This is a genomic window from Photobacterium sp. TLY01 (assembly GCF_021432065.1).
Classification (GTDB): domain Bacteria; phylum Pseudomonadota; class Gammaproteobacteria; order Enterobacterales; family Vibrionaceae; genus Photobacterium; species Photobacterium halotolerans_A.
In genome coordinates, this window is record NZ_CP090364.1 from 2012405 (window position 1) to 2070075 (window position 57671).

The window sequence follows — 57671 nt, forward strand, 5'->3', positions numbered from 1 at the left end:
CTGATCGCCCAGACCGCCATGAACGTTGCTTTTCTGGCCATCAACAATAATGTGCCCGCTTTGCAGGATGTCCGGGTACGTCAGGCGCTCAATCTGGCCATTAACCGCGAAAACCTGCTCGATTCTGTCTACTACGGTACGGGCACCAAAGCCAAAACATTGCTGCCGCCCATGTCCTGGGCGCATGATGACCATCTGGCAGAGGTCAATTATGACCCGGATACAGCCATTGCACTGCTCAAAGAAGCAGGCTATAGCAATAACCTGCACCTGATTCTTGCTGTCCCGATGGAACCCAGACCTTATAACCCAAGCCCACGCAAGACAGCAGAGTTAATTCAGGCTGACTTACGGGCCGTGGGGGTAGATGTGACCTTACTGTTACAGGACAGACCGCTTCGGCCAGGTTCGGTGGCCCAGAAAGGCATCGATCTGACGCTGACCGGCTGGGTGGCAGATAATGGCGATCCGGATAACTTCCTGCGCCCGCTGCTGTCGTGCAGCGCCAAACAGGCTGGCCTGAATGTCGCCAACTGGTGCAACCTTCAGTTTGATAACCTGCTTGAGCTGGCCTCGCGCACCACTCAGCTGGATCAACGGATGGATTACTACCAGTACGCCCAGGAAATCTTGCGCGAAGAAGTGCCGGTTATTCCGCTCGCTCACGGTATCCATTACCAGATCCACCATCAGTCTCTGCACGGACTACATCTGAGTCCGTTCGGGACTCGTTCATTCTCTAATGTGTACCGGAGCGAATAACAGATGTTTATCTATACCATTCGCCGGCTGAATCTGTTTCTGATTACGCTGTTTATTCTGACCTTAATCGGTTACAGCATTTTACGTATTGAGCCATCCAGCTATTGGAATCTTCATGACTTCTGGCCTGGCTGGCTGCTCTATCTCGACAACCTGATGGTGGGCAACCTCGGCCTGAATCAGCAAGGACAACCGATTCTGTCTGAGATTCTCCAGGTGTTCCCGGCCACACTGGAGCTGTGTTTTTTCGCCTTTATTTTGTCGCTGATTGTGGGTATCCCGCTTGGCACACTGGCAGGTATTAAGCGCGGGCGCTGGGTGGATACCTGTATCTCATCCCTGACACTGGTGGGTTATTCTCTGCCGCTATTCTGGCTGGCCATGCTGTTTATTATGCTGTTCTCGCTCAAGCTGGGCTGGCTGCCTGTTGCCGGACGCTACAACTTGCTCTACCAGATTGATTCCGTGACCGGCTTTGCCCTGATCGATGTATTTCTGTCAGACGTGAGCTACCGCTCCGCCGCGCTGATCGATGTCATCCGCCATTTGGTTTTACCAACCTTAGTGCTGGCCATTGCGCCCACCACAGAAGTCATACGCCTGACCCGCGCCTCAGTGGCCGATGTCATGCAGCAAAACTTCATCAAAGTGGCGCAAACCAAAGGGCTGTCCATGTGGGAGATCATCATCCGCCATGCCCTGAAAAATGCCATTCCGCCCATCATCCCCAAACTGGGGATGCAGTTTTCGACCATGATGACCTTTGCCATGTTAACTGAGTCCATTTTCAACTGGCCCGGCATAGGCCGCTGGTTGCTGGACGCCATTGCCACACAAAATTACGTGGCGATTCAGGCAGGTGTGATTACGGTTGGCGGATTCATTCTGTTCGCGAACATTCTTTCTGACCTGGCGGGTGCCATGGTGAACCCACTGACCCGTAAGGAATGGTATGCCATCAAATAATATTTATCAGGAACATAAGATTCCGACGCAATGGGAACGCGCCTGGCAAAATTATCAGGCGAATTCACTGGCGGTGTTTGGGTTATGGTGCCTTGGTTTCCTGCTGCTGATAACGATCTTCGCCCCGTTAATGGTTGCCTACGGGCCGGGAGAGCAAGTGGGCGAGTTTCTGATGCCGCCCTCCTGGGACGCCAGCGGCCATGTGGAATTTTTCTTCGGCACCGATGATCTGGGTCGCGATCTCTTCACCCGGATTCTGCTGGGAAGCCAGCTGACCTTTGGCTACGCGCTGCTCGTGGCGCTGGCTTCGGCGATCCTGGGCATCGTCATTGGCGTACTGGCAGGTATGACCCGCGGACTCAAATCCAGTATCCTGAACCACGTACTTGATACTGTGTTGTCTATCCCCTCTCTGCTGCTGGCCATTATCATCATTGCCTACATGGGTACCGGCATGACCAGTATTCTGCTGGCGATCTGGCTGGCGCTGATCCCGCGTTTTATCCGCGCAATTTACTCTGCTGTCCACGATGAGATGGAAAAAGAGTACATCATTGCAGCGCGGTTAGACGGTGCGAACAGTTTTTATCTGCTGTACTACTCGATTTTGCCGAATATTCAGCCTGTGATTATCAGCGAGCTGACCCGGGCAATCTCGATTGCCATGATAGATATCGCGGCGCTGGGCTTTCTGGGGCTGGGGGCGCAGTCTCCGTCACCGGAATGGGGCGCCATGCTGGGTGATTCCATCGAATTAATCTATCTGGCGCCCTGGACAGTGACCCTGCCCGGCCTGGCCATCACCTTCAGCATCTTAGTGGTAAACTTAGTAGGAGAAGGTCTCCGTCAGGCAATTAATGCAGGAGTCGACTGATGCCACTGCTCGATATACGAAACCTCACCATTGAAATTGAAACGCCTCAGGGCATGGTCAAAGCCGTGGAGCGCATGAGCCTGACACTGAACGAAGGTGAGATACGCGGACTGGTTGGCGAATCGGGCTCAGGTAAAAGCCTAGTCGCGAAGGCCATCGCCGGTGTCACCAAAGACAACTGGCGGGTCAGTGCCGACCGCTTACGCCTTGGCGATATTGATCTCCAGGCCCTGTCTCCGCGTGAACGCCGCAAAGTGGTGGGCCGCGAAATTGCGATGATCTTTCAGGAACCCTCTTCCTGTCTTGACCCTTCTGAGCATGTCGGTCAGCAATTGGAAGAAGCCATTCCGCGCAGCTCTTTCAATGGCACCTTCTGGCAGCGCTTCCACTGGCGCCAGAAACAGGCGATTGCCCTGCTGCACAAAGTTGGCATCAAAGACCATAAACGGGTGATGAGCAGCTATCCCTATCAGCTGACTGACGGCGAATGCCAGAAAATCATGATCGCAATGGCCATTGCCAACCGGCCACGGTTACTGATTGCCGATGAGCCAACCAATGATCTGGACCCCATCACACAGGCGCAGATTTTCCGGTTACTGAGTCGGATGAACCAGCTCAATAACACCACCATCCTGCTGGTCAGCCATGATCTGACCACGGTCACCCAATGGGCTGACCGTATCACAGTGATGTACTGTGGTCAGGCGGTGGAATCCGGCAGTCGTAAGCAGTTACTGACAACACCACATCACCCCTATACCGTCGCCTTGCTGCAGGCCATGCCTGATTTCAGCCAGGATATTCCGCATAAGAGCAAACTCACCACCCTGCCCGGCTCGATCCCGCCATTGCAGCATTTGCCGATTGGTTGCCGACTGGGACCACGCTGCCCCTATGCGCAACGTAAATGCGTGGAAATCCCCAAGCGTAAAAAAGTGAAAAACCATAAATACAACTGCCATTTCCCTCTGAACATGCCGGAGCCTAAATCATGAGTGCCCTGTTGGAAGTGACCGACCTGAGAAAGGAATACCACCATCGTTCCGGCTTTTTTCGCCGCCGCAGCACAGAAGCCGTCAAACCGGTTTCGTTTAACCTGGAGGTAGGTGAAACCCTGGCGCTGATCGGAGAAAACGGTTCCGGTAAATCGACGCTGGCGAAGATGCTGGCAGGGGTTGTCGCACCGTCTGGTGGTGAAATCAGAGTCAACGATGAACCTTTGGCTTTCGAGGATTACAAGACCCGCTGTAAGCTGATCCGCATGATCTTTCAGGATCCGAATACCTCGCTGAATCCCAGAATTCAAATTGGTCAGATTCTCGAAGGGCCGCTGAAACGTAACACCAGCATGACGCCGCAGGAGCGTGAGAGTCGGATCAAAGCGACCTTACTGCGCGTGGGTTTGCTGCCGGAACACGCCTACTTCTACCCGCAAATGCTGGCAACCGGTCAGAAACAGCGGGTATCACTGGCTCGAGCGCTGATTTTGCAGCCTTGTATTATCGTGGCTGATGAAGCACTCAACGGCCTGGATATGTCGGTACGCTCGCAGATCATTAACCTGCTGCTCGATCTCCAGCAGGAGATGGGGCTGTCGTACATCTATGTATCTCAGCATATGGGCGTGATTAAACATTTCAGCGATAAGCTGATGGTGATGCAGAAAGGAGAAGTGGTAGAACAAGGCGCAACACAGGATGTGTTCAGTGCACCCCAGCACCCTCTGACACAGAAACTGCTGGACAGTCACTTTACAGCACCGTCGCACGATCGCAGCACCCGTACCAGCAGCCGCTCAGCGAAGATTCACGTTTAACGAAAAGCCAGCCAGGCCCAGAGTGCTGCCGCACACAGTGATATCACCACAGGCAGTACCACGTAGCTGGCCAATGTCCGGCTGCCGGCAAAACAGGCCATCAGCATTTTCACCAGGCTGTTGACACATGCGGCAAGGACAATCGCAAAGCCAGCGGTCTGGAGACTGAGCTGGTTTTGGCTTTGCCGCCCAAGCGCCAGTGTAATCGCATCCACATCGGTAATCCCTGACACGGCCGACAATACATAAGTACCCGTATTACCAAACCATTCCTGCAGCGCCTGAGCCAGTACGACAATCACCAGCAGCACAACACCAAAAGCTAATGCGGAAGGTAAAGCAAGAGGGCTGCGTTTCACCTGAGGTGCCTGATACCCTGCCATCGGGTTTTTCAGCCAGACCCAAATTGCCGGAAGATAAAAGCACACCATCATGAGCGCCATAGGGACGGCAACAATCGCCACCAGCCGGGCGTTAATCACTGAGCACAGGAAGAGAATCCGCGGAAACATAGTGCCGCAGCTGATCAGGATTCCGCTCGCCAGCAAAGGGGACAGCGCAGTCTCCTGCTTAGATAAATTCGAAAATTGCAGCGTCAGGGCGGTTGAAGAACTCAAACCGGCAAATAAACTGGTAAATAAAATCCCTTTCCGCGGCCCGCCAATTCTGATGGCAAAATAGCCGACGAATGAAATGGCCGCGATGAGCACCACCATCCACCATATCTCAAACGGATTAATGGCTTTCCAGGGACCAAAGCCTTCATTAGGCAGCAACGGCAACAAGACAACTGATATCAGCAACAACCTGAGGGCTGCATCCAGTTCATACTCCTGCACCTTGGCAATGGCGGCATGGAGCTCTTGCTTCATATCCAGAATAATCGCCGTGACGACAGCGGCTGATACGGCGACAACAGGCTCGCCACTCACCGCCAGACATCCCAGTAGAAACGTCAGCAAAATACCAATCAGGCCAGTAATGCTCAGATTGACAGCTAACCGCTGGCTGGACAGATACGCAATGGTGATCACCGCGCTTAACGCCACTAGGGCAAACCCCAGAATCACGGCTGAATAAATGCCGGCCAGGAGACCGATCAGCCCTCCCAGCAAGCCGACCAGTGAGTAGGTTCGAATGCCAGCAACACGCTGCCCTTCTTGTTGATTACGGGTGACCCAGCCACGCTGTAAGCCAACGATTGCCCCCAACAACACGGCAACCCCTAACCGCCAGAGTGGAGATTGCCAATCCAGCACATGCTCCATACGGCTTTATCATCTTGTTGTTCTTACAAGTAAAAGTGTAAGAAACATCTTGGCAAAGTGCTGTAAAAAATAACGCCGAACCACGCTGTTTCTGATCACGCCCTCAGATCAATAAAGCGCTCTATTAGATAAGACAATCAACTATGCCAGTGTATGTGCCCCAAACGAGACATGTGTCATCGGTGAGTGACTCAGCGTACACAAGGGGTACGGTGTCATGTTAGCAAAGCCCGCCGGTGCGGAAATGACACAATCAAGCAGAACTGCCTCTGTCTGAAGAGCCAGAGGCAGCCAATGAGATGGGGGAATTACACCTGAAGAGAGCGGTTAATCTCGGCCAGCACTGCTGCCGGATCGTCAGCCTGAGTAATTGGACGACCAATAACCAGATAATCTGATCCGGCTTTCACTGCTTCTGCTGGCGTCATGACGCGGCGCTGATCACCCGCGGCACTGCCGGCAGGGCGGATCCCAGGCGTCACCAACTTAAACTCTGCACCCAGGTTTGCCTTCAGCATATTCGCTTCCTGCGCTGAACAGACCACACCATCCAACCCACTGTTCTTGGTCAGCGTGGCAAGATTCAGGACATGTTCTTCTGGTGAGCAAGAGATACCCACTCCGGCCAGATCCTGCGCTTCCATGCTGGTCAGGACTGTGACAGCAATCAGCAGCGGCCTGTCTTTACCATAAGGTTCCAGGATCTCACGAGATGCGGTCATCATTCGCTCACCACCACTGGCGTGCACATTTACCATCCAGACACCCAGATCCGCCGCCGCCTTCACCGCACGGGAACAAGTATTCGGGATATCGTGAAACTTAAGATCCAAAAAGACGGAATGGCCTTTGTCATGTAGCTGACGCACAAAGTCCGGCCCAAACAAAGTAAACATTTCTTTGCCTACTTTCAGTCGGCAACTGCCTGGCTCAATACGGTCAACAAAGGCCAAAGCCGCATCCTGAGTCGGATAATCCAGTGCCACAATCACTTTTGGGTCTAACATTCTCTCTCCTAGACTTCTGTTCTGCATTGCTATATTCGAAAGAAAGGGCCATCACACACAGTGATCAGCCCTTTCAAAATTCATACTCTTTTTCGTCATTACTCCCCATCCAGCCCTCGGATGGGTTTAACGGCCCCCCACCCTTTACAGGACGGGCACTGCCAGTACAGTGAATGACTTTCAAAACCGCACTTCCCGCAACGATAGTGTGGCTTCATTTTTAACTGTTCACCAACCAGACTGCGCAGTGTGGTCAAACTGTCTTTGGCCCGGCCTTCTTCTGCTTCATCCAGATGATAATCCATCAGCTGATAGAAGCCTTTCATCGTCGGATTCTTCAGCAACTGACGCGTCATGAAGGTTTGTGCCATAATCGCGCCCTCATGACGCGCAATTTCATCCGCAAGCATGAGTTCCGCAGTCGCCCCGGCATGGTTGTCTACACAATGATGAAGATACTTGATCCAACCATCCTCATTGTTCGTCGCTTCATAGCACTCCAAGAGCATCGGCAGGGTTTCACTGATGTAATCCACATCCTGTTCGGCGACTTTTTCCAACTGCTGAGCAGCAGATTTATAATTTTTTTCAGCAATAAGAATCCGGGCGGTACTGATTGAGGCCCGTACACAATGTTTGTCGGCAGACAGTGCTTTCTTCAGCAGTTGTTTAGCTTTTTCTGAATTATGCGCGCTCAGCTCCAGCATGGCCAGCTCACACCAGTAATGTGCGATATCGTGTCTGAGCTTATTTTTGCCCATTTTAACCAGTTGGCTGGCCATTTCGATCGCGTTGTCCCATTCCCGGGTTTGCTGATAAATCGTCAGCAACTGTTGCAACGCCCCTTCTCTGTGATCCGGTTCATCGAGCAACTGTTCAAAAATTTTTTCGGCACGGTCAAAGAAGCCGGCAGCCATATAGTCTTTAGCCAATTGCTGCAATGCCAGGTTACGTTGATCAATCGTCAGGTTCGGGCGGGCAATCAGGTTCTGGTGAATACGGATGGCGCGATCAACTTCACCCCGGCTACGGAACAGGTTCCCCAGGGCAAGGTGAGTATCTATCGTTTCACTGTCAACCTGTAATAGTTCAATAAACAGGTCAACAGCTTTATCAGACTGATCAGAGAGCAGCAGGTTCAGGCCTGTCACATATTGACGTGACAGGTGATGAGACTTTTCCTGCCGCTTATTACTCGCGCTTCTGTTACCCATGTACCAGCCATATGCTGCAGCAATAGGAAGTAACAGAAACAACAGCTCTAGCATGAAGTGATTATTCCTTGGCGGTCTCTACAGAACGCAACTGCTCTAGTTCTTTTTCTTGTTTAGCGACTTTCTTCGTTAAACGATTTTTCGTAAAGCGGGCTTTCAGATACATAGAGCCACAAATCAACCAACCAATTGCAAATCCGATACCGAAGGTCGCGCCTAACAGCGTAGATAACTGAAATTGTCCTTTGGCAATCAGAAAATCGAAGTCAACCATCACCTGATTCTGCGCACCCAGCGCCAGCGTTAATAAAAAACACGCTATCAAGATAATAATGCCTACTATTTTCATCGTGAATCCTCTCACTAGATCAAAAACTTGATGATTAGATTATGCAGTAAAACGACTCATCAGACCATGATCAACAGACATAAAAAAACGGCATACTTTCAGCATGCCGTTTTTTCGAGCTAAATACGATTATCCTGCATTCGGTGCATTCACGCGGTCACGTAACTCTTTACCCGGTTTAAAGTGAGGAACGTACTTGCCGTCCAATTCCACTTTATCACCGGTTTTCGGGTTACGCCCTACGCGCGGTGCGCGGTAATGCAAAGAGAAACTACCAAAGCCACGGATTTCAATGCGGTCCCCTTCAGCAAGGGTTGTTGCCATATGCTCAAGGATTTCCTTGATCGCATCTTCTACCTGTTTGGCAGAGAGATGAGTTTGTTGGCTGCACAGCCGTTCGATCAATTCAGACTTTGTCATAATCACCCCGTTTTTAGTATGTTTCTCAATAGTATAACCGTTAAGGGGGAAAATGCTTCCCCCCTTGGGGCAAATTATTCGCCTTTAGCCGCTTTAAACGCGTCAGCCATAGCATTACCGAATGCAGATTCGTCCTGCTGGTTCAGGCTAGCCATTGCTTCTTGCTCTTCGTCTTCGTCTTTCGCACGTACAGACAGGTTGATAACGCGGTTCTTACGGTCAACACCGGTGAACTTCGCTTCAACTGAATCGCCTTCAGACAGAACCAGAGTTGCGTCTTCTACGCGGTCACGAGAAGCTTCAGATGCACGCAGGTAACCTTCTACGCCTTCAGCCAGCTCAATGGTTGCGCCTTTCGCATCAACAGCAATTACTTTACCGTTAACCAGAGTACCTTTCTTGTTCAGAGCTACGAAGCTGTTGAACGGGTCTTCTTCGATTTGCTTAACGCCCAGAGAGATGCGCTCACGCTCAGCATCAACAGCCAGAACAACTGCTGAAATCTCGTCGCCTTTCTTGAAGTCACGAACAGCGTCTTCGCCTGCAACATTCCAAGAAATGTCAGACAGGTGAACCAGACCGTCGATGCCACCGTCCAGACCGATGAAGATACCGAAGTCAGTGATAGACTTGATCTTACCAGTTACACGGTCGCCTTTCGCTTGTGCTTCAGCGAACTGCTGCCAAGGATTCGCTTTACATTGCTTCAGACCCAGGCTGATACGACGACGTTCTTCGTCGATGTCCAGAACCATAACTTCAACTTCGTCACCCACGTTAACCACTTTAGATGGGTGGATGTTCTTGTTGGTCCAGTCCATTTCAGACACGTGTACCAGGCCTTCAACGCCTTCTTCGATTTCAACGAAGCAGCCGTAGTCAGTCAGGTTCGTTACGCGACCAGACAGCTTAGTGCCTTCTGGGTAACGCTTAGCGATAGCAACCCATGGATCTTCACCCAGTTGTTTCAGACCCAGAGATACGCGAGTACGCTCACGGTCGAACTTCAGAACTTTAACGTTGATTTCGTCACCAACATTAACGATTTCTGATGGATGCTTAACGCGTTTCCAAGCCATGTCAGTGATGTGCAGCAGGCCGTCAACACCGCCCAGATCTACGAATGCGCCGTAGTCAGTCAGGTTCTTAACGATACCTTTCACTTCCATGCCTTCTTGCAGAGAAGCCAGCAGCTCATCACGCTCAACGCTGTTTTCAGATTCGATAACAGCACGACGAGAAACAACAACGTTGTTGCGCTTCTGGTCCAGCTTGATAACTTTGAACTCTAGCTCTTTGCCTTCCAGGTGAGCAGTGTCACGTACTGGACGAACGTCAACCAGAGAACCAGGCAGGAACGCACGAATGCCGTTCAGCTCAACAGTGAAGCCACCTTTAACTTTACCGTTGATGATACCAATAACGGTTTCAGCATCTTCGTAAGCTTTCTCAAGCTGGATCCAAGCTTCGTGACGCTTCGCTTTCTCACGAGAAAGTTGAGTTTCACCGAAACCGTCTTCAATCGCGTCCAGAGCTACGTCAACTTCAACGCCAACTTCGATTTCCAGCTCACCAGCAGCATTTTTGAACTGCTCAGCAGGAATAGCTGACTCAGATTTCAGGCCAGCGTCAACCAGAACGAAACCGTTCTCAATGGCAACTACAGTACCTTTAACGATCGCGCCAGGGCGTGTTTCGATTTCTTTCAGAGACTCTTCAAAGAGTTGAGCAAAAGATTCAGTCATTTAAATAATCTTCAGTATATGAACAACCATGGGTATCCTACCGCATGGGGTTGAAAACAAAGTCAGTTATCATTCCTTGACACCGACATACCATCAGGCTGATTTCTCAGCCGACAATTTTTCTTCAATGTGAGCCAGCGCCTGTTCGGTCACTTGCTCAATCGACAGATGCGTAGAGTCTAGCACTAAAGCATCTGCTGCGGGACGCAATGGCGCAACAGCTCGGTTGCGGTCGCGATCATCACGTTCCTGAATTTCGCTTAAAAGACTGTCAAACTTAACACTTAAGCCTTTTTGTTGCAACTGGTTCATGCGGCGCTTGGCGCGCTCTTCAGCGCTGGCATCCAGGAAAATTTTCACTTCAGCGTTCGGAAATACCACTGTCCCCATATCACGACCATCCGCGACCAGGCCAGGCTCTCCGCTAAATGCACGCTGGCGACGTAATAAGGCTTCGCGCACCCGGGGTAAAGCCGCGACTTTTGACGCCGCATTGCCAACCTCTTCAGTGCGTAAAGTCGAAGAAACATCTTCCCCTTCCAGAATCACTTTCACCAGCTCGCCTTCGGCAATAAACTGCACATCCAGATGCGCAGCCAGCGGAACCAATGCGGCTTCAGAATCCAGTTCTACACCATGATGAATTGCTGCCAGTGCCAGTACACGGTAGATAGCACCGGAATCCAGTAAATTCCAGCCCAGCTTATCTGCCAACAGCATGCAAAGTGTTCCTTTACCGGCTCCACTTGGCCCATCAACAGTAATCACTGGTGCGTTTGTAGACATAGAATTCTCCGAATTTAATAAACCTTCAGCAAACTTGCTGTTTCAACGCGGGCCGTATTATACGGTAAATTTGCGCCGGAGGCACTTGAAGACAGGAAAAAAATCACCCAGCCTTAAGCTGGGTGACAGGTGTCGTTCAGAGGATGTGAATCAATGGCTTAATGCGGCCAGTTTGTCAAAATAATCCGGGAACGTTTTTGAGGTGCATTTCGGGTCATTAATCGTCACTGGGGTGTCTTCACTCAGTGCGACCAAAGAAAAACACATTGCCATGCGGTGATCGTCGTAGGTGTCAATCGCAGCATGCTGCAGTTGCGCCGGCGGTGTGATAATAATGTAATCTTCACCTTCCTCGACGGTCGCGCCCACTTTACGCAGCTCTGTTGCCATGGCAGATAAACGATCCGTTTCTTTCACCCGCCAGTTATAGACATTACGGATCGCTGTCGTGCCTTCGGCAAACAATGCTGTTGTGGCAATTGTCATGGCGGCATCCGGGATATGGTTGAAATCCATATCCACACCGTGAAGTGTGCCGCGACGGGCGATGACATAGTTATCACCCCACTCAATCTCAGCGCCCATGGCCGCCAGTGCTTCAGCAAACTGGGTATCGCCCTGGATACTGGATTTGCCAATGCCGGTGACTTTCACAGCACCGCCTTTGATGGCGGCGGCAGCCAGAAAATACGAGGCTGACGAGGCATCGCCTTCGACCATAAAATCGCCCGGCGCCTGATACTGCTGGCCGCCTTTGACGATAAAACGCTGGTAATTGTCGTTTTCTACCTGTACCCCAAATTGCGCCATAATGTGCAAGGTAATATCAATATAAGGTTTAGAGACCAGATCGCCTTTGATACGGATCACTGTCTCTTCCGACGCCAGAGGTGCTGCCATCAAAAAGGCGGTCAGAAACTGGCTGGAAATAGAGCCATCAATCTCGACATCACCGCCTTTGAGGCCGGTGCCCTGAATTTTCAGTGGCGGAAAGCCTTCATTTTCGAGGTAGGTAATCTCTGCACCGGCACTGCGCAGCGCATCAACCAAATGGCCAATCGGACGCTCTTTCATGCGCGGCTCTCCGGTCAGGACATACTCACCTGCCCCCAGACATAATGCTGCCGCTAACGGACGCATCGCAGTGCCAGCGTTACCCAAAAACAGCTCAAGTGGCTGTTCGACATGAAATGCCTGCCCCAACCCCTGCACTTCGCAGACGGTTTTATCTTCTGAAAGCTGATACGAAACGCCCAGTTTGGTGAGAGCATTGAGCATATGTCGGATATCGTCGCTGTCGAGCAGATTCGTCAGACGCGTCGTGCCGTTCGCCAGGGCTGCCAGTAACAGTGCCCGGTTAGACACACTTTTGGAACCAGGCAGGTTTACTTCCCCGTCAATACGCTGAATTGGCTGTAAAGTTAAACTCTCCATTGGGTGATTTTTCTATCCTGTTGTATTTGCGTTTCCGCAGAGTAACCAATATTTCGAAGTGATGCTAGTCATGGCAGGGTTCAAAACGCATCATCCCCCGCCAGACTGAGCCTGCCAGAGGATAAAGCCACTTACGAAACCTTGTGACAGGGTCATTTTCTCTGGCTGAATCCTCCTAGTCATCCAGACGGCACTGGCTGACGGCCGAGCCATCAAAATAACATGCCAGATCGACCCATTGGCCCTCAAAACCACTCAGTGAAGCATCCGAGGCGGCGTAACCCCAGATCGCATTCCCGGACACCGGCCCTTGAAGACTGATTTCCGCTTCCTGCAATTCAGGTTCGATTTCTCGCACCAGATACTGGCCATCAACTAAGCTGCCTTCGAGTTCGACCCACTGCCCGTCCAATGTGGCTTTCGTCAGACCGTCCTCCAGGCGAACCGTTGCGCTCATCAGCAATTCAACGCCATTCACTGACAGGGTGTCATTCCTATACTGCGCTGTTCCTTCAATGCTGAACCGATCCGTTGTGACCTGAGAAGAAGACAGTTCAAAGTCCACTTCAAGAGCGGTCAGCTGACCTGCCTGATTGACCAGTTCAACCTCGACCGTGCGACCGGTGAGCAGATCAGACTGAGCGCCATCTTGGTAGCGGGTATCTGCTGTCAGCGTCACGACAGTACGGCTATTGAGTTCAATGGCTGTTTTTTCACGGTTCACGAAAGTGATCACCCCCTCAAGCGCTTTACCATCCATTTCTGCCGCGTCTTCGGTGTCAACCTCGGCAGCCTGGAAAATACCGTCAGCGAACACGCCTGTCACTTCTACCCACTGCCCATTCTGTAACGGCTCATCATCCAGATCCGCACCGGCAAAATTCACCACTGTGTCATTGATCGAGAAGGTCTGCGCTGAAGTATCCAGCTGACTGACACGGCCTTCCACTTCACTGATCGCCGTCGCATCGATCGCCTTTACTGCAGTCAGGGTCAGGTTGCCATCGGCCTGTGGCTGCGCGAAAAGCAGCGCAAAATCACCCACCTGCACGCTCGTCGTCACCTGTCCCAGCAGCACGGCCTGACCATTGACCGTGATGGACTGCCCATCGACTGTGGTCACTTCGCCGCTCATGATAGGTTCGAGCTCTATCTCACTCACCCGGCCATCATCGCTGTCGATTTCAACCTGCATCCCTGAAGCCACATCCGCCAGTAAAAGAGGCTGGTCCTGATAAGACACACCGGCCGATGCGACATCCAGACTGCGACCATTCACCGACATTGTCGCTTGTTCAGCCTGCACACTGTCTACGGTACCAAGCAAAGTCCCTGAATAGGCCTGTTGCGTATCAGAATCGCTGCCACCACACGCACTCAGCAAGCCGCCCAACACGGTAACTGAAAGAATTTTTTTCATGATTTCTGACCCTTATGTTCGCTTTCATTCTTGATACGGCATATGGTATGCAATGAGACGTGAAGTATTCGTGAAGACGCATAAAGGAGGCTGCATGCGGGTTCTGATTGTGGAAGATAACCATAAAGTATCGGAAACCATTGCCGATTATCTGGAGCTGGAAGGCATGGAAACTGACTTTGCCTTTCACGGCGAAGCGGCGCTGGCTCTGGTCGCAGAAAATCATTATGACGTCATTATTATGGACATCATGATGCCAAGAGCGGATGGTATTACCACGGTACAGACACTGCGTCAGGAGCTGTTCTGCAACACCCCTATTTTGTTTCTCACAGCCAAGGACGGCCTGGACAGTAAGGTCGCGGCATTTAATGCCGGTGGTGATGATTACCTGCTCAAACCCTTCGCAATGGAAGAGCTGACTCTGCGTTTGAAAGCCCTTGCCAGCCGGGGGCCCAGACAGGACATTGGCATCCTGACCTATGCCGATATCGCGCTCAACCCTCAAACGGAAGAAGTGAGTCGGGCGGGTCAACCCATCAAGCTCAGCCGCATTCAGTTCAAGATTCTCCGGCTGCTGTTACGTCAGGCACCGGCTGTTGTCAGCCGGCAGGAAGTGATCGATGCCGTATGGGGCGAAGATGCACCGCCCAGCGATGCGTTACGCAGCCATGTGTACAGCTTACGAAATGCCCTTGATAAAGGATTTGAGACCAGCAGACTAGAGACAATTCATGGCAAAGGTTACCGGCTCAAAAACTGATCGCGTCTATCCCAGCATTTTTCATCGCCTGAGAATCAGTTTTTTACTGCTCACCCTGGCGATGTTCGGCTTATTTGGTTCGGTCATTTTCATCGCTGAAGAACAACTCGAAATCATCAGCCTGCATCACTGGCTGGATACTGAGGCCAATCAGTATGCCCAGGAATACCGGATCACAGGCCATAACACGCCGCTGCCAAACCCGGAGGAGTTTGCCAGTTACTGGAGCGAAGAAACCCTGCCGGACTGGCTGGTTCCCTATCATCAGCCCGGATTTTACGAACACTTGCTTGGCACCGAAGATAAGCACTTTACCGTGATTGAACATCCCTCCGGCCAAGGGCTTTTCTATCTGGTTTTTCAGGACGATGCCGATGACTATCTTGACGAGTACGAGAACAGCCTGCACAGCATCACACTGCTCCTTGGTATCGCGGTGACTCTGGCCATCGCAGCTTATGGGGTGTACCTGTCACGGACCTTGTCTCAGCCGCTGATCGCTATCCAGAAGAAAATTGCCCAGATGCCACCTGGCGAGCCTGTCTTTGACCTGGATACCGCCTTTAGCGAAACCCGAGCCATTGAACAAAGCCTGCGCGACAGTAAGCTCAACATCGCAAAATTTTTTCAGCGAGAGCAGGAATTCAGCCGCTTTGCGTCCCATGAGCTCAGAACACCTATCATGGTGATTAAGGGGTCTGCAGATATCCTCAAAAGGATCCCGGATCAACCACGCATTGCACAAAAGGCCGTAAGCCGCTTACAGCAAGCCAGCCAGGAGATGACTTTATTAACAGAGACTTTCTTGCTTCTTGGCCGCGAGCAGATTGATGACAGCTTCTTCTCGCCATGTCATCTCGCCACGATTTTGCAGCAGCAACTGGATGAGCTTTCCCCCTTATTTGCCCGTCAGAATACCAGCTACGCGCTTACACTCAATCACACGGCTACCGTGCAGGCACCGGAAAGTTTTGTCTCCATCATTATCAACAACCTGATCAAAAATGCCTTCAGCTACAGCATTGGAAATATTGATATCGCCCTGAACGGCATTCAGCTCAGCATAGCCAACAGACATGGCGGGCACGATACAGAAAACGCCGGTTATGGCTGCGGGCTGGTGATCGTCAGCCGGATATGCGAAAGAATGGGATGGGATTATCAGGCAGAAGATAATGGAGAAGTGTTTACAACCCACCTGACGTTCAAAGACAGCCAAACGGCATAAACAAACAAGCCGCCTGAACAGGCGGCTTGACTGCAGTTGTCTTTACTCAGGCATTGTCGCGTTCGAATGCCGCCATGAAATCGACCAGCGCCTGAACGCCCTCAATTGGCATCGCGTTATAAATAGAGGCCCGCATACCGCCAACCACACGGTGACCCGCCAGAGCTTTCAGGCCCGCAGCATCTGCCTGTTGCAAGAAGGCTTTATCCAGTTCCGCATTTTTCAGCTGAAAAGGAACATTCATCAATGAACGGTTCGCCTGATGCACTTCATTGCGATAAAAGTCAGACTGATCAATAAAGTCATAAAGCAATTTCGCTTTTGCTTCATTGCGTGCTTGCATCGCCTCGACGCCACCGATGCCTTTCAGCCACTTGAACACCTCACCGGCCAGATACCAGGCAAAGGTTGGTGGTGTATTAAACATGGATTCTTTCTCTGCCAGCACTTTGTAATCCAATATGCTTGGCAGAATGTCCTTGGCCAGACCCAGCAAATCATCACGCACAATCACGATTGTCAGACCGGCCGGGCCGATATTTTTCTGCGCCCCGGCGTAGATCACTCCGTACTGTGACACGTCGATTTTGCGCGACAAAATGGTAGAAGACATATCGGCGACAATCGGCTTGTCCGTCTGTGGCAAGTCACGGATCTCAATCCCATCGATTGTCTCGTTCGGACAGAAATGCACATAGGCCGCGTGTTCAGTCAGCGCCCAGTCACTTGCCGGCAGGACGGCTTTTTTGCCTTCTCGCTCGCACGTAATATCAATCACATTCGGCTGGCAGTATTTCTGGGCTTCTTCAATGGCACTGTGTGCCCAGTAGCCGCCGTCAATGTAATCCGCTGTGGTGGCATCGCCCAGCAGGTTCATCGGCACGGCAGCAAACTGTGCCCGCGCACCACCGTGGCAGAAAAGAACATGGTAGTTGTCAGGTATAGCCAGCAGGTCACGTAAATCACGCTCGGACTGTTCTGCGACAGCGATAAAGTCTTTACTTCGGTGGCTGATTTCCATGACCGAGGTGCCCAGACCATTCCAGTTCACCAATTCCTGTTGGGCTTTCACCAGCACTTCTGCCGGCATCATTGCCGGACCTGCACAAAAGTTATAAACCTTATCCATGATGAGAAACATGCTCCTGCTTTGAGAAAATGAGATGACCCTGTTATCAACCGCATGAATAACCGGATCTGTGTTCTATTTTTTTACACCTTTCATTGGTTGCTGAAAACCTTTTTTGTTGAGTAAACAATAAAAAATACCGAACAGCATCAACGAAACAAACAAAAGAGGCATTTTGCTAAAAAAATGTTATAAAAAAACGCAGCTGTAGAGCTGCGTTTTTCTGGTTAAGCGAACGATCAGTCTTCGCTGCTGTCTTTGGCTTCATCGCCTTCTTCAGGCAAGGCGGCCGCATCGGCATCCGTTGTCACTTCCGCCACAACCTCTTCGCCGTCAACTTGCGCCAACTCGTCATCCTCAGGTTCTTCAATACGCTGAAGACCAACAACTTGTTCATCTTCTGCAGTACGAATCAGAGTCACCCCCTGAGTATTTCGACCAACGCGGCTGACTTCTGCGACACGGGTACGTACCAGAGTACCGGCATTGGTGATCATCATGAACTCATCACCCTCCTGCACCTGAACCGCACCAACCACAGAGCCGTTACGCTCGGAGACCTTGATGGACACCACACCCTGAGTCGCACGACTCTTCGCCGGATACTCTTCCAGGCTGGTACGCTTACCGTAACCGTTTTCAGTCACAGTCAGCACATCACCTTCATGGCTAGGTACGATGAGCGAGACCACTTTGTCGTCATTGGCCAGCTTGATACCGCGGACACCTGCCGCAGTCCGGCCCATGCCACGCACTTGCTCTTCAGAGAAGCGTACCACTTTACCGGCGGCAGAGAACAGCATGATGTCATTGTTGCTGTCCGTGATATTCACACCAATCAGTGAATCACCCTCACGCAGGTTCACCGCAATAATACCGGCACTGCGAGGACGGCTGAAATCGGTCAGCGGTGTTTTCTTCACCGTACCGTCTGCCGTTGCCATGAAGATGAACTTATCTTCTTCATATTCTTTCACCGGCAGAATTGCGGTAATACGCTCATTCTCTTCCAGCGGCAGGATATTCACAATTGGCTTGCCACGTGCAGTCCGGCTAGCCTGCGGTAACTGGTAAACCTTCAGCCAGTACATACGACCGCGGCTTGAGAAGCACAGAATCGTATCGTGGGTATTGGCAACCAGCAGGCGTTCAATGAAGTCTTCATCCTTCATACGCGTTGCTGCACGCCCTTTACCACCGCGTCGCTGTGCTTCGTAATCAGCCAGCAGCTGATATTTCACATAGCCATGGTGAGACAAAGTCACCACCACGTCTTCCTGCGTGATCAGATCTTCCAGGTCGATATCATGGCTGGCCGCTGTAATTTCGGTGCGGCGAACATCACTGAACTGCTCCCGGGCAAGCTCAAGTTCACCACGAATCACTTCCATCAGGCGCTCAGCACTGCTCAGGATCAGCATCAGCTCTTCGATCTGAGTTAACAGACCTTTGTACTCGTCGAGAATCTTCTCGTGTTCCAGACCGGTCAGTTTGTGCAGACGCAAGTCCAGAATGGCCTGTGCCTGTTGTTCTGTCAGGTAGTACATACCCTCGCGAACACCCAGCTCAGCAGCCAGCCACTCAGGGCGAGCCGCATCCACACCGGCACGTTCCAGCATGGCCGCCACGTCACCCAACTGCCATGAACGGGCCAGCAGGCCTTCACGGGCAATTTGCGGCGTCGCCGCCTGACGGATCAGTTCGATGATTTCATCGATATTGACCAGTGCAATCGCCAGACCTTCCAGAATATGCGCACGTTCACGTGCTTTACGCAGTTCAAAGATGGTACGACGTGTCACGACTTCACGGCGGTGGTTGACAAAGCTTTCCAGCATCTCTTTCAGATTGAAAAGCTTAGGCTGGCCGTTTTTATCCAGCGCCACCATGTTGATACCAAACGTGGTTTGCAGCTGAGTCTGTGCATACAGGTTGTTCAGGACCACCTCAGCCACAGCGTCACGGCGACACTCAATCACAATGCGCATGCCGTCTTTATCAGACTCGTCACGCAGTGCACTGATGCCCTCGACTTTCTTCTCTTTGACCAGTTCAGCGATTTTTTCAATCAGACGCGCTTTATTGACCTGATAAGGAATCTCGGTGACAACGATGGTTTCTTTCCCATTTTTGTCTGATTCAATCTCGGCCTTAGAGCGCATGTAAACTTTACCGCGCCCCGTTTTATAAGCGTCAATAATACCTTTACGGCCACTGATCATCGCCGCTGTCGGGAAATCCGGACCCGGTATGTATTCCATCAGCTGGTCGATGGTAATTTGATCGTTGTCCATAAATGCCAGACAGCCGTCAATCACCTCACCCAGATTATGCGGTGGAATATTGGTCGCCATACCTACGGCAATACCGGACGCACCGTTCACCAGCAGGTTAGGAATTTTGGTTGGCAACACAGCAGGAATCCGCTCTGTGCCATCATAGTTGTCAACAAAGTCGACAGTTTCTTTATCCAGGTCGGCCAGCAGTTCGTGAGCAATTTTGCTCATCCGCACTTCGGTGTAACGCATTGCCGCGGCGGAGTCGCCATCAATGGAACCGAAGTTACCCTGGCCATCAACCAGCATATAACGAAGGGAGAAAGGTTGTGCCATACGAACAATAGTGTCGTATACCGCACTATCACCATGCGGGTGATATTTACCGATCACGTCGCCCACAACACGGGCAGATTTTTTGTATGGTTTATTCCAGTCATTACCGAGTACGTTCATCGCGAATAGTACGCGGCGATGTACCGGCTTCAGGCCATCACGCACATCAGGAAGAGCACGACCCACGATGACGGACATCGCGTAGTCGAGATACGAGCCTTTCAGCTCCTCTTCAATGTTTACCGGCGTGATCTCTTTTGCAAGATCGCTCATGGAGCCACTATCCCTCAGGTAGATTCTGTCGTATTTTTATACGTGCAAGGTGCGGGAATATAGCATATTTCCCACTTAATAGGCACACCTTTCAGTGCCTTTCTTGTGAGTAATTTTACGAATTGAAAATAAACACTTGTCCTTTTGTGCAATCAATGGCGACTCTCGCTACCATCAAGTGACGGTTTTTTATACACAAAATCAGCGACTGACGAAAGATGCACCAGAACCCCTGTATTTTCTTGCGCCAAACCCAGGTTAAAGAAACAGGCATTTCAAGTCAGCCGTCTTTCGCTATAATGCCCGCTCTGACATCAATGGAAATGGCGAGCAAGAATGACCAAGCAGTTAAATGTCGATCCGGCAGAAATCAGTAAATTTGAAGAAATGGCATCACGCTGGTGGGATCTGGAAGGCGAATTCAAGCCGCTGCATCAGATCAACCCACTGCGCTTGAACTATGTGATTGACCATGCCGGCGGACTGTTTGGCAAAAAAATCCTCGATGTGGGCTGCGGCGGCGGCATCCTGGCTGAAAGTATGGCCAGAGAAGGCGCGGAAGTGACTGGCCTGGACATGGGGAAAGAGCCATTAACGGTCGCTCGCCTGCATGCTTTGGAAACCGGAACCAAGCTGGACTACATCCAGCAGACGGTTGAAGAACATGCCGAACAGCACCCCGAACAGTACGACGTCGTCACTTGTATGGAAATGCTGGAACATGTGCCGGACCCGGCTTCTGTGATTGCATCCTGTGCCCGACTGGTGAAACCTGGCGGTCATGTGTTCTTTTCAACCCTGAACCGGAACATGAAATCCTATCTGTTTGCGATTGTCGGTGCCGAGCAGGTGATGAAACTGGTCCCAAAAGGTACACATGATCACAAAAAGTTCATTCGTCCGTCAGAATTGATGGCAATGGTTGATCTGACTCCCCTTGAAGACCGTCACATAACCGGTTTGCACTACAACCCACTCACTGACACTTATAAACTGGGTCGTAACGTGGACGTCAATTATATTCTGCATACCGTAAAACCCGAATAAACCCGCTGTCACACCGCCGCCAGGCTCGTTATTCCGGCCTGGCTGGTCTCCCTTTCATCCGCGTTTAGCCCGATGTCCGGATAAGATGCATTATCCTACTGTTTTGCCCTTTTGCTGATATGCTTTAATCACACTCACTGTACTTTCTATATTCGCGCTTGAGATAAGGACACAGCTTATGTGGGGTTACCGGATTGACGCTGTACTTTTTGACCTGGATGGCACCTTGCTTGATACCGCTCCGGATATGGCAAGAGCGGCGAACCGAGTTCTGGCGGACTATGATGTTCAGCCACTGACGGCAGCGCAGATCCAGGCCAACACCAGCTACGGCGCCAATGGCCTGATCAAAGCAGGATTTGGCACCATACCCGCACATCTCAACCCCATACACCTCAGGCAAAAATTTCTTGATTATTACCACGAAGAAATTTGTTTAAAAACATCAATGTATGATGGAATTGATGTACTTTTAACGTATTTAAAAGAAAATAAATTTCCATGGGGAATAATGACAAATAAGCCTGGCTATCTTACTCAGCGCCTGCTGCCCTACTTCCCTGTCTTGTCTGAGGCTGAGGTCGTTGTCTGTGGCGACACATTAGATAAAGCAAAGCCCCACCCGGACCCGCTGTGGCATGCCTGCCAGTTGCTGGACATCCCTCCTGAACACTGCCTGTATATCGGCGACATCGAAAAGGACATGATTGCCGCGCGGGCTGCGCGCATGCCAGGTGCAGTCGCAGGCTGGGGATACATAGGCGACGAGCATCGTCCCGACCTGTGGCAAGCCCAGGCCATCCTGCCTGAACCCGCCGCACTCATCCCTATTCTGGAGCAACATAATCGTAACGAAAGCCCCTTTTTTGACCGATCATGCTGCACGCAAAAATAGAGCGGAAAATCAGGAAAAATCAAGGAAAAAAATTTTTTTCCGGCGGAAAAAACAGGCGCATTTTGTTTGCATTTTCCTATGACACTGGCAAGTCTGATGAAATAGGTGAGTACGCACTAACTATCCATTTTACATCCCCACGTTATCCACAAGCGGTCAAAAAATACCAGCTTGCAAATTCGTATGCTCACCACTATCTTGTTTGCCACATGGCTTAACACCCCAATATATAGTGTTTTGGTCTATCATTTTAAGTGTAACGAAGATCACAATCTTCCTTCACTTTCTTAATAAAATTGCAAAAAAGCACTATAGATCAGGGAAAACTGGGAAAACGATTAAAAATGAATCAACAGCTAACTGTTACCAAGCGTGATGGACGCAAAGAACGCATCGATCTGGACAAGATCCACCGTGTCATTACCTGGGCCGCTGAAGGTCTGGAGAATGTGTCAGTGTCGCAGGTTGAGCTGAAGTCTCATATCCAGTTCTACGATGGCATCAAAACCGAAGATATTCATGAAACCATCATTAAAGCAGCGGCTGACTTGATTTCGGAAGAGTCGCCAGATTACCAGTATCTGGCTGCCCGCCTTGCCATCTTCCACCTGCGTAAAAAAGCGTATGGTCAGTTCGAGCCACCCACACTGTTCGATCATGTCAGCAAAATGGTCGACAAGGGAAAATACGACAAGCACCTGCTGGAAGATTATTCTGCTGAAGAATTCGCCGTGATGGATAATTACATCGATCACTGGCGTGATATGAATTTCTCGTATGCTGCGGTCAAACAGCTGGAAGGTAAGTACTTGGTTCAGAACCGTGTCAGCGGTGAAATCTACGAAAGTGCCCAGTTCCTGTACATCATGATTGCTGCGTGCCTGTTCAGTAAGTACCCGAAAGATACCCGTCTGGACTACATCAAGCGCTTTTATGATGCTGTATCCCTGTTTAAGGTTTCCCTGCCTACACCAATTATGTCTGGTGTGCGTACGCCAACCCGTCAGTTCAGCTCCTGTGTCCTGATTGAATGTGATGACAGCCTGGATTCTATCAATGCAACCGCCAGCGCGATTGTTCGCTACGTTTCCCAGCGTGCGGGCATCGGTATCAATGCTGGCCGTATTCGTGCCCTGGGTTCTGAAATCCGTGGCGGCGAAGCCTTCCACACTGGCTGTATTCCGTTCTACAAGTATTTCCAGACTGCGGTGAAATGCTGCTCTCAGGGCGGTGTTCGTGGCGGCGCTGCTACCCTGTTCTACCCAATCTGGCACCGCGAAGTTGAATCTCTGCTGGTGCTGAAAAACAACCGTGGTGTTGAAGAAAACCGTGTTCGTCATATGGATTACGGTGTTCAGATCAACAAGCTGATGTACACCCGTCTGATCAAAGGCGAGACCATTTCTCTGTTCTCACCGTCTGATGTCCCTGGGTTATATGATGCATTCTTTGCCGATCAGGATGAGTTTGAGCGCCTGTATGTGAAGTATGAGCAGGACGACAGCATTAAAAAACAGACAGTGAAAGCGATCGATCTGTTCTCTCTGCTGATGCAAGAGCGTGCGTCTACCGGCCGTATCTATATTCAGAACGTGGACCACTGTAATACCCACAGCCCGTTTGACCCGGCGGTTGCCCCGATTCGCCAGTCGAACCTGTGTCTGGAAATTGCGCTGCCGACCAAGCCATTGACCAACGTGGAAGATGAAAACGGTGAAATCGCACTGTGTACACTGTCTGCGTTCAACCTGGGTGCGATTGAGAACCTGGATGAGCTGGAAGAAATGGCAGAGCTGACCGTTCGTGCTCTGGATGCCCTGCTGGATTACCAGGATTACCCACTGCCAGCCGCTCGCCGTGCGACCATGAACCGTCGTACTCTGGGCGTAGGTGTGATCAATTTTGCTTACTATCTGGCAAAACACGGCGTGCGTTATTCTGACGGCAGTGCGAACAACCTGACGCATCAGGCCTTTGAAGCCATTCAGTACTACCTGCTGAAAGCCTCTGTGGGTCTGGCGAAAGAGCGTGGTGCTTGTCCGGCGTTCAATGAAACCACCTATTCAAAAGGTATCCTGCCAATTGATACCTATAAGAAAGATCTGGACAAGATCTGTGGTCAGGAACTGCGTTATGACTGGGAAGCCCTGCGCCAGGAGATCGTCACGCACGGTCTGCGTAACTCGACCCTGTCGGCACTGATGCCCTCTGAGACTTCTTCTCAGATTTCGAACGCCACCAATGGTATTGAGCCCCCTCGTGGTTTCGTTTCCATCAAAGCGTCTAAAGATGGCATCCTGAAGCAGGTTGTTCCTGAATACAATAAATACAAAAACAACTATGAGTTGCTTTGGAACATTGGCAGCAATGATGGCTACCTGCAACTGGTCGGCATTATGCAGAAATTCGTGGATCAGGCGATTTCTGCCAATACCAACTACGACCCGAGTATTCAGCCGGGTGGCAAAGTGCCAATGAAACTCTTGCTGAAGGACCTGCTGACAGCGTATAAACTCGGCGTTAAAACTCTGTATTATCACAACACCCGCGATGGTGCTTCTGATGCTCAGGGCGACGTCGCCGCAGACGACTGCACCAGCTGCAAGATATAATCACTAACAAAAACAAATGGGAGCTTCGGCTCCCCTTTGATGCTGAGGACACAATGGCATACAGTACTTTCTGTAAAACTAACAACAACCCGCTGCATGAACCTATGTTCTTCGGGCAGCCGGTGAACGTTGCGCGTTACGACCAGCAGAAGTTCGAAATATTCGAAAAACTGATTGAAAAGCAATTATCTTTCTTCTGGCGCCCGGAAGAAGTTGATGTATCCAGCGATCGGATTAACTTCAACAATCTGCCAGAGCACGAACGCCATATTTTCATCAGTAACCTGAAGTACCAGACGCTGCTGGATTCCATTCAGGGTCGCAGTCCGAACGTTGCCCTGCTGCCACTGGTTTCTATTCCTGAGCTGGAAACCTGGATTGAAACCTGGTCATTCTCTGAGACCATTCACTCGCGTTCTTACACACACATTATCCGCAATATCGTGAACGACCCAGGTGTGGTATTTGACGATATTGTGACGAATGAACACATTATTAAACGCGCCGGTGATATTTCCCGTTATTACGACGAACTGATCCAAGGCACCAGCGATTATCACCGTCTGGGCGAAGGTGAGCATGTTGTCAACGGTGAAACTGTTGTGGTCAGCCTGCACGAGTTAAAGAAAAAACTCTACCTGTGTATGATGTCGGTCAATGCACTGGAAGCGATCCGTTTCTACGTCAGCTTTGCCTGCTCTTTTGCCTTCGCTGAGCGTGAGTTGATGGAAGGGAATGCCAAAATCATCAAGCTGATCGCACGTGATGAAGCACTGCACCTGACAGGCACTCAGCATATCCTGAACCTGATGCGTACCGGTCAGGATGATCCTGAGATGGCGGACATTGCCCGTGAGTGCGAACAGCTGAGCTTTGACATCTTTAAAGATGCCGCAGAGCAGGAAAAAGAATGGGCAGAGTATCTGTTCAAAGACGGTTCGATGATCGGTCTGAACAAAGATATCCTGTGTCAGTACGTTGAATACATCACCAATCTGCGTATGACAGCGGTTGGCCTGAAACCGGCTTACCCGGGTGCCACGCAAAACCCGATTCCATGGATTAACGCCTGGCTGTCTTCTGACAATGTACAAGTTGCGCCACAGGAAGCGGAGATCAGTTCTTATCTGGTCGGTCAGATTGATAATGATGTCAGCGCTGACGATCTGGGTGACTTCGAACTATGAGCCGATTGACCATTACGGTTAACGGACAGAAGGTTTCTGGTAATAACGATGAGCCCTTATTAGTTCAGCTGGAACGTGCGGGCTTACAGCCTGAGTACCAGTGCCGCAATGGTATGTGTGGAGCTTGTCGGTGCAAGCTGACCGCAGGCAGTGTAGAGCAGCGCGAGGCGATGGCCTTTGTTGCACCGGGCGAAATCCTTGCTTGCCGCTCCATACCCACCTCAGACTTGAGCCTGGAGTTTGATTATCAGGTCCAGCTCTCTCCGTCTGCAGTGAATGAGTAACCCTTCTCAACACTGAGTACAGGGCCTGCCACTGTCAAAAAAGCCAGTCTTTGTAATCCAGACTGGCTTTTTTGTATCTTGTGTCCCGTCCTGAATCAGCTCGGCTCTGCCGGTAAAAACAACTCACTCAACCGTTCGAACGATTCATACTGGCCAATTACGGTCTGACCCGTTTGCCATCGACGAAGCATATCCAGCATCAAAGTCGCAACCATTTTCCGGTGAGGTTTATTGGCATACTGCCGTCGGGTACGCACGTGCTGCGCCCAGTCACCGTTTGGCGTAGACAGGGCAATCGCAATGCTGTTGTCATACAGCGGTCCACAAACCAGCGCCAGATCAGAACCCGTCTGCTGCCGGGCGGCGGCGGCCATTGCTAAAGAAGCCCCCATAGGTTCAGCGTCGCTCAACGAAGGATCGACCTGGGTCGTCAGCAACCAGCCCTGACTTAATGCGGTCTGAGTCGCCGGGTTATCCTGCAGCCAGTTGAGCACGTCACCGCCGGTAAACTGCTCGGCAACGGTTAATGTAAGCGGGGCTTTGGAGAAATGTGTGCCTATGGTATCCAGCAAAGTTTCACCGGCACCGACAATGTTCTCCCCCAGCCGCGCCTGAATTTGCGCTAACACGTCAGCAGCCTGAGTATCATCTTTTGGTGCAAACAACTTCACTTCGATAAAAGGTAAGTAAGATCGGTAGCCCAGCTGGAATGACGGGGGTAATGGCAAAGAAGCCAGAGTGTCGTTAATCCCTGATTCGGATAAGCCGAAGCTGTACAGCCGGTGGCATTCAAGGCTGGCAACTTCCGGGTGCAGCGATTTCAGCCTCGGCAGGATCTCGTCTTCGACCATAACTTTAAACTCGCTGGGTACGCCCGGAGTAAAGAACAAGTGCGCACGGTTCAGCTTCATCATGAAACCGCATGCGGTGCCAACCGGATTATCCAGCACGTCAGCGCCTTCTGGCAGCATGGCCTGCTTCAGATTTGCCTGCGGCATGTCACGCCCCAGAATCCGGTACTTTTCGATCATTTGTTCAACCCAGAACTCCGACTGCTCTAAGCCGGCTCCTGCTGCAATGGCTGCCGCCTGAGCAGTCAAATCATCCGTAGTCGGCCCCAGCCCCCCATTTACAATGACGATATCAGCCGTCAGGCTGCACTGCTCGATTTCCGATGCCAGACTTTCAAGCTGATCACCGACGGTTGTGCGTCGCGATAACGCGAATCCGTTCTGAAAAAACAAACGGGACAACCATGCTGCATTGGTATCAACGATATCTCCATGCAGGACTTCTTCACCGGTACTTATCATGACAACTTGCAACATGTTGTTCCTCTTATTGATTCAGTTGGCACTTCACTGTAACACTTAGTCAACCACGAGAGAATCTTAAGCACTGTTAATTGAAAACCCTCTTCGGTGCAATCCATGACGCACACTGAATAACGACCCACACCGTAAACTTAAATTTACACCAAAATAAACAAAAGTTGACAGGTGTTTTTTCTGCATTTAAAGTGCCTGCAGTAAATTACACCTGCCAATCAGCACAATTTACAGACAAAAAGACCAGTTGTTGTATAAATGTTATGAGTATACTCGTCATGAAATCCTATTATCGTCGGCCACAGTGGTCGAGTGCGTTGTAAAGAAAGCTGAACATATCAATTCCTTCCAACCCCGTGCACCATTGTGGCTATATTTTTTCTTCGGAGAGAATCAGCCTGACCGCCCCCTCTCCCACTCACTAAACCAATAAAAATACAGGGAGTTTTTACTCGATGAGCATGAACAAAACCTTCGGCAGTACGTTAATTATTGCCGGAACAACCATTGGCGCAGGGATGCTGGCCTTGCCGCTGGCATCGGCCGGATTAGGTTTTACAACCGCCACACTGACCATGATCGGTATCTGGGCACTGATGGTATACACAGCCCTGCTGATGCTGGAAGTTCATCAACATGCTGATCCTTCAGCGACGCTCCACTCACTGGCGAAAGAGTTACTGGGCACAAAAGGACAAGTTGTCGCCAACATTGCCATGATGTTTCTGTTTTACGCATTATGTGCGGCCTATATTGCCGGTGGCGGTGCACAGCTCAATGACAAATTGTCCGGTTGGTTTGGACTGGATGTCATGCCTCAGACTGGCACAGTGTTGTTCACCTTATTGATTGCGACTGTGGTGTCCGTCGGGACGCATTCGGTTGATTTGGTCAACCGTATCCTGTTCACGCTGAAAATTATTGCGCTGGCAGTTATGCTGAGCCTGTTGCTGCCGCATATTCAGGGACAGCATCTGGTTGATATGCCCGTCGAAAAAGGCCTGCTGATCTCCGCGCTACCTGTCGTGTTCACTTCCTTTGGCTTCCACGGCAGTATTCCCTCGATTGTCCGCTATGTCGGTATTGATATGAAAGCGCTGCGAAAAGTGATGATCGTAGGTGCATCTGTGCCGCTGGTCATTTATTTGCTGTGGCAAATTGCCAGCCAGGGCATTCTCAGCCAGTCTGATCTGATCGCCAACTCCAGCCTTGGCAACTTTATTGCCGCACTGAGCACGCTGCTCAAAAGCCCGATGGTCAGTAATTCTGTTTCTATTTTTGCCGATCTTGCACTGGCGACCTCTTTCCTCGGGGTAAGCCTGGGCTTGTTTGATTTCCTGTCAGATACCTTAAATCAGAAAAATTCGACATCCGGCAGAGTACAAACGGCTCTCTTTACCTTTATTCCACCTTTGTGCTTTGCGCTGTTTTATCCTCAGGGCTTTATTATGGCGCTGGGTTATGCGGCCATTGCCCTCGTGATACTGGCTATCTTCCTGCCTGTGGCCATGGTTTATGTTCAGCGAGGACAACGTCAGACAGCCGGTGAGTACCAGGTCAGCGGTGGTAAACCTGCGCTGATTATGGCAACCAGCGCAGGTGTGCTGATCATCACAGCTCAGTTTCTACAGATGGCTGGATTGATTCCTGCCGTCGGGTAAATCATCATAAAAATGCACACTGAGTTTCATAATGAAAAGTGAGTGTACATTTACCTGTCAGATTAGAACAATTCTGGGCTTAGTCATTTCGCTAAGCCCTGTCTCAAAGACTGCCTCATCACCGGCCCAGCACACTCCCGAGCAAAATGATAGACGGCCAGCTCACTATTTGTGCTTATTTATCATTAATTTACATTTATGCAACACCCACTTCCTGAACCAATATCACGCTTTACACCCTCTCGCATGTATGCCTCCGACAATTTAGGCTATCGTTGAGGCATTGCCCCTTTAAAGTCATTCCTTTATCTGGTATGAGCCAATTCTTTACGACCTTTGAATATCTGCAATCCCCGGTATGGGTTTTCGACATCGAAAACAAAGCCATTATCTGGGCGAATTCTGCTGCACTTCCCCTTTGGGAGGCAGAGAGCCTGAGTGAGCTGACCTCACGGGATCTGGGACAGGATATGTCCGACGCGGTAGAAGCGACCCTGAATGACTATTTGCAAATGTTCAAACGCGGTGAGTCACTCAAACTCTGGTGGAGCTACAGCCCCAAGAGCAAAGTGAAAAATGCCTTGTGTCATTTTTCTGGAATTCCGAGCGAAGATGGCAGAATCGCCATGCTGGTCCATGTCATCTCTGAGGAAGCCAGTCTGAGACGTGAGCTGGCATTTTCAGATGGCTCCAATCTGGCATTGCTTTTTTCGTCCGAGGGCAAGCTGCTCAGTGCCAATCGCGCCTTCATTCACGCGTTTGGTGAGCAGCTCGACAGCCTCGCCACGTTTGTCGGCGACATTAAATTGGCAGAGAAATGGTTACATGATGCCAGTGAAGGTCAGGTTGTTAACCACAGAAAACTGTGCTGGACAGGACGAAATTACGACTGGTTCAGCATTGATGGCAAGTGGCTGGCTGACAAACAGCAACTCTTACTCAGTCTGGTCAATATCAGCCAGGAAAAAGAGCAGTTAAAACAAGCGAAATACCAGTCAGAACACGATTATCTGACCGGGTTGCTGAACCGCAGAGGCATGATTAATGCTATCCATGCCTCTCAGCATTCGTCTCAGCCTTATACCTTGCTGTTTCTGGATGTAGACGGATTTAAGCTGATCAACGACACCTATGGCCACGCCATTGGCGATAAGATGTTGCGGGCTATCGCGATTCGGCTCAGCGAAATTGTTAAATTCAACGGTTTACTGGCCCGCTTTGGCGGTGATGAATTCATTATCCAGATTGACCACCGTCAGGTTGACGATCCCGCCCAGTTTGCGCGAAAGCTGATTACCAATCTCAATAAGCCTTTTCATCTGAAAGAAGTCGGTGAATTGTCGATCGGCTGCAGTATCGGGATGGCCAGCTTCCCGAATGACGCCAAGAAAATTGAAACGCTCATCACCCAGGCCGACATGGCCATGCACCGTGCCAAACTGAGAGGACGGAATCGATGCCATCATTTCTCCCCCGAGATGGCGGAAGATTTATACCGTAAAATGACATTGCGCCACCACCTGACGCTGGCCATGGATGCTGAAGCCTTTGAGCTGTATTACCAGCCTATCGTCGATCTGAAAAACAATCGGTTAGGTGGATTCGAAGCCTTAATTCGCTGGTACGATGAAGATCTCGGTCAGGTTGCACCATCTGAATTCATTCCGCTTGCTGAAGAAACCGGCCAGATTGTACCGCTGGGAAAATGGACGCTGAAGCAAGCGTGTATGCAGCTTTCACACTGGAATAAAACCTATGGGAAGCGTTTTACGGTCAGTGTGAATTTATCCCGGGCGCAGTTGCATGCCAGTCTCGCCAGTTATATTGCTAACTTACTCGAACACTACGACATTGACGCCAAACAACTGGCATTAGAGTTAACGGAATCTGCCATGTTGCAGGAATACGATGACGCTAAACAGTGCCTGGTTGATCTCGCTGAACTGGGGATTGAGCTTCATCTTGACGATTTCGGAACCGGCTATTCGTCACTTTCTCAGTTGCAGAATCTGCCCATTACGATGGTGAAACTCGATCAAAGCTTCGTGCAGGCCAATAACCAAAGCAGCCGGGCTATTGTCGAAGCCACCTGTGCCATCTGCGACAAGCTGAACCTGAAACTGGTCGCCGAAGGTGTCGAGACACTTGAACAGCTGGAGTATATTCAGGAATGCGAGTTTGACTATTGCCAGGGCTATTATATGGGTAAACCCATGCCGGCCCATGAACTGGAACAGCGGCAGTTTAATCTGTTTAATATCATCCCTAAAGCCAGCTAAACCCCCTAACGCCAGAGGCCGCTGCGCTCAGCAGCCTCTGCCCTGTCAGGTCCACATCGGACTGAGTCCCTGCCACATAGCGGCCATGCCCGCAAACGTACAGAGCACCAGCAAGGCATATCTGACCCACTCCGTTTTGATCAAATGCTGAACCTTATAAGCAAGCAAGGTGGTCAGTATCGGTGCGGGCAAAACAATCAATGCGTATTTCAAGTGCCACAGACTGAAGTGACCGGTTGCCGAAAGGGCTATCAACGATAAAACACAGCTGAAAACAAAATACACAGCCAGATTCGCTCTTAATTTTCCGGCTTCCGCATGCTGAAGCACCAGGGCCATTGGCGGACCGCCAATACTGGTTGTTGTTCCCATCAGGCCGGACGTAAACCCGGCTACAAATAAAGCTTTGGGGGTGGGTTTAAAGCGAACCTTCGACAAACTGATCAGAACCGCCAGTAGCACACCCGCGCCCAGTATCAGAGCCAGATGCTCAGCACTGATGTACACCAATATCCAGCCGGCCACGATAGTGCCAGGCACACGACCGACAAAGGCCGCGCTCATGCCGGTAAATGAAATCATCCGGCGGTACTGCCACATATTAATCAGCGCCAGTATCAGACCAACAAATGTCACCACACCCGGCACAAAACGGGGCTCATAAAAATACACAATCGGTGCTGCCACAATGGCCATGCCAAAGCCAACAGTACTTTGAACAAAACAACCGGCCGATAAAGCCAGCGCACAATAAATCAGCGTGCTTGTCTCCATTATTTCTCCAATTGTGCGTGAATCATAATATTTCTTGGCGTGGTGGGTTTATCACAAAATGTGCCGACAGACACCTGATAACCAGCTTCTTGCATCAACAATGCCCGGTCAAAAACCAGCCACATTTCGAGGGGACGGCGAAAAGCCTGGCGAACCAGCTCCATACGCTCGACCTCTCGAAAGCGAGCCTCACCCTGTTGCTGCCAGTGCAAATAGTCAATGTCTCCGGTCAGCGGTAATCCTTTTTGCGCTGCAGCCCACTGACAAAAATCAGTAAACCCATGCTTTAAGCGAGCTTTTTGAACATTCGGGACAGGCAGATATTCGTGATTGCCGGTCAGGTGTTTCTGCAGTGCATCAAAGCCCAGACGGTAGCTGACTTCCACAAATCGCTGCTGTTTCACCCGCTGTCCGGCTGTGACGGTTTCCTGTAACGGCATTCTGAGATCATGCTTGGATAATCTCAGCTCACTCGCTTTAGCCGGTGCCGACAAGGGCTGATAGACTTCATGACGGATCAAGTGATAACAGCAAGGTGACACACTGACCGCCGCGGTGCGCTTTGCCGCCACCTGCTCCAGCAGGCTCACATGCAGATCACCGCAGGCATGCAAAGCCACCGCATGCTGATCCGGCTTTATCACTCTGGCGCTTTCCGGGGCAAAGGCGTCCGCCTGAATAAAGGTCATTGGCAACCCGAGCTGATTGGCAGCGAGCTGGCCGTCTTGCGTCAGACACTGCTGCCATTCAAGACTGGTAACCTCTGTATGGTGGCATGCGGCCAACACTCGCCCTAAATACCCTTTCCCGGCACACCACTCCAGCCAGGGAAGCTGATGCGAAGGCAATACCGCATTAAATGCTAATATCTGCTGCCATTTTCGGCCCGGAATCCCCACATCCAGTCCCCGAGGCAGACGCGGTGAAACGTCTGAAACCGGCGCCAATGCAGGAATATCAGCGAGTTGATGCATTTCAGGCAAGACAGGAAGAAAAACAGCGAGTTCACGAACAAGCGCTGCACTGTCCTCCAGCAAGAGAGCCAGATCCAGCTCGGACAACGCATCCAGCCAGGTCGACAGCTCAGGATTACTGTGTCGCCAGGGGTAATCCTGGCAGGCGAAAGGCATGAACTGCCAGTATGCTTTTTCCTGAGTCAGCAAAGCATCTAACTGACAAAATTTGTCAAAACAGGCAGACATGGATAACCCTGATACGCGGATAAACTGAAAGCCCGTATTTTATCTCATCTCAGGTCGCAAGAGCAGTGAATCATGAAGTGTATGCAAAAAAGCCGCTTAACGCGGCTTTTCAGAAAGAAGACGGCTAAACAAACTCAGCGCACCGGAAGCTTAATATTGGCAAACATGGCTTCGATTTCGTCATTGCTTTTGAGTGCCAACGCCTGGTCAACCACGTTCCGGGTCAGATGCGGGGCGAAGCGCTCCATGAAATCGTACATATAAGTCCGCAGGAAAGTGCCTTTTTTAAAGCCAATGGTCGTGGTACTGGCTTCGAAAATGTGGCTGGCATCAATGGCAACCAGATCATGGTCCGTCTCAGGATCAATTGCCATGCTTGCCATCACACCGACGCCAATGCCCAGCCGCACATAGGTTTTGATGACATCAGCATCAGTCGCCGTAAACACAATACGGGGCGTTAACCCGGAGCGGTTAAACGCATTATCCAGTTCAGAGCGTCCGGTAAAACCAAACACGTAGGTCACTAATGGATACGCGGCCAGATCATGAATCGTAATATCTTTCTTCTGGGCCAGGGGATGATCGGAGCGCACCACAATGGAACGATTCCAGTGATAGCACGGCAGCATAATCATATCCTGATATAAATGCAGAGCTTCTGTGGCGATGGCAAAGACAGTCGTCCCTTTGGAAACCGCATCCGCAATCTGGGAAGGCGTGCCCTGATGCATGTGCAAAGAGACTTTCGGGTAACGTTCAATAAAACCCTGAATCACTTTGGGTAACGCATAACGCGCCTGAGTGTGGGTGGTCGCAATATGCAGCGTCCCCATTTCCGGATGTGTATATTCGCCGGCAACCGATTTAATGCTTTCTACTCGCGAAAGAATGTCGCGCGCAATCCGGACAATATTTTCACCCGCCGGCGTCACTTTGGTCAGGTGTTTACCGCTACGCTCAAAAATTTGAATGCCGAGCTCATCCTCAAGTAAACGAACCTGTTTGCTGATACCCGGTTGAGAGGTATACAGATTTTCAGCCGTCGAGGACACATTGAGATTATGGTTCACCACCTCAACGATATAGCGTAATTGTTGTAGTTTCATTTTCCCGTCCCAAATATAGTCCGTTACATTCTAACAATGCGACTATCTATTTCACTCTGTTATATACAGTATCATAGTGTCTAAAATGCACATGTACAGCAACACATGGGCTCTGAACGCATTCTGGTCATCAGAATTTGACAACAGCTGAAAATCTATACGTCCCTGCACCAGTGACAGATAACCAGTGACTATCCCCAATGTAAAAATGTGCGCACTGCGAATGTGAGGCTATGAGCAAAATTCTACCCTATGCTATGACCTCATGATCAGATGGTGTATCTTATGGCTTCGTTTGTCTGTGGATTATCTGATCGAGTTTTATGAGTATACCTTTAGTGGTCGGTCTTATCGGCCTGTTGTTAGTCCTGGTTGTGGGTTATAACGTTATCATTCAGTACCGGCAGCAGCTGGAGAGCCAGAAGCAGCAGGAATTGGCGAAGCACATTGCCATCATCGACTCCAGTGAAGATCTGATAGGTCATGCTCATCATTTGCCTTACAGCAAAGAATTACTGGTCTGTCTGAATCAACGTATTCTGTCTGCGCTCGAAAGCATGTTCGAGGTTGATCAGAAAGATCGCTCCATGCCCCAGCGTATTCACAACGTCCGGGAGCAGATTCATCAGCTGCAGCAAAATTACACCCCGAATGAAATGTCTGGCTTTAAAGTCCCCACCACAGATCGTCAGGCGATTGCCATGCTGCAGTTGGTCAAACGTCTGAAACAGGTCGTAAAAAGCGAACACAGCAAAGGCCGTCTGGGCACCCAGGCATTCGTCGCTGAGAACGCCCGTCTGGAAGGGTTACAGCTGCGCATCAACATTGAAAACGTCGTGAAACGTGCTAACGATGCCCGCATGAAACGCCAGATTGGTACCGCCAAACAGCTGTTAAGAAAAGGGCTGGATGCGCTGGCAACCAAAAATCACAATTATGCCAATCAGGCCCGCGAAAAATTGCAGGCCATGCTGGATGAAATTGATAACTCGCAGAATCAGAGCAATGCAAAACAGCGTCAGGAAATGCTGGAAAAAGAGCAGGACGAACTGGATGTCCTGTTCCAGCCGAAAAAGAAATGGTAAAGACAGGACATTGCTCATTCAATCAGGCCGCTTTGAAGCGGCCTGATTCGTTTTGGGGTGTACCTGTCAATGAATGAGCCGACATTGTGATTACGATGTGGTGTTTACGACATGGTGTTCACTGAGCACTTTGGCCAGGGTGGCGCGTGAAAGAAGGCCGCACACTTCCCCCTGCTCTCCCAGCACAGGCAAAGCGACATCCGCCTCCAGTGTGACAGGCAACACCTGCTCAAGCAGCTGATGACGCGAAATCGCCGGCACCGGCAGCAAGACCGATTCGTCTAAATCCCCATCCGGAGCATCAGTCATGACCTTTTCAAGGCTGTGGCGAGTCAGTACGCCCAGATAGCGCTGCTGCTCATCCAGCACATAAACCTCGTTCAGACGATGTTGCGCCATGTAGCGGTTCGCCTCAGAGACCGAACATATTCCGATACTGTGTACCTCTGGTGACATCACTGCCTCGACTTTCAGGACTCTGGACCGATTCACATCTTTCACAAAAGCTTCGACATAATCATCAATAGGATGCAGCAGAATATCTGCAGGCCGGCCCTGCTGAATCAGCTCGCCATCGCGCAATATCGCAATCCGGTCGCCCAGTCGCAGTGCTTCGTCCAGATCGTGTGTGATAAAAATGATGGTCTTACCGAGTTTGGACTGCAGGGCCATCAACTGTTCCTGCATCTCGCTGCGGATCAGCGGATCCAGCGCCGAAAAAGCCTCATCCATCAGCAAAATATCGGCATCGGTACACAGTGCTCTCGCCAACCCAACCCGCTGCTGCTGCCCGCCGGACAAGCTTGATGGATAGTGATCGCCATAGCCTGCCAATCCCACAGTCTCGAGCCAGTAGCCAGCTTTTTCCCGCCACTTACTGTGATCAACACCCTGTATCTGAAGGCCATAGCCAATGTTCTGCAGCACAGTCCGATGAGGCAATAGCGCAAAGCGCTGAAAGACCATGGCCATCCGCTGTCGCCGGAATGCCTGCAGCGCAGACGCACTCAAAGCGGTGACATCCACCCCGCCAATTTCCACCTGACCGGCAGACGGCTCAATCAGACGATTAAAATGCCGGATCAAGGTCGATTTACCTGAGCCGGATAAGCCCATCACGACAAATATCTCGCCCTGACAGATCGACAGGTTAATCTTGTTCAGACCAAGCGTGTGCCCGGTTTCAGCCAGAATGGCAGACTTCGATTGCCCGGCCTGTACCTGTTTGAGTACCTGCTCAGCGTGTGGACCAAACACCTTGTACAAGTCGCGCACACGAATTAGCGGAGTGCTTGTGTTATGTGTGTGGATTGAATCAGTCATTTGTGCGCCCCGAAAGATGTTGCTGAGTACGCCGGGCATAGCTTTGGGAGATACGATCAAAAATGATGGCCAGCGCCACGATGGCCAGCCCGTTGAGCAGACCCAGCGTAAAATACTGGTTCGTGATCGATTTCAGCACAGGCTGCCCCAAACCTTTGACGCCAATCATGGACGCAATCACCACCATGGCCAGCGCCATCATAATGGTCTGATTAATCCCCGCCATGATCGTCGGCATCGCCAGCGGTAACTGCACACCTGTCAGCCGTTGCCAACTGCTCGCGCCATACGCCTCCGCCGCTTCGAGCACTTCTTTGTCCACCAGCCGGATCCCCAGATTCGTCAGACGGATCACTGGGGGGATCGCATAAATCACCACAGCAATCAGGCCCGGAATTTTACCGATGCCCAACAGCATCACAACCGGAATTAAATACACAAACGCCGGCATGGTTTGCATCACATCCAGCAACGGGGTAATCACACCTTGCGCCCTGTCGGAACGGGCCATCAGAATCCCTATCGGTAAACCCAGCACGATCGCCAGCAGCGTGGACGCAATAATAATGCTCATGGTGCGCATCGTATCTTCCCACATCCCGAAAAGACCAATGAACACAAAAGCAACGACGACACCAACGACCAGCTTCCAGGAGCGACTGGCATAAAAAGCCAGCCCGGCCAGTATGGCAATCATGAGCCACCAGGGAGTGATCAGCAGCAGCTTTTCAAAGCCAATCAGCATCGAGAGTAGCGGATCGAAGAAGGACTCAATGCTGTCGCCATATTCACGAGAAAAAGAGCGATAGGCGCCATCGAGGGTTTTACGAATCGCAAGCAGTTGATGACGGTCAAGTTGAGGAAAATCCCTCAGCCAGGAGAGTTCAGCCATATCGGGGTTGCCGTAAATCAGTCAAAATGAACAGACCCGGATCAACCGGGTCTGACTGGATCAGCGAGCCGCCAGGGCTTGCTTAATACGCTGTAACGCTGCCGGTGTGACCCACTGACGCCACAGTGACTCATTATCCGCGAGAAAGTGCTCTGCCGCGATTTCACCGTCGGCCTGGTTTTCTTCCATCCAGGCCAGCATGCGGTTCATCTGCGGATTGGTGAATGAACGTTTTGATAAATAGGCCAGCGCGTCTGGCGCTCGTGCCGCAAAACGCTCTGTCACGACCGTATCAACCGGTGACGGCGGATACATGGTCGGCTTGGGGTCCAGACAGTCAGCCTGGGTAATACAAGCCTTATAATGCTCAGCATCGACCCCTGTGCCAAAATCCACTTTCACCATCTCGTATTTACCCAGCACTGCGGTGGGCGCCCAGTAATAACCAAACCAGGGCTCCTGCCGCTCATAGGCTTTGGCGATGGATGCCGCCAGACCTGCGCCTGAACCGGGATCCACCAGCTCAAAACCAGCATCGCCCAAGTTGAGCGCGTCAAATAAATGCTCAGAGGTGATCTGGCAGGTCCAGCCAGCAGGACACCCCATCATGGCGGATTTATCCGGATCTTCAGGATGCTGAAACAAACGGGCATTGGCTTTCACCCCGGCCAGGGTTTTCAGGCTCGGTTCTTTATCCACCATGTAGGCCGGCACCCAGAAGCCTTCTTCACCGCCGTCGGATAAGGTCACACCGGCATAGCGCAAACGGCCTTCCTTGACACCTTTATCCAGTGCTTCGCGCATGGTATTGCTCCACATTTCAGGGGCAATGTCCGGCTCACTTTTTTCAATCATGGACGTTGTGGTCGGAATGCTGTCGCCGGGGACAAGCTCGGCATCACAGCCGTATCCTTGCTGTAGAATGAACTGATCCAGATGGGCAATAAAGGTGGCGGAATTCCAGTTCATGTCAGCAATGGTGACATGTCCGCACCCTTGTTCAGCCTGCGCATTTACACTCAAAGGTAAAGTGACCACGGCCAGTAACCAGGGGGCAATCCGGGGTAAGTGCATATAAAATCCTTTTCTGATGTGTCTGGATGCCAATAACCGGCAGACCTCCTTCACCAGCCATCGACACATACTTTTTCAGTATAAGCACACCAAAATGGAATAACGATGATACAGCCCTCTTTTTTCAAGCTAAGTGATTCATTTTTGTCTTAGTTTCTTCTGATGAGGCAATCTCTGTCATTCTCTGGTCGCTCAGAAAGAGCTTTGTTATAATCCGCCGGTTTTCTTTCTCCTGTTCAACTCAGCAATAAGACCCATCCATGACAGACACTCAGAGCATGATCAACGAGCTACTTCTTCCCGTCCGCCGGTTTCTGCATTGCGAAACCCCGGAAAGCTGGCTTGAGGAAGCACGCAAACCGGAAAACCTCAACGCCTTGCTGGTTGATCACTGTAACTGCGAGCTGAAAGCCAGCCAGACTGCTATTTTCCTGATCCGCAAATACGCCGTTGATGAGAAAAGCGGTCAGGCACTGCTAGACTGGGCAAAGCCGTATGAAGATTTTGTCTATGGCAGAGCACGCCAAAAAGACGCCTTCCACGGCAGGAAAAATGGCCTAAGTGCTGAACTGACAGCAAGGGCGGATTGTCCTTACGGCCAGGATCTGATTGATAAGATGGTTCGCCTGATCAAAGAAGAATTCCACCACTTTGAACAGGTGCTGGAAATCATGGATAAACGCGGCATTACTTACTCCAACCTGAGTGCCGGCAACTATGCCCGCGGGCTGATGAAAGCGGTGCGTACGCATGAACCCGCCACTTTAATCGATAAACTGATAGTCGGCGCTTACATTGAAGCCCGATCCTGCGAACGCTTCGCCAGACTGGCACCGTTTCTTGATGATGAACTCAAGAAGTTTTACATCTCATTGCTGCGATCAGAAGCCCGTCATTATCAGGATTACCTGAAACTGGCTGAGCACATTGCCGGTCAGGATATCCGTGACCGGATTCAGCACATAGGCCAGCGGGAAGCCGGGCTGATTAACACCCCGGATCAAGATTTTCGCTTCCACAGCGGCATTCCGGCCTCAGCTATGGTGAACTGAACACCACACGACTGAAATCAATCCAGCCATTCGCCAGCAGTGAAACCCCGTTGAGATGACTTCGGATATTGAGCTGCTGGCGGTTTTGCCACAAGGGACGATAGACCCCGACATCCACCAGCCATTGTTCTATCGCCTGAAAATGTTCCAGCCGCTCAGCCAGGTTGTCAGACAGAAAGACGGTTTCTAATTCCCTCCGCAGTCGTCTCTGCTGCTGAGGCTGCAGGCATACGTCCAGCGCAGTGCTCGCCTTGAGCCATTCCATCCAGCTCAGTTCCGCATCTTCGCCAAACACTTCACCGGAAATCATGATATCCGACTGGGCCAGCCGTTCCGTGCGGTTGAAGTCCGGAAATGTTTCCACACGACAAATCGCCGGAATACCGGCGGCGTTGAGTGCCGCTGTCAGTTGCTCGGCCAGAGCAATATGATCCTGCAACTGGTAGGTCAGCACAGACAGCGGGCGATCAGGTGCTGGCAGGTCAGAGAAATCCACCGCGTTGTCTGCCTTCAGGCAGAGCGCTTCGGATCGCAGCATCCCTTTTGCAACACGGTAATCTGCCGCTTCCATGGTGGCAGGCAGCGGCTGCTGACGAATGAAAGCAGATAATCGCTTCCTGTGTGCCGGTACCGTCATCCAACCCTTACGGTTTGCATTTAGCAGCGCATATTCACACCCTTTTTCCCAGCCTTCCAGTTGCGAAAACGGCGCTGTCTGTCCCGGCACCAGCCAGGGGTGAACCACATCACTGCTGACCTCAAAATCCATCGCCTGATCGCCAATGTTCCAGATCTCCACGGCATCGAGCCAGGGCCGGTAGCCATGGTATTGTTCAAATGCGCTCAGTCGGGTCAGCCACTCGGTCTGTTCATCAAGACGAAAGGCACCGGCGCCCACAATCTGCCCGTCATGGGACACTTTTGAGATACCAGCCGCCTTTTGTGTTAACAGGGTGGGTATGAAACCCACGGTCGCGTTGGTGATCAGTTTCAGGCGAAGCGGCGCAAGCACCTCAACCCGCTCAAGACAATCAAACAGCCTTCGGTTACTGCTGTCCGAGGTTTGCAAGCGGTCAAAGTGGGCCTTCACCGCTGAAGCATCCAAGGGCGAGCCATCATGAAACGTCAGTCCTTTTCTGAGTGTGACATACCAGTCATTGCCATGACGTTGCCAGTGTGCGGCCAAGTCTCCGTGAATCTCCCCTGAATCCGGATCCCGATGCAGCAAACCGGCATAAAGATAGCTGCCGAGATGCATTTCAGTCCGCCGGGAAAGCTGCACGGCATCCAGATCATGAATCCCCCGGTAAAACGGAATCCGCAGTACATCGACAGACTGTTGCTCCGGTATCACCCGGGGGTCAGAACGGCGAAATCCGGCCAGATATTCGGCCAGCAGTCCCTGCCTTTGCTCCGCTGGTAACAGAGCAGTAGCACGTTCCACCTGATGCTGCGCCAACAGCGACAATGCTTCTTGCTTCAAAACCAGATCAACTGGTTTTTTCAGACAAAGGGTCGGTAAGTTTCCGCGCCCAACACCCGGCTGCCAGCTGATCCAACCTGCTTCCACCAGCTTTTTAATGACAATCTGGGCATTGCGCCGGGTGCAGGCGAATTTCTCGGCCAGTGTATCGAGTGAAATCGACTGCGTTTGTCCAACCGTCCACTCATCCCTGAAATAAATTAATGCTCGCCAATAGCGCATAAAAGATGAAATCCCTTCTTCTCGTTTACACTTTTTCTTCCACTTTTATCACGGATAATCACAAATCTCTATGATGTGAAAAGGAATTTATGATGACAACCGTCACGCAACCTCATGCAGGTATTTGGCAAGAGCCAAAGTTTCTCATGCTACTCTCCAGCGCATTTTTTGCTGCTTTCGGTGCCAAAATCTACAGCCTGGCGCTGCCACTGCTCGTGTATGAACTAACAGCATCGTCCGAATGGATGGGCTGGATGCGCGCCGTCGAGTATTTGCCGAATCTGTTGCTGGCCCTCTTCATCGGAGTCTGGGTCGACCGGGTGAACCGCAAGCACTGGTCACAGGCCATGCTGATTGGCCAGTGTCTTTGCCTGCTCATTGCTTATACCGCCGTTGAATGGCTGGCAGAGCCGCTCTGGGCGCTCTTTCCGGCCGCCTTCATGATGATGGCGTTCGACTACGGCTACCATAATGCACGCCTCGGCATGATGAAAACAGCGCTGCCGCAAGCGTTGCAAAATACAGCCACCGCACGTTTCAGTACCATGTACAGCTTTCTTGAAACTGTCGGGCCCGTCCTGTCCGGCATGTTGCTACTGATGACGGCGATCCATCAGGTATTCCTGCTGCTCATCATTTTCTATCTGATTGCCTTTGTGCAATTACAGCGAATGGCGTTTACGCCCGCAGATCCGGTTGTGCATCCACCAATGCTCACCGCACTCAAAGAAGGCTGGCAGGCGTTGAGTGCCGACAAGACCATGTGCCTGATCACTGCCGCCGTTGTAGTCATTAACACTACAGGCGCTGTGTTTCATGTTCAGGCGATATACTTTGCCAAAGCCACGCTCATGATGACCAACCTGGAAGTCAGCTATCTGATTGCCGCATCGGGGATCGGCGGTATTCTGGGCGGATTCGTCGCCGATAAGATCCGAAAACGTCTCGGTCTGGGTTTGCTGCTGATCCTTTCCATTGCTATTGAATCCATTGGATTTGCCCTGCCGGCCCTGCTGCCCAGTGCGCCCGTGTTGGCCCTGTCTTTCTTTTTGATCAGTAGTATCGGATTGATGAGTTCTATCTGTATCTGGAGTTACCGGCAGGAAGCCTTCAGCGACGCACTACTCGGACGCGTTGCAGGTATCACCGGCTCGCTCTTCAAACTCGGCATGCCATTCGGTCTGGCGGCATCGGGTTATCTGGTAGCGACACTCGGGACAGAAAGGCTGTTCTTAGTGTGCTGTATCATTCAGTTCGCCACTGCGATACTGCTTTGCCTGACCCGTGTCCGGCACACTCCCTAAAGACTCCATTAATTAATACTTAAATACTGGCTGACTCCGAGGCAAGCCCGGAGCAGCCGTATTGCTGATTCAACACGACTTCACCACAGATTCTCAGCCGTTAACATCAACAGCTGGCATATTCATCTGATCTTTACCACTCCCTTGTGTGGCTGTGTGAATTTAGGTAGCTTAAAAACTCACCGATACCAAGGCACCCATCATGAATATCATTTTGCTGCAGCGCTGGCTTCTCACCTGGATACCCCTCAGTCGGTAGCAATTCCCCTGCCCGGCTGTGAATCATGCAGCCGGCCGCCATGTCTCACAGCCTGTTCTCAAACACAAAAGGAAGTGAGTCATGCAAAAAGAACTGGCACCAACTTCGGTTCAGTCGATCGACACACAAGGCATTGTTTATGCACTGATAGGAACCGTCTTTTTTTCATTAAAACCTGTGCTGATCAAAATCGCCTACCAGCTTGGCGGTGATGCTGTCACCATCATGAGCCTCAGAGCAGCCAGCTCTCTGCCTTTCTATTTGCTGATACTTTGCTGGCTGCTCCGCGATGCCGGGCAGCGACACAAGACCCTGCGCTATGGCTGGCAAGCCATGCTGATTGGAATCTTAGGCTATTACTTTGCTTCGCTGTTCGACATTCTGGCGCTGGAGAGTATTTCTGCGCAGCTTGAGCGGTTACTGCTATTTATGTATCCGTCTTTTGTGGTTCTGATCAGTGTGCTGATTTTAAAAGAATCACCCAAAGCAGGGACTTTCCTTTCCATTCTGCTGGGTTATCTGGGGATTGCGCTGATTGTCGCGCATGACATTCAGCATCTGGGTGATGACATCTGGCTCGGCAGCCTGTACGCCCTGCTGTCGGCGATAATTTTTGCCACTTACCTGGTGTTGAGCAAACGGGTAATCAGTCAGCTCGGCAGTTCCTTATTTACCAGTCTTGGCATGACCAGTGCCGGCATTGTGATTCTGCTGCATTTTCAGTGGTCTGGGGTGCAACTGAGTTCGATTTCACTGGATCTGGCCTTGCTGGGCGTGGCGCTGGGATTTTTCTGCACTGTCTTACCGTCTTATCTGATTGCAGCCGCGATGGCACGCCTGACCCCTTCCGCCGTCAGCCTGACCAGCAATATCGGCCCGGCCATGACGGCAGTCTTTGCGATCACCATCCTGGATGAGTCATTCACAATGTATCACCTGATCGGAATAACGCTGGTGGTGTTTGCTGTCATTCAGGTCAACCGCAAGCCCAGGATTGGTCGAATACAGCTGACATCATCAGCCGACCAGAGTCCGAGCGGACCGAAAAAAGCCAGCTCGCCTGCCAGCCCCAGACCGGAAGCATAAAAAAACCGCCAGACGGCGGTTTTTCATTATTTTTCTTTTTTAGCGTTTTTGCGCTTATCGGTAATGAGCCATTTCCCGGCATCATACAGTGCGGTATAACCGGTTGGTTTACCGTCTACTTCTGAACGGACATAGTTCTCTTTGGTCTTGCGGCTAAAGCGAACGACGGTTTTCAGACCATCCGGATCTTCGGTTGGCGCCTCTGTCAGATAGTGAAACTTAGGTGACAGTCTGTCTTTAAAGCGAACCAGTTCTTCCACCAGAGGTGCACGGGTTTCACGAGATTTAGGGAAGGTGCTGGCCGCCAGGAACAGACCTGATGCACCATCACGCAACACAAAATACGCATCCGGATCCTGAGTACAAGGCAGCTCAGGCAAATGCACCGGATCTTCTTTCGGTGGCGCGACCTCACCGTTTTTCAGAATTTTCCGTGTGTTCTTACAGGCTTCATTGGTACAGCCCATGTACTTACCGAAACGACCATTTTTCAGTTCCATGTCTGAGCCGCACTTATCGCACTCAACCACAGGACCTTCGTAGCCTTTCAGTTTGAACTCACCTTTTTCAACCACGAAGCCATCACATTCGGGGTTATTACCACACACATGCAGCTTACGGCTCTGGTCGATAAGATAAGCATCCATCGCTGTCCCACACTTAGGACAACGCTTCTTCGCCCGTAAAGCGGCGGTTTCCACGTCCTCTTCCAGGACGTTCACCACCCCTTCTTCATCACCCAGGTTAATGGTGGTCTTACAGCGTTCCTTCGGCGGCAGTGCATAACCTGAACAACCCAGGAACACCCCGGTTGAAGCGGTGCGGATCCCCATCGGACGAGCACAGGTCGGACACTCAATATCCGTCAGAACGATTTTATTCGGCTTCATACCGCCTTCGTCTTCATCCTGCTCGGCTTTGACTAATTCGTCGGTGAAATCACTGAAAAATTTGTCTAAAACGGATTTCCAGTTTGCCTGTCCTTCTGCAATCTTATCCAGATTGCCTTCCATGCGGGCGGTGAAATCATAATCCATCAGATCGGAAAAGCTGTCTTCTAAACGGTCAGAGACAATTTCACCCATTTTTTCGGCATAGAATCGACGCTGATCCACTTTGACATAACCACGATCCTGAATCGTCGAAATGATCGATGCATAAGTCGAAGGACGGCCAATACCGCGTTTTTCCAACTCTTTCACCAGTGCCGCTTCTGTGAAGCGTGCCGGCGGCTTAGTGAAGTGCTGCTTGGGTTCTAAACTGTCGAGCGTCAGTACATCACCCACCTGAACTGTTGGCAGAGTGGTATCTTCATTCTTGCCTGACGGACGCTGTACTTTGGTCCAACCGGCAAAACGTAATGTCCGGCCTTTTGCTTTCAGCGTAAAGTCACCGGCCTGTACGGTAATGGTACTTGAGTCATACTGAGCGGCTGTCATCTGACAAGCCACAAACTGGCGCCAGATCAGGTCATACAGCTTGACGGCATCCTGATCCATGCCTTCCAGATCCGCCGGCTGGGTATCCACACTTGATGGACGAATCGCTTCGTGTGCTTCTTGTGCGTTGCCCTTACTGCCGTACACCACAGGATTCGCAGGCAGGTAATTTTCACCGTATTCAGACGCAATATAGCCGCGCACAGCCTCGACCGCTTCTTTCGACAAGTTGGTCGAGTCTGTACGCATATAAGTGATATAACCGGCTTCGTACAGACGCTGAGCCAGGCCCATAGTCCGTTTGACACCATAGCCCAAACGGGTACTGGCCGCTTGCTGCAGTGTGGATGTAATGTAAGGCGCAGAAGGTTTACTGCTGGTCGGTTTATCTTCACGCTCAGCCACTTTGTAGGCGGCTTTTTCCAGCAAAGCAACCGCGGCCTCTGTGTCGGCCTTATTGACCGGACGAAATGCTTTGCCCGCCTGCTGGGCGACCATCAGACGTAATGCATCTTTGCCACTGGTGACCGTATTGGCGTGCACATCCCAGAACTCTTCCGGAACAAATGCTTTGATTTCACGCTCGCGTTCCACGATCAACTTGACCGCGACCGACTGGACGCGACCGGCAGACAAGCCCCGGGCGACTTTTTTCCAGAGCAACGGGGACACCATAAAGCCAACAACACGATCGAGGAAACGGCGTGCCTGCTGTGCATTCACGCCATCAATATTCAGTTCACCTGGATGTTCGAAAGCCTGCTGAATTGCATTTTTGGTAATTTCATTAAAAACAACACGTTTATAGCGTTCTTCATCACCACCGATGAGCTCACGAAGGTGCCACGCAATCGCTTCTCCCTCACGGTCCAAATCGGTTGCCAGATAGACATAATCTGCATTCTCAGCCAGCTTTTGCAATTCCTGGACGACTTTCTCTTTTCCGGGCAGCACAGCATAATGCGCTTCCCAATCTTTATATGGGTTCACACCCATTTTATTGATCAGCGCGGTAAGCTCTTTTTCTTTTTTGATCTGTGCTTTCTCTTCAGCGCTCAGACCTTTTGCGGACGATGCAGTCGCTTTTTTTCCCGTACTGCTACCACCGGTAGACAGATCTCGAACATGACCAACGCTGGACTTTACGATGAAATCCTTACCAAGGTACTTATTAATCGTTTTTGCCTTGGCCGGGGACTCCACAATAACAAGAGATTTACCCATATGACTCTATTACGTCCTCGTGCTCGCGAAATTTTCAAATAAAAACATATAGTTGCACGCTAAAAGTGACAGTGTATGCACGGCAACGCTATTACAATATTGGGCTACTATACAAGAAGGTCAACCTGTTTTTAAGAAATTCAGGCTAATTGCTCGCCCCTTCCGCATATGTAAACACTGTGTTAAGTGCTGCTGAATTATCAAACCAGCGCCCGCTTTCATCGGTCTGAGTCAGTATTCTGACAGGGCGCAGATCATTACCACCTCGACGGAACTTTGACTATTTTCAGCTTTGTTTATTTGTGTCAGCTCACATAATTATCTGTATTTTTACAACAAAACGCCCTGTTGTGATTACTTTGCAACCAGTGAAACTATTTAAAGGCGTAATATTCACTCATATTATTTAATTCAGCGAACGTGAGAGTAAAAATATAAATACACCGACCGGTGATGATGACGCAGCCTGAAAGATATAACCCGCCTGATGGCGGGTTATATTCTCAATCTTTACATAATCGGCCGCTGTCCCCGACTGATCCATTTCAGCAACAAACTGTCAGCAGCTTCACTGCCCGCACCTGCCAGACGCTCAGCCAATTTCTTACGCTGGACATAATGCACCTGCAGGACTTCGCGGTCTTTACAGGCTTTCATAATATAATCATCGCTGGTGCCAATACTGTCGACCAGACCAAGCGTAATCGCCTGCTTACCAAACCAGTGTTCACCGGTTGCAACGGTGTCCAGATCCAGCGCAGGACGATGTTCTGCAATAAAATCCTTAAACAAACCATGGGTCGCTTCAATTTCACTCTGGAACTTTTCACGCGCCTTGTCCGTGTTTTCACCAAACATCGTCAGGGTACGCTTAAACTCACCGGCTGTGATTTGTTCGAACTCAATATCATTCTTTTTCAGTACTTTGCTGAAATTAGGCAACTGGGCAATCACACCAATTGAACCCACGACCGCAAACGGTGCTGAGATAATCTGATCCGCGACACAGGCCATCATATAACCGCCGCTGGCAGCCACTTTATCAACCGCAATCGTCAGCTTGATACCTGCCTGTTTCAGACGATCAAGCTGAGAGGATGCCAGACCATAGCCATGCACCATACCGCCGCCGGTTTCCAGACGCAGGAGCACTTCATCGCCGTCCGCAGCAACAGCCAGAATCGCAGAAATTTCTTCACGTAATCCGGCGACTTCTTTGGCATCAATGCTGCCGTGGAAATCCAGAACAAACAGACGTGGTTCACGGGTCGCTGACAGCTCACCCGATTTTGCCGCTGCTTTTATTTCATGCTGACGGGCCTTACCTTTTTCTTTTTCGGCTTTCTTCTCCGCCTTCTCCCTTGCTTTCAGCAAAGGTTTATCGAACAGGTGAGACTCTAAATGATGAACGGTGTCTTTATAACGTTCCGTTAAATCAGTAATTTCCAGTGACCCTTTTCGTGCCCCCTGGCGACCACCTACGCTTTTCACAATGACCAAAATACTGACGATAGCCACCACGACAGTGATTATCTTGGCCAGAAAAAGTCCGTAATCAAACAAAAAATCCAAGCGTATTTCCTCATGTTCTGGTTTTATCTGATTGTAATACCAATCCAATCAAGCCTCTAGGCTTGATAACAAATCCGGTTTACATTTTCGCTTTCCAGTGTGATTTATCGCCTGACTGACACCCGGCACTCGAAAAACACACCATACTGACAGTTAACGGGCTTCGCAACCTGATGTTTTTCATGACCTGTGAATCCTGCTGGCTTGTCACCCTGCGCGAGAAGCGCCTACAATAGCGGCACAAAGACATGCCTTACCAAGAAGGAAAGCAAGTGAATTATCAAACTGCCGCTGACTCACTCAAAGACCGCGTCATTCTGGTGACAGGTGCCGGTGACGGTATTGGCCGTCAGGCAGCAATCAGCTACGCGGCTCACGGCGCGACAGTCATTCTGCTGGGCCGTACGGTTGCCAAGCTGGAAGCTGTATATGATGAAATCGAGGCGTTGGGCTATCCGCAGCCGGCAATTATCCCGCTGGACATGAAAGGCGCTTCAAAACAGAACTATCTGGATATGACAGACACCATTCACGATCAGTTTGGTCGCCTTGACGGTGTACTGCATAACGCAAGCCTGCTTGGTGTGCTCAGTCCTTTTGATCAACTGGGTGAAGATACCTATGACGAGGTGATGCAGGTCAACGTCAAAGCACAGTTCCTGCTCACTCAGGCGATTATGCCTTTGATCAAGAAATCTGAAGACGGCCGTATCATTTTCACCTCTTCAACTGTTGGCCATGATGGCCGGGCATTTTGGGGAACCTATGCGATTTCGAAGTTTGCAACTGAAGGGATGATGCAAGTGCTTGCGGATGAGCTGAGTGGGACTCAGGTGCGGGTCAATGCGATTAACCCGGGCGGCACACGGACAGGCATGCGTGCAAAGGCTTATCCTGGCGAAGATCCTAAAACCCTGAAAACACCGGCTGACATTATGCCGCTGTATCTTTACCTGATGGGGCCTGAGAGCAAAGATGTCAACGGACAATGCATTGATGCCCAGCCCAAGTAAGCGCTAGTTCTGCGTTGCTCTGAAAACACAGGCACAAAAAAGCCGACCACGATGAACGGGTCGGCTTTTTACTGTGCGTCACAGCATTCTTGCGAGAACGAGGCTTACTTACGCGTACGCGGCTTCGCAGGTTTGTTCTTCAGCGGATTCCTGCGGTTGGCGGCGTTTCCGGTCGGCTTACGCTTATTTCCGGCAGAACGCGCCGTATCTTCAGCCGGCTGGTTTTGAGGGGCCGGACGACGATTGTCACGACGACGACCGCGTGAGTCATCGCTGACACGCTCTTCATGACGACGAACGGCACGACGGATCTTACGCACGCCTTTTTTGCGCTTTTGACCTTCTACGGTCAGATGGGTACGCGTTTCTTCCGGCAGTTCAACAATTTCACGCAGGTAGTTGACTTCCTGCAGCTCAAGCTCCAGCCAGCCACCGCGCGGTAAATCTTTCGTCAGGAAAATATCACCGTAACGGACACGCTTGAGTCGGCTGACGGTCACGCCCTGCGAGTCCCACAGGCGACGTACTTCACGGTTACGGCCTTCGGTAATTACCACATAGAAAGTGTGGTTCATGCCTTCGCCACCGGCGTAAACAACATCTTCAAACCGGGCCATGCCGTCTTCAAGCTGCACACCGTTGACCAGATTCTTGACCATCTGCTCGGTCACTTCACCGAATACACGCACCATGTACTCACGCTCAACACAGCGGCTTGGGTGCATCAGGCGATTAGCCAGTTCACCATCGGTCGTGAACAACAGCAAACCGGATGTATTGGCATCCAAACGACCTACGGATACCCAGCGGCCTTCGTTCAGTCGTGGCAGGCGATCAAACACCGTTCTGCGTCCTTCCGGATCGTGTCGGGTACACAGCTCACCTTCAGGTTTGTTATAAGCAAGCACGCGGCACACTTCTTCAGAAGGTTTGACCAGGTCGACTTTGTGACCATCAATACGCACAAGCACGTCCAGGTTATCCAGACGATCACCCAGGTGTGCAACTTTGCCATCAATACTCACCCGGCCTTCTTGAATCATGAGTTCAACTTCACGCCGTGAACCCTGACCAGAACGCGCAAGTACCTTCTGTAATTTTTCACTCATCTGACAAACCTTTGTCGCCTTCACAGGCGTCGAAACATTCTAAAAATCATCATTGCGTTACTCACGTATCTGACACAAGCAACACAAGATACCCGCCGTTTGCTGTCTTCGGCTGAAACGGCGTCCACCCTATTCAAAGCAGCCGTGAATTATGCCAAATACTGCTGCCTGATACCATATAAAAAGCAGGGAAAAGCCGATTCTTTCATCGCCTGAATCCCTTCTCTGCTGACTGAACGCGTTTATTCAAACGGGTGGGTATCACCGGCCCCGTAACGCACAATTTCAACACTGTCGTTACTGAAATCCACCACTGTCGTTGGCTGTTCCCCTAACATACCGCCATGGATGATCAAATCAACCGCATGGTCGAGCGCCATATGGATATCTTCAGGATCCGATTCTGCAGTGTCCTTCCCGGGCAGAATCAAACTGGTAGACATCATTGGCTCACCTAAAGCCTCTAATAAAGCCAGTGCGATCTCATTATCCGGCACCCGGATGCCAATCGTTTTACGCTTCGGGTTCATCAAACGGCGAGGCACTTCTTTGGTCCCTTTGAAAATGAAGGTATACGCACCCGGCGTATTGTTACGCAGTAACCTGAAAGCATCATTTTCAACACGGGCGTACAAAGACAGCTCAGACAAGTCGCGGCACAACAGGGTGAAATTATGCTTTTCGTCCAGCTTACGGATACGACAAATCCGGTCCAGCGCCTGTTTGTTCGCGAGCTGGCAGCCCAGCGCATAACCTGAATCCGTTGGATAAACGATCACGCCACCGTTGCGAACAATTGCCACCGCCTGACTAATTAATCTGGCCTGCGGGTTTTCCGGGTGAACATACAATATTTGACTCATCATTCCTCCAGACCTGCGCTGACTCAGTGCACAGGTTTACAACATTTTATTCCATGCCCCAGTCCTGCCAGACAGGTACTGACGCTTTGGGTAACCAAAGATTACGCCCCAGCTCCGTCCAGGGGGACGGATAATGAAAATCCGAGCCCTGAGAGGACAAAAGGCCAAACTGTTCCGCATACTCAGCCAGAGTACGACGCTCATTCTGGGCCTGCTGAGGCTGAGCCACTTCAATGGCATCGCCGGTTGCGGCCACAAAATCAGTAAGCAAACGCTTCAGCCATTTGGCTGTCATGTCATACCGCCCCGGGTGAGCCAGCACCGCCTGTCCGCCAGCGGCATGAATGGCCTGGACTGCCTCGGTGATACTGCACCAGTTCGGCGGTACATAACCTGTATTGCCCCGGGTCAGAAATTTCTTAAACACCGCCTGCATTGTTTTGGCGTGTCCCTGTGCGACCAGCCACTGCGCGAAATGCGCCCGGGTTAATGTTGCGTCGCCAGCCAGAGCTTTGGCACCTTCATAAGCGCCGACGATCTGGCTCTTGGCCAACCGCTCTCCCATCAATTCAGCGCGGGCGGTACGGCGTTCAGCCTGCTGCGCAATTAAAGACACGATATCTGCATGCGTCGGGTCAATGTTCAGGCCAACAATGTGAATATCAAAATTATTCCAAACTGTCGATATTTCAATACCTTTGACCAGCTTTAAATCCAAATTCTGTGCATCGATTGCCTGCTGGGCAGATTCAAGGCCTGCCACCGTATCGTGATCGGTGATCGCGAGAACATCCACACGGAAGTCGGCCGCCCGTTTCACCAACTCTGCCGGCGTAAGTCGACCATCCGAGGCCGTGGTATGACTGTGAAGATCAAACAACATAAAAATAAAGTCTTGACTTAATATTCATGAACTAGTTTACTAGTACGAAGTTACTCGAAAACAATTCATTACTCAGGTTCTGTTTATGTTACAGCAAAAACAACATTCGCTTCGCGCTTTCTTCACTTGGTGGCTGCATAACCGATAGCGGGTCGTGAGATTTGCTGTGCCGACTGCACAGAATCCAGAACCCGCGCTACGCGGGTTTTTTTATCACTGAACAAACGAATACGAATTCCACCTCTGGCTAGCAAGGACAACACCATGATTATCGTACTGAAACCAACAGCCACCGAGAGTCAAGCGAAAGACATTCTCAACCGTATTGAAGCGGCCGGCCTCAAACCTCTTTATATGCCAGGCGTGGAGCGCATCGTTTTAGGTGCATTGGGCGACGAGCGGGTGCTGCAGAAACTGAATCTGGATGCCAATCCTTGCGTGGAAAACATCAAGCCGATCCTCACCAAATACAAAATGGTCAGCCGTGAAGTGCAGGCACACGATACGGTCGTTCGCTTCGGCAATGCGTCAGTGGGCGGCAATCAATTTGCCGTGATTGCCGGCCCTTGCTCGGTAGAATCAGAACAACAGTTGCTGTCTGTCGCCGAAGTGGTCAAACAGCATGGCGCGGTTGCCCTGCGAGGCGGCGCTTACAAACCGCGTACCAGCCCTTATGACTTTCAGGGCATGGGGGTTGAAGGGCTCAAACTGCTCAAACAAGCCAGCGAGATGCTGAACATGCCCACTGTCTCTGAAGTGATGGAAGTGAGCCAGATGGAAGCCATGTGTGACTACATCGACTGCCTGCAAATCGGTGCCCGAAACATGCAAAACTATGCTTTGCTTAAAGCAGTGGGTGAGAGCAAAAAGCCGGTTCTGCTCAAGCGCGGCCTGTCTGCCACTATCGAAGAATTACTGCTGGCGGCGGAATATATCTATGATGCCGGCAACCCGAACATCATCCTGTGCGAGCGCGGTATTCGTACATTCGAAACCGCCACCCGCAATACACTGGATCTCAATGCCGTTGCCTTCCTGAAGCAGAAAACCCATTTGCCGGTTGTGGTAGACCCAAGCCACGGGACAGGTGTTCGTGAGCTGGTGATTCCGCTATCCCGCGCGGCGGCAGCAGTGGGTGCTGACGGTATTATTGTTGAATCTCACCTCAACCCAGGCGAAGCCCTGTCTGACGGCCATCAGGCGCTGACCGGCCCCATGTTCCAGCAACTGATGCAGGAATTGAAACCCTTTGTAGAAGCGGCAGGTAAAACACTATGAAAACAACGCCTTTAGCTGTCGGAGAACTGGACGTTCTGAATCTGGACGTCCCTTATGTCTCAGAACCCACAGAGCTGTATTACTCAATTTGTGGCGACCGTCCGCACAACCTGTTACTGGAATCGGCAGAGATCGACTCGAAACAAGATCTGAAAAGCCTGATGCTGATTGATGCCGCAGTCCGCATTGTCTGCCGCGGCCGCGAAGTGCGTCTGGAAGCCTTAACCAGCAATGGCCAGAATGTGCTGCAGGCAGTGAAAAACCAGATCCCGGCCGAGGTTGAGCTGGCCGTGGACAACAACACCCTGATACTGACATTCAAAGAAAGTGGTCGTGCACTGGATGAAGACAGCCGACTGCGCCAGTCATCCCCCTTTGATGCACTGCGCCTGATCCAGCACATTTTCCATCAGCCCGCACAGTCGCGCGAAGCGCTGTTTCTGGGCGGCCTGTTTGCCTACGATCTGGTCGCCAGTTTTGAGCCGCTGCCGGAAACAGAGCAGGGTAACCGCTGTCCGGACTACCTGTTTTACGTCGCTGAAACCCTGCTGGTAATCGACCACCAGCGCCGTAAAGGCAAGCTTCAGGCGACCTTGTTCGGCGGCGACAACTACACGGCGAGCTATTTCGAACTGAGCCGCCGGTTGCAGCAAATCAAAGAAATCTGCCTCAAACCAGTAGCCCTGCCCGCGGCCGAGTTATTGGAAACGTGCGAACCCAGCGTCAACATCAGTGATGCCGACTTCTGTACAACTGTTGAGCAATTGAAGCAGTTTGTGATCCGGGGCGATGTGTTTCAGGTGGTGCCTTCCCGTCAGTTCACGCTGCCTTGCCCGTCACCGCTCAATGCATACAAAGCCCTGAAGATTGGCAACCCAAGCCCGTATATGTTCTACCTCAAAGATGCCGATTTCACCTTGTTCGGCGCCTCACCTGAGAGCGCACTGAAATATTGTACCGACAGCAACCAGGTCGAAATCTACCCGATTGCCGGGACTCGTCCACGCGGTAAAAAAGCCGATGGCAGTATCAATCTGGATCTCGACGGCCGGATCGAACTGGAACTGCGTTGCGATAAAAAAGAAAACGCCGAGCACATGATGCTGGTTGATCTGGCCCGAAACGATGTCGCCCGGATCAGCCAGCCCGGTACGCGTTATGTGGCCGATCTGCTCCAGGTGGATCGCTACAGCCATGTGATGCATCTGGTTTCGCGGGTGGTTGGCCAACTGCGCGACGATCTTGATGCCCTGCACGCCTATCAGGCCTGTATGAACATGGGCACCCTGACCGGGGCACCGAAAATCCGCGCCATGCAGCTTATCCGTGATGTCGAACAGCAACGTCGCGGCAGCTATGGCGGCGCCGTCGGCTACCTGACCGGACAGGGAGATATGGATACCTGCATCGTCATTCGTTCGGCGTATGTCGAAGACGGTGTGGCCACTGTACAGGCCGGTGCTGGTGTGGTGTATGACTCCGTGCCCCAGGCCGAAGCAGATGAAACCCGCAGCAAAGCACAGGCCGTGATCACCGCCATTCGTCACGCACACAGTGTGCAATAAGGAGCCGACTATGAACAAACACATCGATATCGTTCTGCTGGATAACTTCGACTCCTTTACCTACAACCTGGTCGACCAATTTCGCGCCATGGGTTATCCGGTCACCATTTTTCGCAACAGCCTGAGCGCAGAACAGGTAGAGCAGGCGCTGGCAGAAAAACAAAATCCGGTGCTGGTTCTGTCACCGGGTCCGGGTGCACCGGCTGAAGCGGGCTGTATGCCAGCACTGATCAAACAGGTGGCCGGCAAAGTCCCCATGATAGGTATCTGTCTGGGTCATCAGGCCATCGTTGAGGCCTATGGCGGCAAAGTCGAAGGGGCCGGAGACATAGTTCACGGTAAGGCCGCGCAGATGACCCATAACCAGCACGCCGTCTTTGGTCAGTTATCCAGCCCGCTGACCATCGCCCGTTATCACTCGCTGGTCGCCACCCAGGTGCCGGACGCGCTCAGCGTCGTGGCGGAGGTTGATGGCCTGGTCATGGCGGTGACGCATGAGCAGGATAAAGTCTGCGGGTTTCAATTCCATCCTGAGTCGATTCTGACTGCGCAAGGCGCGCAATTGCTGGCAAATACCCTCGCCTGGGTGTCGGGCCAATCCGCCACTGTGACTGAATTTTAAAGCTAAGGGAGATGCCCAGATGAACAGCGCTATTTATCCGATTACCGACAAGTTATACGACCAGCAAACGCTGACCAAAGACGAAAGCCGCACATTATTCGATGCCATTATCAAAGGGGACGTCGAGCCGGCGCTGCTGGCTGCCATTCTGACTGCCCTGAAAATCAAAGGCGAAACCCCCGACGAGATCGCCGGCGCCGCCACAGCGTTACTGGAAAATGCCGCGCCCTTCCCGCGTCCGGATTACGACTTTGCCGATATTGTCGGCACCGGCGGTGATGGCGCAGACACCATCAATATTTCCACCACCTCGGCCTTTGTCGCCGCTGCCTGCGGCGTCAAAATTGCCAAGCACGGTAACCGCGGTGTCTCCAGCAAATCAGGTTCATCAGACCTGCTGGATAAATTCGGCATTAATCTGGCGATGTCGGCACAAGATGCCCGGGCTGCATTGGACGAACAAGGGGTCTGTTTCCTGTTCGCGCCTCAGTATCACAGCGGTGTGCGACATGCCATGCCTGCCCGGCAGGCCATGAAAACCCGCACGATCTTTAACTTGCTCGGTCCGCTGATCAACCCTGCCCGTCCGAGCATTGAACTGATGGGCGTGTACGATGCCGCCCTGGTTCGTCCGATTGCCGAAACCATGATTGCGCTGGGGATGAAACGTGCCGCTGTAGTACACGGCAGCGGTTTGGATGAAGTTGCGATTCACGGCCCGACGCTGGTTGCTGAAATTATCAATGGCGATATTCGCGAATATACAGTGACTCCGGAAGATTTTGGCTTGCAAACCCACGCATTAGATGCGATTAAAGGGGGCGAACCGGAAGAAAACCGTGCCATTATCACCAACATACTGACCGGCAAAGGTACCGAAGCACAGCAAAGTGCTGTCGCCGTCAATGTCGCGCTGCTGCTTCGTCTGTTTGGTCAGGAAGACTTAAAAGCCAATGCTCAGCAAGCGATGGAAGTCATGCAATCCGGCAAAGCCTACCAGCTGGTAGCGCAACTGGCCGCACGAGGTTAATCATGGAAACTGTACTCGCCAAAATCGTCGCTGATAAGAAAATCTGGGTTGAAGCCCGGAAGGCAATCCAACCGCTGGACAGCTTCATTGCCGATGTCACTCCCAGCGACCGGGACTTTTATCAGGCCCTGCAAAGCGAAAACGCGGTATTCATTCTTGAATGCAAAAAGGCGTCGCCGTCGAAAGGGCTGATCCGGGAAGATTTCGATCTGGATCATATTGCTCAGGTCTACAGCCGCTATGCCAATGCGATTTCCGTTCTGACTGATGAAAAGTATTTCCAGGGCAACTTTGATTTTCTGCCGCAAGTCCGCCAGCACGTTACCCAGCCCGTATTGTGCAAAGATTTTATGATAGACCCGTATCAGGTCTATCTGGCCCGTTATTACCAGGCGGATGCCATTTTGCTGATGCTGTCGGTCCTGAATGACGAGCAATACCGTGAACTGGCTGCCCTGGCTGAAACGCTGAACCTGGGCGTGCTGACCGAAGTCAGTAACGAAGAAGAGCTGGAACGTGCCATTGCACTGCAAGCCAAGGTGGTCGGCATCAACAACCGTAACCTGCGGGATCTCAGTATTGACCTGAACCGGACCAAAGTGCTGGCTCCGCGTTTGCCGGAAGGGACCCTGGTGATTTCAGAATCCGGCATTTATACCAACCAGCAAGTTCGTGACTTATCAGACTACGCCCATGGTTTTCTGATCGGCAGTTCACTGATGAGTGAAGACAACCTGGAAATGGCTGTACGCGCTGTGTTACTGGGCGAGCATAAAGTCTGCGGACTGACCCACCCGGATGATGCCTGTGCGGCGTACCAGAGCGGTGCGGTTTATGGTGGACTGA

The 57671-nt window shown here is 51.3% G+C and carries 48 protein-coding genes (2 of these 48 running past the window's edge); 24 read left to right on the forward strand and 24 right to left on the reverse strand.

Annotation, left to right across the window (positions count from 1 at the left end):
- The 5 genes in view from sapA to LN341_RS09630 are tightly spaced (at most 3 nt apart) and all read left to right on the forward strand, a layout consistent with a single transcriptional unit that may run on beyond the window.
- Window positions 1-762, forward strand: partial view of an ABC transporter substrate-binding protein SapA gene (gene sapA, locus LN341_RS09610; RefSeq protein ID WP_046219703.1) — the 3' portion only. It extends 858 nt beyond the left edge of the window; the window shows 762 of its 1620 coding nt (coding positions 859-1620); its start codon lies beyond the left edge, outside the window; the stop codon is at window positions 760-762.
- A gap of 3 nt (window positions 763-765) precedes the next feature.
- Window positions 766-1728, forward strand: a complete 963-nt coding sequence (locus LN341_RS09615; protein ID WP_046219702.1) for an ABC transporter permease subunit — start codon at window positions 766-768, stop codon at window positions 1726-1728.
- Window positions 1715-2602 carry a putrescine export ABC transporter permease SapC gene (gene sapC, locus LN341_RS09620; protein ID WP_027253359.1) on the forward strand — a complete coding sequence of 296 codons (888 nt, stop codon included), beginning with the start codon at window positions 1715-1717 and terminating at the stop codon, window positions 2600-2602. The genes LN341_RS09615 and sapC overlap by 14 nt, the downstream gene beginning before the upstream one ends.
- The gene (locus tag LN341_RS09625) at window positions 2602-3600 is read left to right on the forward strand and encodes an oligopeptide/dipeptide ABC transporter ATP-binding protein (protein WP_046219701.1); all 999 of its coding nucleotides are present in this window, start codon (window positions 2602-2604) and stop codon (window positions 3598-3600) included. Before sapC ends, LN341_RS09625 begins: the two co-directional genes overlap by 1 nt.
- Window positions 3597-4421: an ATP-binding cassette domain-containing protein gene (locus tag LN341_RS09630; RefSeq protein WP_046219700.1), complete on the forward strand. Its 825-nt coding sequence runs from the start codon at window positions 3597-3599 to the stop codon at window positions 4419-4421. Before LN341_RS09625 ends, LN341_RS09630 begins: the two co-directional genes overlap by 4 nt.
- Here LN341_RS09630 and LN341_RS09635 read toward each other — a convergent pair.
- The 9 genes from LN341_RS09635 to LN341_RS09675 form a co-directional block, all read right to left on the reverse strand.
- Entirely contained in the window at window positions 4418-5689 is a 1272-nt protein-coding gene (locus LN341_RS09635) for an MgtC/SapB family protein (protein WP_046219699.1), read from the reverse strand. The genes LN341_RS09630 and LN341_RS09635 overlap by 4 nt on opposite strands.
- 308 nt (window positions 5690-5997) lie before the next feature.
- The gene (pyrF, locus tag LN341_RS09640; protein ID WP_046219698.1) at window positions 5998-6696 is read right to left on the reverse strand and encodes an orotidine-5'-phosphate decarboxylase; all 699 of its coding nucleotides are present in this window, start codon (window positions 6694-6696) and stop codon (window positions 5998-6000) included.
- A gap of 98 nt (window positions 6697-6794) precedes the next feature.
- Window positions 6795-7964: a lipopolysaccharide assembly protein LapB gene (lapB, locus tag LN341_RS09645; RefSeq protein WP_046219697.1), complete on the reverse strand. Its 1170-nt coding sequence runs from the start codon at window positions 7962-7964 to the stop codon at window positions 6795-6797.
- Window positions 7965-7971: 7 nt separating this feature from the next.
- A complete protein-coding gene (locus tag LN341_RS09650) occupies window positions 7972-8259 on the reverse strand; it encodes a LapA family protein (RefSeq protein WP_046219696.1) in 288 nt (95 codons plus the stop codon).
- 129 nt (window positions 8260-8388) lie between these two features.
- Complete coding sequence (gene ihfB, locus LN341_RS09655; protein ID WP_027253366.1) at window positions 8389-8679, reverse strand: integration host factor subunit beta; 291 nt, start codon at window positions 8677-8679, stop codon at window positions 8389-8391.
- Between the two features lie 74 nt (window positions 8680-8753).
- A complete protein-coding gene (gene rpsA, locus LN341_RS09660; RefSeq protein ID WP_046219695.1) occupies window positions 8754-10424 on the reverse strand; it encodes a 30S ribosomal protein S1 in 1671 nt (556 codons plus the stop codon).
- Between the two features lie 93 nt (window positions 10425-10517).
- The gene (gene cmk / locus LN341_RS09665) at window positions 10518-11210 is read right to left on the reverse strand and encodes a (d)CMP kinase (protein WP_234203173.1); all 693 of its coding nucleotides are present in this window, start codon (window positions 11208-11210) and stop codon (window positions 10518-10520) included.
- Between the two features lie 150 nt (window positions 11211-11360).
- Window positions 11361-12644 carry a 3-phosphoshikimate 1-carboxyvinyltransferase gene (gene aroA, locus LN341_RS09670; RefSeq protein ID WP_234203174.1) on the reverse strand — a complete coding sequence of 428 codons (1284 nt, stop codon included), beginning with the start codon at window positions 12642-12644 and terminating at the stop codon, window positions 11361-11363.
- A gap of 175 nt (window positions 12645-12819) precedes the next feature.
- Window positions 12820-14064 (reverse strand): DUF5666 domain-containing protein, encoded by a 1245-nt coding sequence (locus tag LN341_RS09675; RefSeq protein ID WP_234203175.1) that lies wholly within the window; start codon window positions 14062-14064, stop codon window positions 12820-12822.
- Window positions 14065-14158: 94 nt separating this feature from the next.
- Here LN341_RS09675 and LN341_RS09680 point away from each other — a divergent pair, with 94 nt between their 5' ends.
- A complete protein-coding gene (locus LN341_RS09680; protein WP_234203176.1) occupies window positions 14159-14827 on the forward strand; it encodes a response regulator transcription factor in 669 nt (222 codons plus the stop codon).
- The gene (locus LN341_RS09685; protein ID WP_234203177.1) at window positions 14799-16055 is read left to right on the forward strand and encodes a HAMP domain-containing sensor histidine kinase; all 1257 of its coding nucleotides are present in this window, start codon (window positions 14799-14801) and stop codon (window positions 16053-16055) included. Before LN341_RS09680 ends, LN341_RS09685 begins: the two co-directional genes overlap by 29 nt.
- 46 nt (window positions 16056-16101) lie before the next feature.
- On the opposite strand, the gene serC is transcribed toward LN341_RS09685, so the two are convergent.
- On the reverse strand, window positions 16102-17184 hold the full coding sequence (serC, locus tag LN341_RS09690) for a 3-phosphoserine/phosphohydroxythreonine transaminase (RefSeq protein WP_234203178.1): 1083 nt from the start codon (window positions 17182-17184) through the stop codon (window positions 16102-16104).
- A 239-nt stretch (window positions 17185-17423) separates the two neighbouring features.
- Window positions 17424-20069, reverse strand: coding sequence for a DNA topoisomerase (ATP-hydrolyzing) subunit A (gene gyrA / locus LN341_RS09695; protein ID WP_234203179.1), 2646 nt, complete (start codon window positions 20067-20069; stop codon window positions 17424-17426).
- Between the two features lie 336 nt (window positions 20070-20405).
- On the opposite strand from gyrA, the gene ubiG reads away from it, so the two are divergent.
- The 5 genes from ubiG to LN341_RS09720 all read left to right on the forward strand — a co-directional run bounded on the left by ubiG (window position 20406) and on the right by LN341_RS09720 (window position 26094).
- A complete protein-coding gene (gene ubiG / locus LN341_RS09700) occupies window positions 20406-21116 on the forward strand; it encodes a bifunctional 2-polyprenyl-6-hydroxyphenol methylase/3-demethylubiquinol 3-O-methyltransferase UbiG (protein WP_046219688.1) in 711 nt (236 codons plus the stop codon).
- 178 nt (window positions 21117-21294) lie between these two features.
- Window positions 21295-22011, forward strand: a complete 717-nt coding sequence (locus LN341_RS09705) for an HAD family hydrolase (protein ID WP_046219687.1) — start codon at window positions 21295-21297, stop codon at window positions 22009-22011.
- Window positions 22012-22355: 344 nt separating this feature from the next.
- The gene (gene nrdA, locus LN341_RS09710) at window positions 22356-24623 is read left to right on the forward strand and encodes a class 1a ribonucleoside-diphosphate reductase subunit alpha (RefSeq protein ID WP_046219686.1); all 2268 of its coding nucleotides are present in this window, start codon (window positions 22356-22358) and stop codon (window positions 24621-24623) included.
- 53 nt (window positions 24624-24676) lie between these two features.
- Window positions 24677-25810: a class Ia ribonucleoside-diphosphate reductase subunit beta gene (gene nrdB, locus LN341_RS09715; protein ID WP_046219685.1), complete on the forward strand. Its 1134-nt coding sequence runs from the start codon at window positions 24677-24679 to the stop codon at window positions 25808-25810.
- Window positions 25807-26094 carry a 2Fe-2S iron-sulfur cluster-binding protein gene (locus LN341_RS09720; RefSeq protein WP_046219684.1) on the forward strand — a complete coding sequence of 96 codons (288 nt, stop codon included), beginning with the start codon at window positions 25807-25809 and terminating at the stop codon, window positions 26092-26094. The genes nrdB and LN341_RS09720 overlap by 4 nt, the downstream gene beginning before the upstream one ends.
- Before the next feature lie 95 nt (window positions 26095-26189).
- Here LN341_RS09720 and LN341_RS09725 read toward each other — a convergent pair whose 3' ends face one another.
- Window positions 26190-27422: a CinA family nicotinamide mononucleotide deamidase-related protein gene (locus LN341_RS09725; protein WP_234203180.1), complete on the reverse strand. Its 1233-nt coding sequence runs from the start codon at window positions 27420-27422 to the stop codon at window positions 26190-26192.
- 455 nt (window positions 27423-27877) lie between these two features.
- On the opposite strand from LN341_RS09725, the gene tyrP reads away from it, so the two are divergent.
- Entirely contained in the window at window positions 27878-29083 is a 1206-nt protein-coding gene (tyrP, locus tag LN341_RS09730; protein WP_046219682.1) for a tyrosine transporter TyrP, read from the forward strand.
- A 314-nt stretch (window positions 29084-29397) separates the two neighbouring features.
- Window positions 29398-31362: a bifunctional diguanylate cyclase/phosphodiesterase gene (locus LN341_RS09735; RefSeq protein ID WP_046219681.1), complete on the forward strand. Its 1965-nt coding sequence runs from the start codon at window positions 29398-29400 to the stop codon at window positions 31360-31362.
- A 45-nt stretch (window positions 31363-31407) separates the two neighbouring features.
- On the opposite strand, the gene LN341_RS09740 is transcribed toward LN341_RS09735, so the two are convergent.
- The 3 genes from LN341_RS09740 to cysB all read right to left on the reverse strand — a co-directional run bounded on the left by LN341_RS09740 (window position 31408) and on the right by cysB (window position 34447).
- On the reverse strand, window positions 31408-32136 hold the full coding sequence (locus LN341_RS09740) for a sulfite exporter TauE/SafE family protein (protein WP_234203181.1): 729 nt from the start codon (window positions 32134-32136) through the stop codon (window positions 31408-31410).
- Window positions 32136-33338, reverse strand: a complete 1203-nt coding sequence (locus LN341_RS09745) for a methyltransferase (RefSeq protein WP_234203182.1) — start codon at window positions 33336-33338, stop codon at window positions 32136-32138. The genes LN341_RS09740 and LN341_RS09745 overlap by 1 nt, the downstream gene beginning before the upstream one ends.
- A 134-nt stretch (window positions 33339-33472) precedes the next feature.
- The gene (cysB, locus tag LN341_RS09750; protein ID WP_046219678.1) at window positions 33473-34447 is read right to left on the reverse strand and encodes an HTH-type transcriptional regulator CysB; all 975 of its coding nucleotides are present in this window, start codon (window positions 34445-34447) and stop codon (window positions 33473-33475) included.
- A gap of 323 nt (window positions 34448-34770) precedes the next feature.
- Between cysB and LN341_RS09755 the strand changes: the two genes are divergently transcribed.
- Window positions 34771-35532, forward strand: a complete 762-nt coding sequence (locus tag LN341_RS09755) for a hypothetical protein (RefSeq protein WP_046219677.1) — start codon at window positions 34771-34773, stop codon at window positions 35530-35532.
- A gap of 90 nt (window positions 35533-35622) precedes the next feature.
- Here the strand turns inward: LN341_RS09755 and LN341_RS09760 are convergent, their stop codons facing one another.
- From LN341_RS09760 to LN341_RS09770, 3 genes are read right to left on the reverse strand one after another with little or no spacing between them, the layout of a single operon-like run.
- Window positions 35623-36855: a glycine betaine/L-proline ABC transporter ATP-binding protein gene (locus tag LN341_RS09760; RefSeq protein ID WP_234203183.1), complete on the reverse strand. Its 1233-nt coding sequence runs from the start codon at window positions 36853-36855 to the stop codon at window positions 35623-35625.
- The gene (locus tag LN341_RS09765; RefSeq protein ID WP_234203184.1) at window positions 36848-37747 is read right to left on the reverse strand and encodes a proline/glycine betaine ABC transporter permease; all 900 of its coding nucleotides are present in this window, start codon (window positions 37745-37747) and stop codon (window positions 36848-36850) included. Before LN341_RS09765 ends, LN341_RS09760 begins: the two co-directional genes overlap by 8 nt.
- A gap of 60 nt (window positions 37748-37807) precedes the next feature.
- A complete protein-coding gene (locus LN341_RS09770; RefSeq protein WP_046219675.1) occupies window positions 37808-38821 on the reverse strand; it encodes an ABC transporter substrate-binding protein in 1014 nt (337 codons plus the stop codon).
- A 260-nt stretch (window positions 38822-39081) separates the two neighbouring features.
- On the opposite strand from LN341_RS09770, the gene miaE reads away from it, so the two are divergent.
- A complete protein-coding gene (gene miaE, locus LN341_RS09775) occupies window positions 39082-39873 on the forward strand; it encodes a tRNA isopentenyl-2-thiomethyl-A-37 hydroxylase MiaE (RefSeq protein ID WP_234203185.1) in 792 nt (263 codons plus the stop codon).
- Here the strand turns inward: miaE and LN341_RS09780 are convergent.
- A complete protein-coding gene (locus tag LN341_RS09780) occupies window positions 39860-41578 on the reverse strand; it encodes an SgrR family transcriptional regulator (RefSeq protein WP_234203186.1) in 1719 nt (572 codons plus the stop codon). The two genes, miaE and LN341_RS09780, sit on opposite strands and share 14 nt — an antisense overlap.
- Before the next feature lie 92 nt (window positions 41579-41670).
- Here LN341_RS09780 and LN341_RS09785 point away from each other — a divergent pair, with 92 nt between their 5' ends.
- On the forward strand, window positions 41671-42882 hold the full coding sequence (locus tag LN341_RS09785; protein ID WP_234204999.1) for an MFS transporter: 1212 nt from the start codon (window positions 41671-41673) through the stop codon (window positions 42880-42882).
- Window positions 42883-43222: 340 nt separating this feature from the next.
- Window positions 43223-44227 (forward strand): DMT family transporter, encoded by a 1005-nt coding sequence (locus tag LN341_RS09790; protein WP_234203187.1) that lies wholly within the window; start codon window positions 43223-43225, stop codon window positions 44225-44227.
- A gap of 26 nt (window positions 44228-44253) precedes the next feature.
- On the opposite strand, the gene topA is transcribed toward LN341_RS09790, so the two are convergent.
- Complete coding sequence (gene topA / locus LN341_RS09795) at window positions 44254-46890, reverse strand: type I DNA topoisomerase (RefSeq protein ID WP_046219671.1); 2637 nt, start codon at window positions 46888-46890, stop codon at window positions 44254-44256.
- A 510-nt stretch (window positions 46891-47400) separates the two neighbouring features.
- Window positions 47401-48462, reverse strand: coding sequence for a protease SohB (gene sohB, locus LN341_RS09800; protein ID WP_234203188.1), 1062 nt, complete (start codon window positions 48460-48462; stop codon window positions 47401-47403).
- Between the two features lie 272 nt (window positions 48463-48734).
- Between sohB and LN341_RS09805 the strand changes: the two genes are divergently transcribed.
- A complete protein-coding gene (locus tag LN341_RS09805) occupies window positions 48735-49475 on the forward strand; it encodes a YciK family oxidoreductase (RefSeq protein WP_234203189.1) in 741 nt (246 codons plus the stop codon).
- Window positions 49476-49579: 104 nt separating this feature from the next.
- Here the strand turns inward: LN341_RS09805 and rluB are convergent, their stop codons facing one another.
- The 3 genes from rluB to LN341_RS09820 all read right to left on the reverse strand — a co-directional run bounded on the left by rluB (window position 49580) and on the right by LN341_RS09820 (window position 52330).
- Window positions 49580-50584: a 23S rRNA pseudouridine(2605) synthase RluB gene (gene rluB, locus LN341_RS09810; RefSeq protein WP_046219668.1), complete on the reverse strand. Its 1005-nt coding sequence runs from the start codon at window positions 50582-50584 to the stop codon at window positions 49580-49582.
- Window positions 50585-50826: 242 nt separating this feature from the next.
- Entirely contained in the window at window positions 50827-51447 is a 621-nt protein-coding gene (locus tag LN341_RS09815) for an L-threonylcarbamoyladenylate synthase (RefSeq protein ID WP_046219667.1), read from the reverse strand.
- A gap of 46 nt (window positions 51448-51493) precedes the next feature.
- The gene (locus LN341_RS09820; protein ID WP_234203190.1) at window positions 51494-52330 is read right to left on the reverse strand and encodes a PHP domain-containing protein; all 837 of its coding nucleotides are present in this window, start codon (window positions 52328-52330) and stop codon (window positions 51494-51496) included.
- A 264-nt stretch (window positions 52331-52594) separates the two neighbouring features.
- Between LN341_RS09820 and LN341_RS09825 the strand changes: the two genes are divergently transcribed.
- The 5 genes in view from LN341_RS09825 to trpCF are tightly spaced (at most 19 nt apart) and all read left to right on the forward strand, a layout consistent with a single transcriptional unit that may run on beyond the window.
- Complete coding sequence (locus LN341_RS09825) at window positions 52595-53608, forward strand: bifunctional 3-deoxy-7-phosphoheptulonate synthase/chorismate mutase (RefSeq protein WP_046219665.1); 1014 nt, start codon at window positions 52595-52597, stop codon at window positions 53606-53608.
- The gene (locus LN341_RS09830; protein WP_234203191.1) at window positions 53605-55173 is read left to right on the forward strand and encodes an anthranilate synthase component 1; all 1569 of its coding nucleotides are present in this window, start codon (window positions 53605-53607) and stop codon (window positions 55171-55173) included. The genes LN341_RS09825 and LN341_RS09830 overlap by 4 nt, the downstream gene beginning before the upstream one ends.
- 10 nt (window positions 55174-55183) lie before the next feature.
- Window positions 55184-55795, forward strand: a complete 612-nt coding sequence (locus tag LN341_RS09835) for an aminodeoxychorismate/anthranilate synthase component II (protein ID WP_046219663.1) — start codon at window positions 55184-55186, stop codon at window positions 55793-55795.
- Between the two features lie 19 nt (window positions 55796-55814).
- The gene (gene trpD, locus LN341_RS09840) at window positions 55815-56825 is read left to right on the forward strand and encodes an anthranilate phosphoribosyltransferase (RefSeq protein ID WP_370643629.1); all 1011 of its coding nucleotides are present in this window, start codon (window positions 55815-55817) and stop codon (window positions 56823-56825) included.
- 2 nt (window positions 56826-56827) lie between these two features.
- A protein-coding gene (gene trpCF / locus LN341_RS09845) for a bifunctional indole-3-glycerol-phosphate synthase TrpC/phosphoribosylanthranilate isomerase TrpF (RefSeq protein WP_234203192.1) crosses the window boundary here: on the forward strand, window positions 56828-57671 show its 5' portion. 527 nt of this gene lie beyond the right edge of the window; the window shows 844 of its 1371 coding nt (coding positions 1-844); it begins with the start codon at window positions 56828-56830; the stop codon falls past the right edge of the window.

What these genes read in the sequence shown, in the direction of transcription:
- topA (WP_046219671.1), bottom strand. Translation starts at nt 46,890, where the DNA reads ATGGGTAAATCTCTTGTTATTGTGGAGTCCCCGGCCAAGGCAAAAACG.
- LN341_RS09615 (WP_046219702.1), top strand. Translation starts at nt 766, where the DNA reads ATGTTTATCTATACCATTCGCCGGCTGAATCTGTTTCTGATTACGCTG.
- LN341_RS09830 (WP_234203191.1), top strand. Translation starts at nt 53,605, where the DNA reads ATGAAAACAACGCCTTTAGCTGTCGGAGAACTGGACGTTCTGAATCTG.
- LN341_RS09835 (WP_046219663.1), top strand. Translation starts at nt 55,184, where the DNA reads ATGAACAAACACATCGATATCGTTCTGCTGGATAACTTCGACTCCTTT.
- trpD (WP_370643629.1), top strand. Translation starts at nt 55,815, where the DNA reads ATGAACAGCGCTATTTATCCGATTACCGACAAGTTATACGACCAGCAA.
- aroA (WP_234203174.1), bottom strand. Translation starts at nt 12,644, where the DNA reads ATGGAGAGTTTAACTTTACAGCCAATTCAGCGTATTGACGGGGAAGTA.
- LN341_RS09760 (WP_234203183.1), bottom strand. Translation starts at nt 36,855, where the DNA reads ATGACTGATTCAATCCACACACATAACACAAGCACTCCGCTAATTCGT.
- LN341_RS09770 (WP_046219675.1), bottom strand. Translation starts at nt 38,821, where the DNA reads ATGCACTTACCCCGGATTGCCCCCTGGTTACTGGCCGTGGTCACTTTA.
- LN341_RS09820 (WP_234203190.1), bottom strand. Translation starts at nt 52,330, where the DNA reads ATGTTGTTTGATCTTCACAGTCATACCACGGCCTCGGATGGTCGACTT.
- rpsA (WP_046219695.1), bottom strand. Translation starts at nt 10,424, where the DNA reads ATGACTGAATCTTTTGCTCAACTCTTTGAAGAGTCTCTGAAAGAAATC.
- LN341_RS09815 (WP_046219667.1), bottom strand. Translation starts at nt 51,447, where the DNA reads ATGAGTCAAATATTGTATGTTCACCCGGAAAACCCGCAGGCCAGATTA.
- LN341_RS09635 (WP_046219699.1), bottom strand. Translation starts at nt 5,689, where the DNA reads ATGGAGCATGTGCTGGATTGGCAATCTCCACTCTGGCGGTTAGGGGTT.
- lapB (WP_046219697.1), bottom strand. Translation starts at nt 7,964, where the DNA reads ATGCTAGAGCTGTTGTTTCTGTTACTTCCTATTGCTGCAGCATATGGC.
- serC (WP_234203178.1), bottom strand. Translation starts at nt 17,184, where the DNA reads ATGGATAAGGTTTATAACTTTTGTGCAGGTCCGGCAATGATGCCGGCA.
- LN341_RS09755 (WP_046219677.1), top strand. Translation starts at nt 34,771, where the DNA reads ATGAGTATACCTTTAGTGGTCGGTCTTATCGGCCTGTTGTTAGTCCTG.
- LN341_RS09720 (WP_046219684.1), top strand. Translation starts at nt 25,807, where the DNA reads ATGAGCCGATTGACCATTACGGTTAACGGACAGAAGGTTTCTGGTAAT.
- pyrF (WP_046219698.1), bottom strand. Translation starts at nt 6,696, where the DNA reads ATGTTAGACCCAAAAGTGATTGTGGCACTGGATTATCCGACTCAGGAT.
- miaE (WP_234203185.1), top strand. Translation starts at nt 39,082, where the DNA reads ATGACAGACACTCAGAGCATGATCAACGAGCTACTTCTTCCCGTCCGC.
- ihfB (WP_027253366.1), bottom strand. Translation starts at nt 8,679, where the DNA reads ATGACAAAGTCTGAATTGATCGAACGGCTGTGCAGCCAACAAACTCAT.
- LN341_RS09680 (WP_234203176.1), top strand. Translation starts at nt 14,159, where the DNA reads ATGCGGGTTCTGATTGTGGAAGATAACCATAAAGTATCGGAAACCATT.
- cysB (WP_046219678.1), bottom strand. Translation starts at nt 34,447, where the DNA reads ATGAAACTACAACAATTACGCTATATCGTTGAGGTGGTGAACCATAAT.
- LN341_RS09735 (WP_046219681.1), top strand. Translation starts at nt 29,398, where the DNA reads ATGAGCCAATTCTTTACGACCTTTGAATATCTGCAATCCCCGGTATGG.
- LN341_RS09825 (WP_046219665.1), top strand. Translation starts at nt 52,595, where the DNA reads ATGATTATCGTACTGAAACCAACAGCCACCGAGAGTCAAGCGAAAGAC.
- LN341_RS09745 (WP_234203182.1), bottom strand. Translation starts at nt 33,338, where the DNA reads ATGTCTGCCTGTTTTGACAAATTTTGTCAGTTAGATGCTTTGCTGACT.
- LN341_RS09725 (WP_234203180.1), bottom strand. Translation starts at nt 27,422, where the DNA reads ATGTTGCAAGTTGTCATGATAAGTACCGGTGAAGAAGTCCTGCATGGA.
- LN341_RS09705 (WP_046219687.1), top strand. Translation starts at nt 21,295, where the DNA reads ATGTGGGGTTACCGGATTGACGCTGTACTTTTTGACCTGGATGGCACC.
- LN341_RS09675 (WP_234203175.1), bottom strand. Translation starts at nt 14,064, where the DNA reads ATGAAAAAAATTCTTTCAGTTACCGTGTTGGGCGGCTTGCTGAGTGCG.
- LN341_RS09765 (WP_234203184.1), bottom strand. Translation starts at nt 37,747, where the DNA reads ATGGCTGAACTCTCCTGGCTGAGGGATTTTCCTCAACTTGACCGTCAT.
- LN341_RS09625 (WP_046219701.1), top strand. Translation starts at nt 2,602, where the DNA reads ATGCCACTGCTCGATATACGAAACCTCACCATTGAAATTGAAACGCCT.
- nrdB (WP_046219685.1), top strand. Translation starts at nt 24,677, where the DNA reads ATGGCATACAGTACTTTCTGTAAAACTAACAACAACCCGCTGCATGAA.
- LN341_RS09780 (WP_234203186.1), bottom strand. Translation starts at nt 41,578, where the DNA reads ATGCGCTATTGGCGAGCATTAATTTATTTCAGGGATGAGTGGACGGTT.
- LN341_RS09685 (WP_234203177.1), top strand. Translation starts at nt 14,799, where the DNA reads ATGGCAAAGGTTACCGGCTCAAAAACTGATCGCGTCTATCCCAGCATT.
- LN341_RS09790 (WP_234203187.1), top strand. Translation starts at nt 43,223, where the DNA reads ATGCAAAAAGAACTGGCACCAACTTCGGTTCAGTCGATCGACACACAA.
- LN341_RS09785 (WP_234204999.1), top strand. Translation starts at nt 41,671, where the DNA reads ATGACAACCGTCACGCAACCTCATGCAGGTATTTGGCAAGAGCCAAAG.
- LN341_RS09650 (WP_046219696.1), bottom strand. Translation starts at nt 8,259, where the DNA reads ATGAAAATAGTAGGCATTATTATCTTGATAGCGTGTTTTTTATTAACG.
- rluB (WP_046219668.1), bottom strand. Translation starts at nt 50,584, where the DNA reads ATGAGTGAAAAATTACAGAAGGTACTTGCGCGTTCTGGTCAGGGTTCA.
- LN341_RS09740 (WP_234203181.1), bottom strand. Translation starts at nt 32,136, where the DNA reads ATGGAGACAAGCACGCTGATTTATTGTGCGCTGGCTTTATCGGCCGGT.
- cmk (WP_234203173.1), bottom strand. Translation starts at nt 11,210, where the DNA reads ATGTCTACAAACGCACCAGTGATTACTGTTGATGGGCCAAGTGGAGCC.
- sapC (WP_027253359.1), top strand. Translation starts at nt 1,715, where the DNA reads ATGCCATCAAATAATATTTATCAGGAACATAAGATTCCGACGCAATGG.
- gyrA (WP_234203179.1), bottom strand. Translation starts at nt 20,069, where the DNA reads ATGAGCGATCTTGCAAAAGAGATCACGCCGGTAAACATTGAAGAGGAG.
- tyrP (WP_046219682.1), top strand. Translation starts at nt 27,878, where the DNA reads ATGAGCATGAACAAAACCTTCGGCAGTACGTTAATTATTGCCGGAACA.
- LN341_RS09630 (WP_046219700.1), top strand. Translation starts at nt 3,597, where the DNA reads ATGAGTGCCCTGTTGGAAGTGACCGACCTGAGAAAGGAATACCACCAT.
- ubiG (WP_046219688.1), top strand. Translation starts at nt 20,406, where the DNA reads ATGACCAAGCAGTTAAATGTCGATCCGGCAGAAATCAGTAAATTTGAA.
- nrdA (WP_046219686.1), top strand. Translation starts at nt 22,356, where the DNA reads ATGAATCAACAGCTAACTGTTACCAAGCGTGATGGACGCAAAGAACGC.